Source organism: Pseudomonas sp. OST1909 (assembly GCF_015277575.1).
Taxonomy (GTDB): Bacteria; Pseudomonadota; Gammaproteobacteria; order Pseudomonadales; family Pseudomonadaceae; genus Aquipseudomonas; species Aquipseudomonas synxantha_A.
Map to the genome: position 1 here is coordinate 5,754,417 of NZ_CP063780.1, position 57,671 is coordinate 5,812,087.

51 protein-coding genes and 2 pseudogenes (2 of these 53 cut by a window edge) are annotated in these 57,671 nt (G+C 60.7%); 32 read left to right on the forward strand and 21 right to left on the reverse strand.

Translation table 11 applies throughout. From position 1 onward, the window contains the following. The 6 genes and pseudogenes from IH404_RS25080 to IH404_RS28040 form a co-directional block, all read left to right on the forward strand. On the forward strand, positions 1-315 hold the 3' portion of the coding sequence (locus IH404_RS25080; RefSeq protein ID WP_005791806.1) for a GNAT family N-acetyltransferase. The gene continues 144 nt to the left of window position 1, outside the view; 315 of the gene's 459 nt are visible here — the last part of the coding sequence; its start codon lies beyond the left edge, outside the window; its stop codon occupies positions 313-315. A gap of 307 nt (positions 316-622) precedes the next feature. Beyond that, positions 623-1,279, forward strand: coding sequence for a DedA family protein (locus tag IH404_RS25085; protein WP_003194521.1), 657 nt, complete (start codon positions 623-625; stop codon positions 1,277-1,279). 6 nt (positions 1,280-1,285) lie between these two features. Further along, positions 1,286-2,101, forward strand: coding sequence for a M90 family metallopeptidase (locus tag IH404_RS25090; RefSeq protein WP_005791808.1), 816 nt, complete (start codon positions 1,286-1,288; stop codon positions 2,099-2,101). Positions 2,102-2,210: 109 nt separating this feature from the next. Beyond that, a complete protein-coding gene (gene ppa / locus IH404_RS25095; RefSeq protein WP_005791810.1) occupies positions 2,211-2,738 on the forward strand; it encodes an inorganic diphosphatase in 528 nt (175 codons plus the stop codon). Positions 2,739-2,953: 215 nt separating this feature from the next. Further along, positions 2,954-3,727 carry a helix-turn-helix transcriptional regulator gene (locus tag IH404_RS25100; protein ID WP_005791812.1) on the forward strand — a complete coding sequence of 258 codons (774 nt, stop codon included), beginning with the start codon at positions 2,954-2,956 and terminating at the stop codon, positions 3,725-3,727. Positions 3,728-4,287: 560 nt separating this feature from the next. Further along, positions 4,288-5,408: pseudogene (locus IH404_RS28040) on the forward strand (Fic family protein). Between the two features lie 63 nt (positions 5,409-5,471). Here IH404_RS28040 and IH404_RS25110 read toward each other — a convergent pair. After that, positions 5,472-5,708: a hypothetical protein gene (locus tag IH404_RS25110; RefSeq protein WP_005791816.1), complete on the reverse strand. Its 237-nt coding sequence runs from the start codon at positions 5,706-5,708 to the stop codon at positions 5,472-5,474. A 500-nt stretch (positions 5,709-6,208) separates the two neighbouring features. Between IH404_RS25110 and ycaC the strand changes: the two genes are divergently transcribed. Then, positions 6,209-6,841: an isochorismate family cysteine hydrolase YcaC gene (gene ycaC / locus IH404_RS25115; RefSeq protein WP_003194533.1), complete on the forward strand. Its 633-nt coding sequence runs from the start codon at positions 6,209-6,211 to the stop codon at positions 6,839-6,841. 56 nt (positions 6,842-6,897) lie between these two features. Here ycaC and IH404_RS25120 read toward each other — a convergent pair. Further along, positions 6,898-7,814, reverse strand: a pseudogene (locus IH404_RS25120) (PDDEXK nuclease domain-containing protein); the annotation flags it as partial. Between the two features lie 97 nt (positions 7,815-7,911). Between IH404_RS25120 and IH404_RS25125 the strand changes: the two are divergent. The 8 genes from IH404_RS25125 (at position 7,912) to IH404_RS25160 (ending at position 19,828) form a co-directional block, all read left to right on the forward strand. Further along, positions 7,912-8,556 carry an NAD(P)H-dependent oxidoreductase gene (locus IH404_RS25125; RefSeq protein ID WP_194439334.1) on the forward strand — a complete coding sequence of 215 codons (645 nt, stop codon included), beginning with the start codon at positions 7,912-7,914 and terminating at the stop codon, positions 8,554-8,556. After that, entirely contained in the window at positions 8,495-8,875 is a 381-nt protein-coding gene (locus tag IH404_RS25130; RefSeq protein ID WP_087945265.1) for a MerR family transcriptional regulator, read from the forward strand. Before IH404_RS25125 ends, IH404_RS25130 begins: the two co-directional genes overlap by 62 nt. A 135-nt stretch (positions 8,876-9,010) precedes the next feature. Continuing rightward, entirely contained in the window at positions 9,011-13,642 is a 4,632-nt protein-coding gene (locus IH404_RS25135; protein ID WP_194439336.1) for an RHS repeat-associated core domain-containing protein, read from the forward strand. Continuing rightward, positions 13,639-13,971 (forward strand): hypothetical protein, encoded by a 333-nt coding sequence (locus tag IH404_RS25140; RefSeq protein WP_194439338.1) that lies wholly within the window; start codon positions 13,639-13,641, stop codon positions 13,969-13,971. The genes IH404_RS25135 and IH404_RS25140 overlap by 4 nt, the downstream gene beginning before the upstream one ends. Before the next feature lie 705 nt (positions 13,972-14,676). Beyond that, the gene (locus IH404_RS25145) at positions 14,677-14,919 is read left to right on the forward strand and encodes an exodeoxyribonuclease VII small subunit (protein ID WP_005791829.1); all 243 of its coding nucleotides are present in this window, start codon (positions 14,677-14,679) and stop codon (positions 14,917-14,919) included. Continuing rightward, positions 14,916-15,803, forward strand: coding sequence for a (2E,6E)-farnesyl diphosphate synthase (gene ispA, locus IH404_RS25150; protein WP_194439339.1), 888 nt, complete (start codon positions 14,916-14,918; stop codon positions 15,801-15,803). The genes IH404_RS25145 and ispA overlap by 4 nt, the downstream gene beginning before the upstream one ends. Before the next feature lie 110 nt (positions 15,804-15,913). Next, a complete protein-coding gene (gene dxs / locus IH404_RS25155; protein WP_194439341.1) occupies positions 15,914-17,812 on the forward strand; it encodes a 1-deoxy-D-xylulose-5-phosphate synthase in 1,899 nt (632 codons plus the stop codon). Between the two features lie 141 nt (positions 17,813-17,953). Further along, positions 17,954-19,828 carry a TonB-dependent receptor gene (locus IH404_RS25160; protein ID WP_194439343.1) on the forward strand — a complete coding sequence of 625 codons (1,875 nt, stop codon included), beginning with the start codon at positions 17,954-17,956 and terminating at the stop codon, positions 19,826-19,828. A 90-nt stretch (positions 19,829-19,918) separates the two neighbouring features. Here IH404_RS25160 and IH404_RS25165 read toward each other — a convergent pair whose 3' ends face one another. The 11 genes from IH404_RS25165 to nrdR form a co-directional block, all read right to left on the reverse strand. Next, the gene (locus IH404_RS25165) at positions 19,919-20,704 is read right to left on the reverse strand and encodes a cobalamin-binding protein (RefSeq protein WP_005791837.1); all 786 of its coding nucleotides are present in this window, start codon (positions 20,702-20,704) and stop codon (positions 19,919-19,921) included. Further along, positions 20,701-21,120: a nuclear FMR1 interacting 1 family protein gene (locus tag IH404_RS25170; protein WP_032803731.1), complete on the reverse strand. Its 420-nt coding sequence runs from the start codon at positions 21,118-21,120 to the stop codon at positions 20,701-20,703. The genes IH404_RS25165 and IH404_RS25170 overlap by 4 nt, the downstream gene beginning before the upstream one ends. Beyond that, a complete protein-coding gene (gene ribA / locus IH404_RS25175; RefSeq protein ID WP_005791841.1) occupies positions 21,117-21,734 on the reverse strand; it encodes a GTP cyclohydrolase II in 618 nt (205 codons plus the stop codon). The genes IH404_RS25170 and ribA overlap by 4 nt, the downstream gene beginning before the upstream one ends. 120 nt (positions 21,735-21,854) lie before the next feature. Then, entirely contained in the window at positions 21,855-22,589 is a 735-nt protein-coding gene (locus IH404_RS25180; RefSeq protein WP_005791842.1) for a transporter substrate-binding domain-containing protein, read from the reverse strand. 54 nt (positions 22,590-22,643) lie between these two features. Continuing rightward, positions 22,644-23,609 (reverse strand): thiamine-phosphate kinase, encoded by a 966-nt coding sequence (thiL, locus tag IH404_RS25185; RefSeq protein ID WP_194439345.1) that lies wholly within the window; start codon positions 23,607-23,609, stop codon positions 22,644-22,646. 18 nt (positions 23,610-23,627) lie between these two features. Further along, entirely contained in the window at positions 23,628-24,128 is a 501-nt protein-coding gene (gene nusB / locus IH404_RS25190) for a transcription antitermination factor NusB (protein ID WP_005791846.1), read from the reverse strand. Further along, a complete protein-coding gene (gene ribE, locus IH404_RS25195) occupies positions 24,125-24,601 on the reverse strand; it encodes a 6,7-dimethyl-8-ribityllumazine synthase (protein ID WP_003194576.1) in 477 nt (158 codons plus the stop codon). Before ribE ends, nusB begins: the two co-directional genes overlap by 4 nt. Before the next feature lie 88 nt (positions 24,602-24,689). After that, entirely contained in the window at positions 24,690-25,781 is a 1,092-nt protein-coding gene (gene ribBA, locus IH404_RS25200; RefSeq protein ID WP_003194579.1) for a bifunctional 3,4-dihydroxy-2-butanone-4-phosphate synthase/GTP cyclohydrolase II, read from the reverse strand. Between the two features lie 15 nt (positions 25,782-25,796). Then, a complete protein-coding gene (locus IH404_RS25205) occupies positions 25,797-26,459 on the reverse strand; it encodes a riboflavin synthase (RefSeq protein ID WP_005791849.1) in 663 nt (220 codons plus the stop codon). Positions 26,460-26,507: 48 nt separating this feature from the next. Continuing rightward, the gene (gene ribD / locus IH404_RS25210) at positions 26,508-27,635 is read right to left on the reverse strand and encodes a bifunctional diaminohydroxyphosphoribosylaminopyrimidine deaminase/5-amino-6-(5-phosphoribosylamino)uracil reductase RibD (RefSeq protein WP_005791852.1); all 1,128 of its coding nucleotides are present in this window, start codon (positions 27,633-27,635) and stop codon (positions 26,508-26,510) included. Continuing rightward, positions 27,632-28,096 (reverse strand): transcriptional regulator NrdR, encoded by a 465-nt coding sequence (gene nrdR / locus IH404_RS25215; RefSeq protein WP_019818855.1) that lies wholly within the window; start codon positions 28,094-28,096, stop codon positions 27,632-27,634. The genes ribD and nrdR overlap by 4 nt, the downstream gene beginning before the upstream one ends. A gap of 140 nt (positions 28,097-28,236) precedes the next feature. On the opposite strand from nrdR, the gene IH404_RS25220 reads away from it, so the two are divergent. From IH404_RS25220 to trxA, 3 genes are read left to right on the forward strand one after another with little or no spacing between them, the layout of a single operon-like run. Further along, positions 28,237-28,692 carry a YbaY family lipoprotein gene (locus IH404_RS25220; protein WP_005791855.1) on the forward strand — a complete coding sequence of 152 codons (456 nt, stop codon included), beginning with the start codon at positions 28,237-28,239 and terminating at the stop codon, positions 28,690-28,692. Further along, entirely contained in the window at positions 28,689-29,351 is a 663-nt protein-coding gene (locus tag IH404_RS25225) for a 50S ribosomal protein L11 methyltransferase (RefSeq protein WP_194439347.1), read from the forward strand. The genes IH404_RS25220 and IH404_RS25225 overlap by 4 nt, the downstream gene beginning before the upstream one ends. Before the next feature lie 33 nt (positions 29,352-29,384). Further along, positions 29,385-30,257: a thioredoxin gene (trxA, locus tag IH404_RS25230; RefSeq protein WP_194439349.1), complete on the forward strand. Its 873-nt coding sequence runs from the start codon at positions 29,385-29,387 to the stop codon at positions 30,255-30,257. Here trxA and IH404_RS25235 read toward each other — a convergent pair. Further along, positions 30,254-30,595: a hypothetical protein gene (locus tag IH404_RS25235; RefSeq protein WP_005791860.1), complete on the reverse strand. Its 342-nt coding sequence runs from the start codon at positions 30,593-30,595 to the stop codon at positions 30,254-30,256. The two genes, trxA and IH404_RS25235, sit on opposite strands and share 4 nt — an antisense overlap. Before the next feature lie 128 nt (positions 30,596-30,723). On the opposite strand from IH404_RS25235, the gene IH404_RS25240 reads away from it, so the two are divergent. From IH404_RS25240 to IH404_RS25260, 5 genes are all read left to right on the forward strand, one after another. Further along, a complete protein-coding gene (locus IH404_RS25240) occupies positions 30,724-31,323 on the forward strand; it encodes a DUF2796 domain-containing protein (RefSeq protein WP_005791862.1) in 600 nt (199 codons plus the stop codon). Positions 31,324-31,471: 148 nt separating this feature from the next. Next, the gene (locus IH404_RS25245; protein ID WP_194439352.1) at positions 31,472-32,182 is read left to right on the forward strand and encodes an ABC transporter ATP-binding protein; all 711 of its coding nucleotides are present in this window, start codon (positions 31,472-31,474) and stop codon (positions 32,180-32,182) included. Position 32,183: 1 nt separating this feature from the next. Then, entirely contained in the window at positions 32,184-33,449 is a 1,266-nt protein-coding gene (locus IH404_RS25250; protein ID WP_194439354.1) for an ABC transporter permease, read from the forward strand. 11 nt (positions 33,450-33,460) lie between these two features. Further along, positions 33,461-33,982, forward strand: coding sequence for a DUF3299 domain-containing protein (locus tag IH404_RS25255; RefSeq protein WP_122733053.1), 522 nt, complete (start codon positions 33,461-33,463; stop codon positions 33,980-33,982). 94 nt (positions 33,983-34,076) lie between these two features. Continuing rightward, entirely contained in the window at positions 34,077-34,775 is a 699-nt protein-coding gene (locus IH404_RS25260) for an OmpW family outer membrane protein (RefSeq protein WP_005791869.1), read from the forward strand. 125 nt (positions 34,776-34,900) lie between these two features. Here the strand turns inward: IH404_RS25260 and IH404_RS25265 are convergent, their stop codons facing one another. After that, the gene (locus IH404_RS25265) at positions 34,901-35,785 is read right to left on the reverse strand and encodes a sugar nucleotide-binding protein (RefSeq protein ID WP_005791871.1); all 885 of its coding nucleotides are present in this window, start codon (positions 35,783-35,785) and stop codon (positions 34,901-34,903) included. 167 nt (positions 35,786-35,952) lie between these two features. On the opposite strand from IH404_RS25265, the gene IH404_RS25270 reads away from it, so the two are divergent. Next, on the forward strand, positions 35,953-40,200 hold the full coding sequence (locus IH404_RS25270; protein WP_194439356.1) for a DEAD/DEAH box helicase: 4,248 nt from the start codon (positions 35,953-35,955) through the stop codon (positions 40,198-40,200). Between the two features lie 31 nt (positions 40,201-40,231). Here the strand turns inward: IH404_RS25270 and IH404_RS25275 are convergent, their stop codons facing one another. After that, complete coding sequence (locus IH404_RS25275; RefSeq protein WP_194439358.1) at positions 40,232-42,310, reverse strand: mechanosensitive ion channel family protein; 2,079 nt, start codon at positions 42,308-42,310, stop codon at positions 40,232-40,234. Between the two features lie 804 nt (positions 42,311-43,114). Between IH404_RS25275 and IH404_RS25280 the strand changes: the two genes are divergently transcribed. Genes IH404_RS25280 through IH404_RS25295 form a run of 4 tightly spaced genes read left to right on the forward strand, consistent with a single transcriptional unit; the run spans position 43,115 to position 47,019 of the window. Then, positions 43,115-44,041, forward strand: a complete 927-nt coding sequence (locus tag IH404_RS25280) for a DUF72 domain-containing protein (protein WP_194439360.1) — start codon at positions 43,115-43,117, stop codon at positions 44,039-44,041. Then, on the forward strand, positions 44,038-44,814 hold the full coding sequence (locus IH404_RS25285; protein ID WP_194439362.1) for an endonuclease/exonuclease/phosphatase family protein: 777 nt from the start codon (positions 44,038-44,040) through the stop codon (positions 44,812-44,814). The genes IH404_RS25280 and IH404_RS25285 overlap by 4 nt, the downstream gene beginning before the upstream one ends. Further along, positions 44,811-46,073 carry a cardiolipin synthase ClsB gene (gene clsB, locus IH404_RS25290; RefSeq protein ID WP_194439364.1) on the forward strand — a complete coding sequence of 421 codons (1,263 nt, stop codon included), beginning with the start codon at positions 44,811-44,813 and terminating at the stop codon, positions 46,071-46,073. The genes IH404_RS25285 and clsB overlap by 4 nt, the downstream gene beginning before the upstream one ends. After that, on the forward strand, positions 46,063-47,019 hold the full coding sequence (locus IH404_RS25295; RefSeq protein WP_005791882.1) for a lysylphosphatidylglycerol synthase domain-containing protein: 957 nt from the start codon (positions 46,063-46,065) through the stop codon (positions 47,017-47,019). The genes clsB and IH404_RS25295 overlap by 11 nt, the downstream gene beginning before the upstream one ends. A gap of 3 nt (positions 47,020-47,022) precedes the next feature. Here IH404_RS25295 and IH404_RS25300 read toward each other — a convergent pair whose 3' ends face one another. The 3 genes from IH404_RS25300 to IH404_RS25310 form a co-directional block, all read right to left on the reverse strand. Continuing rightward, the gene (locus IH404_RS25300; RefSeq protein WP_005791883.1) at positions 47,023-47,778 is read right to left on the reverse strand and encodes an alpha/beta fold hydrolase; all 756 of its coding nucleotides are present in this window, start codon (positions 47,776-47,778) and stop codon (positions 47,023-47,025) included. Beyond that, on the reverse strand, positions 47,768-48,877 hold the full coding sequence (locus tag IH404_RS25305; RefSeq protein WP_194439366.1) for a DUF3182 family protein: 1,110 nt from the start codon (positions 48,875-48,877) through the stop codon (positions 47,768-47,770). The genes IH404_RS25300 and IH404_RS25305 overlap by 11 nt, the downstream gene beginning before the upstream one ends. Before the next feature lie 171 nt (positions 48,878-49,048). After that, positions 49,049-50,020: a GlxA family transcriptional regulator gene (locus IH404_RS25310; RefSeq protein ID WP_005791885.1), complete on the reverse strand. Its 972-nt coding sequence runs from the start codon at positions 50,018-50,020 to the stop codon at positions 49,049-49,051. A gap of 96 nt (positions 50,021-50,116) precedes the next feature. On the opposite strand from IH404_RS25310, the gene IH404_RS25315 reads away from it, so the two are divergent. Continuing rightward, positions 50,117-50,680, forward strand: coding sequence for a cysteine hydrolase family protein (locus tag IH404_RS25315; RefSeq protein ID WP_194439368.1), 564 nt, complete (start codon positions 50,117-50,119; stop codon positions 50,678-50,680). 21 nt (positions 50,681-50,701) lie between these two features. Here IH404_RS25315 and tam read toward each other — a convergent pair whose 3' ends face one another. Together tam and IH404_RS25325 are read right to left on the reverse strand one after the other, a co-directional pair. Then, positions 50,702-51,463, reverse strand: a complete 762-nt coding sequence (tam, locus tag IH404_RS25320) for a trans-aconitate 2-methyltransferase (protein ID WP_005791887.1) — start codon at positions 51,461-51,463, stop codon at positions 50,702-50,704. Positions 51,464-51,605: 142 nt separating this feature from the next. Beyond that, positions 51,606-53,075: a PLP-dependent aminotransferase family protein gene (locus IH404_RS25325; protein ID WP_005791888.1), complete on the reverse strand. Its 1,470-nt coding sequence runs from the start codon at positions 53,073-53,075 to the stop codon at positions 51,606-51,608. A gap of 316 nt (positions 53,076-53,391) precedes the next feature. Here IH404_RS25325 and IH404_RS25330 point away from each other — a divergent pair, with 316 nt between their 5' ends. The 3 genes from IH404_RS25330 to IH404_RS25340 form a co-directional block, all read left to right on the forward strand. After that, the gene (locus IH404_RS25330) at positions 53,392-54,399 is read left to right on the forward strand and encodes an SGNH/GDSL hydrolase family protein (protein WP_005791889.1); all 1,008 of its coding nucleotides are present in this window, start codon (positions 53,392-53,394) and stop codon (positions 54,397-54,399) included. Between the two features lie 119 nt (positions 54,400-54,518). Beyond that, entirely contained in the window at positions 54,519-56,723 is a 2,205-nt protein-coding gene (locus IH404_RS25335; protein WP_005791890.1) for an iron-containing redox enzyme family protein, read from the forward strand. A gap of 17 nt (positions 56,724-56,740) precedes the next feature. Next, positions 56,741-57,671, forward strand: partial view of a hypothetical protein gene (locus IH404_RS25340; RefSeq protein ID WP_005791891.1) — the 5' portion only. Its footprint extends 113 nt past the window's final position; 931 of the gene's 1,044 nt are visible here — the first part of the coding sequence; it begins with the start codon at positions 56,741-56,743; the stop codon falls past the right edge of the window.

A 57,671-nucleotide genomic window follows, 5' to 3' on the forward strand; every position in this document is an offset into this window, starting at 1 on the left:
ATCTACCTGGCCCTGGCCGATGATGATGACAAGCGACTGCTGGGCTTTTGCCAGCTGTATCCGAGCTTTTCCTCGTTGTCGCTGAAACGGGTGTGGATCCTCAATGACATCTATGTAGCCGAGGATGCCCGCCGGCAACTGGTGGCCGACAACCTGATGCGCACGGCCAAGAAGATGGCCAAGGAAACCCAGGCCGTACGATTGCGGGTATCCACCAGCAGCGACAATGAAGTGGCGCAGAAGACCTATGAGTCCATAGGCTTTCGTGAAGACACCGAGTTCAAGAACTACGTGCTACCGATCAACGAAGACTGACCCCCAATCCCCCAAACACTGTAGATCTCTTGTGGGAGGGGGCTTGCTCCCGATGGCGGGGTGTCAGTTAACGAATTTGTCCCTGACCCACCGCAATCGGGAGCAAGCCCCCTCCCACAAAAAACCAAGCCAACCGCTTCACACTTTCACGACACTCCCCGCTACAAAAGCCACACGCTTTTCACCATTCAATCCGTATAATGCGGACCTCTCAAGGTTGTAAGAACCACGACATACACTTGTAGCCTTATTACCCGTCGTCCCCGCACTGGCCCGCTGAGCCGGGCCATTCACACAGGTGCCATCCATGGATTTCAACCCGCTTGACCTTATCCTGCATCTCGACGTTTACCTCGACATGCTGGTAACCAACTACGGTCCGTGGATCTACGCCATTCTGTTCCTGGTGATTTTTTGCGAGACCGGCCTGGTGGTCATGCCATTCCTGCCGGGTGATTCGTTGCTGTTTATCGCTGGCGCCGTAGCGGCTGGCGGCGGTATGGACCCAGTGCTGCTGGCCGGCCTGCTGATGCTGGCGGCGATCCTCGGCGACAGCACCAACTACGTCATAGGACGAACCGCTGGCGAACGCTTGTTCAGCAACCCCAACTCGAAGATCTTCCGCCGCGACTACCTGCAAAAGACCCACGACTTCTACGACAAGCACGGTGGCAAGACCGTGACCCTGGCGCGCTTTCTGCCGATCCTGCGTACTTTCGCGCCGTTCGTCGCCGGCGTGGCCAAAATGCCCTACCCGCGCTTCTTCGGGTTCAGCGTACTCGGCACCATCCTCTGGGTCGGTGGCCTGGTGACCCTGGGCTACTTCTTCGGCAACGTGCCCTTCATCAAGAAAAACCTGTCGCTGCTGGTGGTGTTCATCATCCTGCTGTCCCTGGTGCCGATGATCATTGGCGTGGTGCGCAGCCGCTTTGGCCGCACGTCCTCCGAAGCCAACCCACACTGATTGCCCATGTGGTCCCTAAGCGCCTGGCGTCGCCGGCGCCTGCTGGCCAAGCACCCGATTGCCGATGACACCTGGCAACGGGTGCGCCACCACCTGACCTTCCTCGACGGCATCAGCGCCGAGCAAGACCAGTGGCTGCGCGAAGCCTGCGTGATCTTCCTCGCCGAAAAACACCTCACCGCCCTGCCCGGCGTCGACCTGCACCAGGAACAACGCCTGCTGCTCGCCGCCCAGGCGCAATTGCCGCTGATGAACCTGGGCGACCTCGACTGGTATCAGGGCTTTCATGAAATCGTGCTGTACCCCGACGACTTCCTCAGCCCGCAGCGCCATCGCGATGCCAGCGGCGTGGAGCACGAGTGGGACGGCGAACACAGCGGCGAAGCCTGGCAACAAGGCCCGGTGATCCTCGCCTGGCCTGGGGTGCTCGCCAGTGGCCAATGGGAAGGCTACAACCTGGTCATCCATGAATTGGCGCACAAGCTCGACATGCTCAACGGCGACGCCAACGGCCTGCCACCGCTGCACCACGACATGCGCGTGCAGGAATGGGCCAGCGTGATGCAAAGCGCCTTCGACGACCTCAATCGCCAACTGGACGCCAACCCGGAGGCCGACACCGAGATCGACCCTTACGCGGCGGAAAACCCAGCTGAATTCTTTGCCGTCACCAGCGAGTACTTTTTCAGCGCACCGGATTTACTGGTCAACCGTTATCCACAGGTGTACGCCCAACTCAGCCGCTTCTACCGCCAGGACCCACTGGCGCGCCTGACCCAACTGCAAGCCGGCGACCCACGTTATCAGCCGCAAGGCGAATGACCGTACGACGCTTGGCGCATGGCATCGGCGTCAGAATATGCCTATAATCGCCGCCACTTTTAGGCCAATCCGGCCATGTCATATGGCCAACTAACGGGGGCAACGCCCAATGAGCTACAGCAAGATTCCGGCTGGCAAAGACCTGCCGAACGACATCTACGTCGCCATCGAAATTCCGGCCAACCACGCGCCGATCAAATACGAAATCGACAAAGACAGCGACTGCCTGTTCGTTGACCGTTTCATGGCCACCCCGATGTTCTACCCGGCCAACTACGGTTTCATCCCCAACACCCTGGCTGACGACGGCGACCCCCTCGACGTGCTGGTCGTGACCCCTTACCCGGTTACCCCAGGCTCGGTTATCCGCGCACGTCCAGTCGGCATCCTGAACATGACCGACGACGGCGGCGGCGATGCCAAAGTCATCGCAGTGCCACACGACAAGCTGTCCCAGCTGTACGTGGACGTGAAGGAATACACCGACCTGCCGCCACTGCTGCTGGAACAGATCAAGCACTTCTTCGAGAACTACAAAGACCTCGAAAAAGGCAAATGGGTGAAGATCGACGGTTGGGGCAACGCAGAAGCCGCCCGCGCCGAGATCATGAAGTCGGTTGCCGCCTACAAAGGCTGATACCCGCGCCTGATTTTGCTTCGGCAAATAAAAAAGCCCCGTTAGTTCGGGGCTTTTTTATGGGCAAAATTAAACATCAAGTTCAATGTTTATTTTGCGCTGTTTATCTAAGTTGCACACCTGAAAGATCGAGCCACAACTAAGCCAAATCCTACATATGCAATTCAACGCATGGTTTATTTGATTAGTTTTTCCCGCCAGTAAACTCTGCGTTTATGAATACATCAGGTGATCGTTTAAAAGCGCTACTCCGGGAAGTTAATCTTTCCGCCTCCGACTTCGCCAAAAACCGCGGCGTCACGCCTCAACACGTGAACAACTGGTTCAAACGCGGCGTTCCCATGGGCCGACTCAACGAGATAGCAGAACTGCTGTGCGTCTCAAGTCGCTGGTTAAGCGACGGCCGAGGCCCCAAACACCCGCCCGCCAACTACCTGCTGGAAGGCCCCGACACAAGGAAACTACTGCCCACCCGCGAAGACACCGGCAAATACCTCACAGGCCCCGCCTGCCGTCCGGAAACAACCGACGTGGAGATCCCCCTCCACCCCACATTCACCTCAAGCGAACGCATCCGCGTCTCCCGGCACAGCCTGCAAACCCTCAACGTCCATCCCGACCGCGCGGTAGGCGCTTACATGGTCGACAACAGCATGACCGACATCATCCAACAAGGCGCCACCCTTGCCATCGACCGAGGCCGCACCCAAATCATCGACGGCGAAATTTATGCGGTAGAGCACGACGGGATGCTGCGCATCAAATACCTCTACAACCGACCTGGCGGTGGTTTGCGCCTGCGCAGCCACAACGCCGCCGAACACCCGGACGAATACCTCAACCACGAAGAACGCTTCGAACAAAGCTTCAAGGTTGTCGGCTGGGTATTCTGGTGGTCCACCCTTAACAACCGCCGCCCGCCCGTGCCGCTGGATGAGCACCTGCTGGGCTGGGAAGGCTCTAAATCGGAACCGGAGGTGGGCAACTGAGGGGAATGTGGGTAGAATGCGCCGCACATTTGGCAGGGGGATGGCTTAGCTATCTGCCCTGTCAGGCGATGCGGAGGAGTTCCCGCGGATGCCCCTACTATTCAGCCCGACGCCATGTGGGCTGAGCGATTTGAAGGCTGGTGAGGTTTGTCAAAAACAAGCTGAGGCAGTCCCCGAGAAGCCGGCCACAAGCCGGCTTTTTAATGCCTGTAAGAATGCCCCTCCTTAAACATCAATCACGTAGCCTTAAAGATCCACTCTGCGCTCCCTGAACATGTCTCTGGTGCAATAGGCAGCCATTCAAAGGCCAGTGGGCTCCAGCAATATCAAAATGACTCGACGCAATTTAGGTGTATTACCCCTTCTTCATTGCTTCACCCAAATAATCAGCAACCTGATCGATATCCAACATGTCGCCAACAGCGACACGAGGATGAAACATGTCGCAAAAATACAAAAATAACGACACGTTATGCACGCGGGCTTACACTAGCGACATGACAAGGGCGCTTATAAAAGCGGCCTCACCTTTAATTGGACGTCCTAGTGAGCGTGCGCCCATGACTAACCCCCAGCGGCCTTGGCAGGCGGATAGACCCTATAACCAGCTTCCACCCTTGCCGCCAAAGGCAGAACTGGAAACCCGAGCAGTCCTCAAACGCTGCATCGAAGCTCGAGCAGCCTTGGCCGAATTGAAACAAGCAGCCGAGCTGATTCCTAACCAAACGATGCTGATCAATACGATCCCGCTGCTGGAAGCCAAGGACAGCTCCGAGATCGAAAGTATTGTCACTACTACAGATTTACTCTTTCAGCATGCCCAGGATGGCGCCAATCATGCAGATCACGCGACCAAAGAAGCCCTCCGGTACCGCAAGGCTCTACATAACGGTTTCCAGTCGCTGGCTGAACGTCCACCTCTACCGGCACAGCAGTAGAGATCTGTCGAACGCTCAAGGGTGTAGACATGGACATCCGTCGAGTACCAGGCGTCCAGCTAGCCAATGATCGGACCGGAGAAATCATCTATACCCCACCAGAGGGCGAAGATCGCTTACGCGACTTGCTCGCCAACTGGGAACGTTTTCTACACAACGAGACAGACCTCGACCCGCTGGTTCGCATGGCTGTCGGGCACTATCAGTTCGAGGCTATTCATCCATTCACAGACGGCAATGGTCGTACCGGGCGCGTGCTAAACACCCTGTATCTGATCCAGGAAGGTCTGTTGAATCTACCGATTCTCTACCTTAGCCATTTCATCATTGCGCATAGAGCCGATTACTATCGACTACTGCTTGATGTCACACGCGAACAGGCCTGGGAGCCCTGGCTGCTGTACATGCTTACTGCCGTGGAAGAAACCGCTCGCTGGACCAGTGCCAAAATTGCCGCCATTCGCAGCCTGTCCGAACACACCAGCCAATTTGTTCGCGAGCGTCTGCCGAAAACCTACTCACGCGAATTGGTGGACGTGATTTTTGAGCAGCCCTATTGCCGTATTAGCAACGTCGTCGACAAGCAGATCGCCCAGCGCCAGGCTGCTTCTCGCTACCTCAAAGAGCTGGTCTCCATTGATGTTCTGCAAGAGGTTCAGGTCGGAAAGGAAAAACTGTTCATTCATCCAAAGCTGATGCAGTTGCTGATTCGCGACGGCAACGAATTCAAGCCGTATTTCTGAGCCGAGATTAAGGAAATCGTGAATAAGTCGCCTGGACGATAAAAACGAACAGGCGACGTCATATCACCTAGGCTGCAAACACTCCACAGCCCGATCCGCCACCATCTTCGCCATCTCCACCAAATGCATCACCGCTCTCTGCGGCGCAGCCACTGACTCACCGATCACCTGCGACGTAGCCAGCGCACAATGCAGCAACTCAGCCACCTGCACCCAGGCATCCTCGAAGCTCAGTTCTTCATTGACCGTGAATGGGTTGGTCGCGCCTGACGACGGCAAATCCGAAACAACGTTATCCATAGCAAGACTCCAATCGATAATTTGAAGCTGCCATTTACGCGACTAAACGAAAGGTGGCAGCTGTACGCAGGTTAGTCGACCGGTCGATTGGAACCCGGCGCACCCGAAGGTGCCCTGCGCACAGCCACCATAAGATGCAGGCGAAAGAGTGCCTGACTCATGAGTTGCTTATGCGCCAATCGAATCCGGGCGACTAAACCCGATCACTGAATTAGCAGTGACGGTCAGCAGCCTAGTCACCCAATTCCACTGGCGCAAGCGGTTGGGATTCTCTCGGAAACGTCCTGCAAATGAAAGGGATCGTACCTGCTGGCTACTCAAAATCAGGCAATTCATTCGCGTTATGCGCATTAGTACGGCGCCCCCAATCGTTCGCTCGCTGTCTCCTTTAAGTTGACAGTAAGACTCGTCCCACCCGATTTATCCCCCGCCACCCACCCATTAATCTGTGCCCATGTTGAACGCAACGCCCAACCAACCTAAACAAAAAGGATTCAACCATGAGCGCTCCCACCTACAACCGCTTGAACAAAGACGACGCCATTGTTCTGCTGGTAGACCACCAGACCGGCCTGATCTCCCTGGTGCAGGACTTCTCCCCCAACGAGTTCAAGAACAACGTGCTCGCCCTGGCTGACCTGGCCAAGTTCTTCAACCTGCCGACCATCCTCACCACCAGCTTCGAGCAAGGCCCCAATGGCCCGCTGGTGCCAGAGTTGAAGGAAATGTTCCCGGATGCGCCGTACATCGCCCGCCCAGGCCAGATCAACGCCTGGGACAACGAAGACTTCGTCAAGGCGATCAAGGCCACCGGGCGCAAGCAGATCATCATTGCCGGCGTGGTGACGGATGTGTGCGTGGCGTTCCCGACCTTGTCGGCGCTGGCGGAAGGCTTTGAGGTGTTTGTGGTGACGGATGCATCTGGCACGTTCAATACCACGGTGCAGCAGGCGGCGTGGAGCCGGATGACGCAGGCCGGTGCGCAGTTGATGAACTGGTTCTCGGTGGCGTGTGAGCTGCACCGCGACTGGCGCAACGATATCGAAGGCCTGGGTAACCTGTTGTCCCAGCGGATTCCCAACTATCGCAACTTGATGAACGGTTACGCGGCGCTGACAGCTCATCAGAAATAAGCAAACCCAGCGTGATAAGCCTGCCCTGAAAAGCAGGCTTTTTCCGTTGCTTGCCCCTAGCCCGCCAACTCCCGTTCGATCTGCTCAATACTCGGCAAACTGGTTTGCAATTCTGCGGGCAAAGATTCCACCAATTGATATTCCGCCACGCCGATAGGTCGGTTGTTATCGCGCAGTGCATATTCAGCCACCACCTCATTTTACCTTTGCACAACAACAGACCAATCGTCGGGCCATCCTGTGGGTGCTTTATCTCGGCATCCACAGCTGCGAGGTAGAAGCTCAGTTTGCCCAAGTGTTCGGGCTTGAACTTGCCAGCCTTGAGTTCGATCACCACGTAGCAACGCAGCTTCAAGTGATAGAACAGCAGGTCGACGAAGAATTCGTCACCGCCCACATTCAACAGCACTTGCCGGCCTACGAAGGCAAAGCCTGCGCCCAATTCCAATAAGAAGTCGGTGACATGCTTGATCAGGGCGTTTTCAATATCACGCTCTTGCGCGTTCAGGCCCAGGCTGAGGAAGTCAAAGCGGTAAGGGTCCTTGAGGGTTTCACGCGCCAGATCGGATTGGGCTTTGGGCAGATGGCTTTCAAAGTTGCTGACGGCCTTGCCACTGCGTTCCAGCAGGCGGTTTTCAATGTGCATCATCAGCGTGTTGCGCGACCAGCTGTGTTTAACGGCCTGGAGAATGTACCAACGACGTGTTTCGGGACCCGGAAGCTTATCGAGCAACACTAGGTTGTGACCCCAGGGCAATTGTGCAGCAGCTTGTTGCACAAATTCCGCTTCTGGCCCCGCCTCGGCAAAAGCACGCATGTACTTCAGATTGCGCGGCGAAAAACCCTCGATGTCTGGAAAGGCCGCCCGCAGATCCTGCGCAAGGCGATCGATCACTTTGCTACCCCAGCCTTGATCGTTCTGACGGGTCAAAATATCGCGACCGATCTGCCAGTAGAGCAGCACCAGTTCGCGTACCTTGCAGAAAGGTCCTGCTGGCACTGGCTGTGGCCCTTGACTCTCCCCTATACGGCACCCCCTACCCTGAACGCCCATTTCAGGAGCCTTCAGCATGAGTCAGCGCATCCTGGTCATTCTCGGCCATCCGTCCACCGATAGTTTTTGTTCAGCCATGGCGCAGACCTATATCCACGCTGCAAAAACGGCAGGTCACGAAGTACGCATCCTGCACCTGGGTAACCTCACATTCGACCCGATTCTTCACCACGGTTATACCCAGGCTCAAACACTGGAACCCGACTTGCTCAGCGCCCAAGCCGACATCCTTTGGGCCGGGCACCTCACATGGGTTTTCCCTGTTTGGTGGGGTGGTATCCCGGCACTGATGAAAGGCTTTATCGACCGAGTTTTCCTACCCGGCTTCGCCTTCAAATACCGCGCAGGCAAGGCATTCCCTGACAAGCTACTCAAGGGCCGAAGCGCGCACTTGTTAGTGACCCTGGACACGCCGGCGTGGTATTACCGCTGGGTCTACCGCATGCCGGCCATCCACCAGATGCGTCGCACCACGCTGGCGCTGTGCGGCATCACGCCGAGCAAGACGCTGCTGTTTGGCCCCGTGTTGGGCTCTACGTTGACGCAGCGGTCCCGGTGGCTGAAACAGGCCGGCGCATTATTTGAGAAAGGGAATTTTCATGTACATAGGCAAAGCCGCGCAGTTGTCCGGCACGACCATCAAGGCGATTCGTCACTATGAGGCGATTGGATTGATGCCCGAGCCGCAACGCCTTGGCGGCTACCGCGTTTATACGGCGCAGAGCGTAGAGCGACTGACCTTTATCAAATGCGCCCAGCAGCTCGGGTTCAAACTCAAGGAGTTGCAGGAGATTTTGCTGGGGTACGACGGTGACGCCTTTCCCTGGGACAGGGCGGACCAAGCCATCACCAACAAGAAGCACGCGCTGGCCGCGCAAATCGCCGTGTTGCAACGGATGCAGGCGGGCTTGATTGAGTTTGAAACCCAACTGAAAGACGCCCAAGGGCACTGCTCGTCAATCAGTAGTGTCGCCATTTGAAGTAGCCCTTACGCATGAGTTGCCGCTGACTTTTGCGAGCCCCGTGTAAGGGCAATCTGATTTTCCAAACCGTTCATCCAGCCGCTTTTCGCTGCGGCAGACTCCGACGCCTTGCCTTCTGTCGAGACGTCATGGATGACCCACGCTGCCCACATTGCCGCTATCGAACATGAGCTGGATGGCTTCCATCAGAGCCTGGTGGAGTACCGCCAGCAAATGGACGCCTGGTATTCGCGCGCGCTGGATTCGGTCAGCCATGCAGCGGATATGCCGTCGTTGCTGGGCATGGACCGAGTGTTGCGGGTTGGGGATTCGCAGCGTTCGGTGAGCATTACCGATGCAGATTTCTCCACCGTGGCCCGTTGCCCGGTGGGTGGCGTGCTGGAGATCGAGAGCAAATTCGAATCAGCGTATGACGTGCCGATTGGCGACATCCCGGTTGAGGTGATCGGCCTGGATGACGGCAGCTACACGCGGGTGATGCTCGATGAGCACGGCAAGGGCTCGCACTACTGCGCCGCTGGCGGGCGCTATCAGGTACGGGTTCAGGGCGGTGTTTCAGCGCAGCAAGTGGAGGCCTTGTTTGCCTCCTATGCAGGGCTGACGGCGGACTTGGAACAGTGGCTTCGGTCACAGTGGAAAGACTTCAAACCCCACTGGGAACGCTCTACTGCCAGCGCGATTGGCAGCGGCGTGCTGGCGGGCAGTTGGGCGGCGATCACGGATGTGTGGGACAGCATCAAGCTGGTGCAGGCGATTCTCGAAGATCCGCTGAAGTACGTCGAGCAACTGGGTAGCGAGGCGGCCAAGTTGGCGCAGATCGCCACCGATGCGCCCAAGGTCATGGAACAGGCGATGTTGCTCGCCAGTGACGAGGCGGCGCTGTACCTGTTACTGCGCACCGCCATGATCTGGCTGGACGCGTTACCGCCCCGTGAAGTCGCGCAAGCGGCCGCAGGTTTTATGGTGTCGTTGCTGATTGACCTGGTGATTGGCGCGGTGTTGACCATAGCGTTGCCGGCAGCGGGCGTGGCGTATTTGAGCGTTCGCCTGGTGAAGCATGGCGCACAAATCCTTAAGGCTGCCGTGGGCTTCGTGAAGGGGGTTCTGGCAATTCTCACCAAGTTCATGCAAGCGGTCGACCGTTATAAAGCGGTGGCGGTTCGCGGTGTGGTCGGCTGGGTGAAACAAGGCACGATGCAGATGCGCTGGCGGGCGCGGCAGAACGCGGTGCTGACGCAGAAAGAGCGTGTGGATGATGTGCCGGTCATGGCGTCGAATCCGAAGGGAGATGCGGCGGCGCCAGCGGACAAGACGGTCACCAACGGCTGCCCGGTGTCGATGGTCACCGGGGAAGAATTACTCACCCTCACCGACGGCGCGCTGGACGGGGTTTTGCCGTTTGAGTGGACCCGGCTGTATCGCACCAGTGCGGTGGATGTGGATTGCGGGTTGGGGTTTGGCTGGAGTCATGCACTGGCGCACAGGCTTTGTGTGTCGGGCGATTCGGTGGTGTGGACCGACCATGAGAACCGCTCGACCACCCTGCCCTTGCCGACTTCTGCTCGACCCGCGATTACCAACAGCCTGGCGGAAGCGGCGATCTACTTGGGCTCGACGCCTGATGAGCTGGTACTGGCCCAGGCGTCGCGGTTCTATCACTTTCGCGACGGTGCACTGGTTTCGATCAGCGATGCGTATGACAACCGTCTACGCATTTGCCGTGATCGTTCCGGGCGGATTGAGCGGCTGGATAACGGTGCTGGCCGCTCGCTGCTGCTGCGTTATGAGCTGGATCACATCGTGGCGGTGGACTACCAGGTTCATCGCGCCACAGGGCGTGCACCTTACGTCTGGGAAACCGAGCAGAACGTTGTTTCCTACGCCTATGACGAAGCGGGACGACTGGTTTGCGCGACCAATGCCGTCGGTGAAAGCGAGCGTTATCGGTACGACGATCAGCACGTCATTCTTGAGCGGCAGCTGGCCGGTGGGGCGAGTTTCTTTTGGGAGTGGGAAGGCTCCGGCAAGGCGGCGCGTTGCGTCCGGCACTGGGCGAGCTTTTCGCAGATGGACACGCGCTATGCCTGGGGGGATGACGGCCGTGTCACCGTGCATAACGCCGATGGCAGCCAGGAAGTCTATGTCCACGACGACCGGGCGCGGTTGGTGCAGCGGATCGATCCGGACGGCGCCGAGCATTTCAAATCCTATGACGACAAAGGCCGGCTGACCGTCGAGCAGGACCCGCTGGGCGCGGTGACGGCTTATCAGTACGACGAAGCTGGGCGCTTGGTGGCGTTGTTTCCGGGGGATGATGAGCCGACGTCTTACGAGCATGACAACGGCTTCTTAAGGGTTGTAAGGCGCGGTGAGGCGGTTTGGAAATATGAGCGCAATGACCAGGGTGACGTCATCCGCAAGATTGATCCGGATGGCAGCGCGACTGACTACAGCTATAACAAACACGGGCAACTGACTGGGGTTTGGTACCCGGATCACAGTTGCCATCGGCTGGTGTGGAATGAGCGTGGGCAGTTGCTGGAAGAGCAATTGCCCAATGGCGGGATCAAGCGTTATCGCTATGACGATTTAGGGCGCCAGATTGCCCGTGAGGATGAACACGGCGCCCAGACCGTTTATGAATGGGACAGCGTCGGTAGGTTGATTCGCCTCGTCTTGCCAGGCGGCGCCACACGAGAGTTCAGCTACAACCCCTACGGGAAAATCATCGCCGAGCGCGATGAGCTCGGCCACGTCACCCGCTACGAATATGCCAATGGCCTGCACCTGATCAGCCGCCGCATCAACGCCGACGGCACCCAGGTCAAGTACCGCTACGACAACGCCAGGCTACTGCTGACCGAAATCGAAAACGAAGTCGGCGAAACCTACCAACTCGACTACCACCCCAACGGCCTGATCCAGCGGGAAATCGGCTTCGACGGCCAACGCACCGCCTACGTCTACGACCTCAACGGCAACCTGCAGGAAAAGACCGAATACGGCGACGATGGCAGTCAGCTAGTGACCCGCTACGAGCGCGACCACGCCGGTCGCCTCGTCCGAAAAACCCTGCCCGATGCCAGCGTTGTCGACTATGCCTACGACCGCCAGGGCAACCTCCTCAGCGTCGAAGACGGTCACTGGGCGTTGGCCTACGAGTACGACAAACAAAACCGCCTGACCGCCGAACACCAAGGCTGGGGCACGCTGCGCTACGGCTACGACGCCTGCGGCCAGTTGAAAAACCTGCGCCTACCCGACAACAACCGCCTCACCTTCAACCACGACAAAGGCGGCCACCTCGCCACCATCGAGCTCAATGGTGAGGTGCTCACCTCGCACTTATTCAAGAGCGGCCGCGAACACCAACGCCAACAAGGTCAACTGCTCAGCCATTACCACTACGACGACCAAAACCGCCTGCACGCCCACGCCGTTACGCAGCAGCAAAACTACCTCTACCAACGCCAATACGACTACGACAAAAGCGGCACCCTCACCCGCCTGCTCGACACCCGCAAAGGCGAACACCTTTACCGCTACGACCCACTGAATCGTCTGACCCGCGCCGATCATTCCCAAGACGTCCAGGAGCGCTTTGCCCACGACCCAGCGGGCAACCTGCTGATGCAAGACCGCCCCGGCCCGGACATCGTTGCCGGCAACCGCCTGGTGATCCAGGGCGACCGCCACTATGACTACGACGCCTTCGGCAACCTGATCCGCGAACGGCGCGGCAAGGGTCATCAACTCGTCACCGAATACCGCTACGACTGCCTGCATCGACTGATCGGCGTCACAAAACCGAACGGCGAAACCGCCAGTTATCGCTATGACCCGTTTGGGCGGCGCATCAGCAAAACCGTAGATGACAAAACCACGGAGTTTTTCTGGCAAGGCGACAAGCTGATTGCCGAACACCATGAGGACTGTCATCGCAGCTACATCTACGAACCGGACAGCTTCCGCCCATTGGCGCTGCTGGAAGGCTATGGTCCAAAGGACACCAAGCCCTACCACTACCAACTCGACCACCTCGGCACACCGCAGGAACTGACCAGCCCCGAGGGCGAAATCGTCTGGTCCGCCCATTACCGCGCCTACGGCCAGATCGCCCGCCTCGACGTGGGCAAAATCGACAATCCGCTGCGTTTCCAAGGACAGTATTTCGACCAAGAAAGCGGGCTGCACTACAACCGCCATCGCTACTACAATCCGGACATTGGTCGTTACCTCACGCCGGATCCGGTGAAGTTGGCGGGTGGGATCAATGGGTACCGGTATGTACCCAATCCGACGGGATGGGTGGATCCACTAGGTCTAAATGCATGCCCCGGTGAAGATGGCTGTAAGCCCGAGATTGAAGCGCGTGAATCAGCCCAGGCAGTTCGAGTTAATGAGGGTCAACCAGAGCTACCAAAAGCAGGAGGAGCACAGCCAGCAGCCCGGTACTCGGCCAATTGGCAGACCGCTGACCTGAACGAAAATATCGTTAAATTTGCTGGGCCTGACCCGATAGTAATAACTACAGATAAAGGAAAGAAAATATACAAAAACCCTCAGAGCGGGATTGAAATAGTGGAGGACCTTAATGGTAATTACTTTAGAATTCACGACCCGTCCTTGCCGGGATCCAGGCGTTATCTTAGTTTAGCCGGAGCAATCCCCAACAACAAAACCTCCTCTTCTGGCAAACAGATGGGAAGAACACAAAGCGAATACAATGAAGTCACACATTTTAAAAAAGGAAATTCTCGATGAAATTGATTTGCACGCCATTGACTGGCGAAGCCATGTTTTTGCTAGACCTAAATGCGTGCCCAAACGACCAGATGGAGCGTGTGCTCCTCACAAGCATAGAGCACCAACAACTCTTGAAATCGGGAATATACGAGGAGATCAATGATTCTTTAAAAAAGATCATCGATGACTATGAGGACGAACACATTAACACTTCCGAAGAGCTCACCGAAATGCTAAGAATTTTAAAAAAAAATTCCTTGCCTGAAAACCCCGAACTATTAGAAAAAATAATCCATTTAACCCAGTTAGCTATCGATAGAAAAACCGGTGTTTTTTTCTACTTCTAGGCACTAGACGTGAAATTAAAGAAAGCACGAGTTATAGAAACCAGCATCCATATAGAAGAGGACGTAATACTGCTCATCGAGGGAGTCATCATTAATTGCTTCGTCAGCTATTCCCCACATGAGATAGAAGTCGGAAAGACGTATGACGTCGAGCTGACAATGAATCTATCTGACGATTACGAGATTGAAAGGGTTGAACCGAGAACACCACTGATTGAAAAGACAAATTCCGGATACGCTTACCTACTTTATGGAAACCTACGCAACACACAATTTCACAGCTTCGTCTCATTAAACGATGAGGACATTCACTACGACCATCCTGAATGTAACGAGCGCTTCATAAAACTAAAAGTCGACAGAATCGACGTCAGCTTCCGTTGAATATCAAACGCGCCCCTGAGAACGCACTCTGTGGCCCAGTAGCGCCTCGACGATGAGCCGAATACAAAGCACAATCAGCTCACAAAATGAGCCGAATACTCTCTCTATTCGGCTCACACGCCCCCAGGCTTCTCCTTATGAATCAACAACACGCCACCTGGCCGACTACTGGAAAAAAACTGCCTGACACGCCTCCCCGGAGGCGGCCGCAGCACGCGTTATCAGATCAATCCCGCCCGGCAGTAACAGCCCCACTCATTTGCCCCAATCCCCCATGTCTGCTAGTGTCGCGCCGGTTTACCGTCTACCGGAATTGCCGCCATGGCCCGCAAAAAAGTTGCACTCGATTTCGAACAATCCCTCGCCGACCTGCAAACCCTGGTCGAGCGTCTGGAGAACGGCGAGTTGTCGCTGGAAGACTCGTTGACGGCATTTGAGCAAGGCATTGGCCTGACCCGCGACTGTCAGAGCGCGTTGGCGCAGGCGGAGCAGAAGGTCCAGGTGCTGCTGGAGCGCGACGGGGAGTTGGCGCAAGAGCCTTTCGATGCGGAACAGCCGGAATGATCAGCGCGTATCAGGCCAGTAGCCAAGCCCGGGTGAATGCGGCGCTGGAGCCCTTGTTTGTTGCACCAAGCCCGGAATTGACGCGCCTCTATGAAGCCATGAGCTATAGCGTGATGAATGGCGGCAAGCGGGTGCGCCCGTTGCTGGCCTATGCGGCCTGCGAAGCCCTGGGCGCGCCGGCGGCCGAGGCCAATGGCGCAGCGTGTGCGGTGGAGTTGATCCACGCTTACTCCCTGGTACACGACGACCTGCCGGCGATGGATGACGACGATCTGCGTCGCGGCCAGCCCACGACCCACAAAGCCTTCGATGAGGCTTACGCGATCCTGGCCGGGGATGGCTTGCAGAGCCTGGCGTTCAGCGCGTTGCTGGACCCGGCACTAAGCAGCGTCAACGCCGAGATCCGCCTGCGCATGGTTACTGCCCTGGCCCACGCTGCTGGCCCGGCCGGAATGGTCGGCGGCCAAGCCATCGACATGGGTTCGGTCAGCCTCAAGCTGGATCAAGAAGCCCTTGAATACATGCATCGCCACAAGACCGGCGCGTTGATCGAAGCCGCCGTGCACCTGGGCGCCCTGGCCAGCGGCCGCGCCGACGCCGAGCAACTGGCGGCCCTGCAGACTTATTCCCGCGCGATCGGCCTGGCCTTCCAGGTGCAGGACGATATTCTCGACGTGGAAAGCGATACCGCCACCCTCGGCAAACGCCAAGGCGCCGATATTGCACGGGACAAGCCGACGTATCCGGCTCTGCTGGGGCTGGAAGCCGCCAAGGCATACGCCATCGAGCTGCGTGACCAGGCCCTGGATGCCCTGCGACCTTTCGACGCGGCAGCCGAGCCATTGCGTGACCTGGCGCGGTATATCGTCGAGCGCCGCCACTGACAACCCCGGCCATTTGCGCCGCATATCGGCCAAGTTCGGCGCCCTGCGTGGGCAGTTTGCACGGCTTGAGGTAAACTGCCGCCTCTTCTATACCTATAACGATTCGCCTGATGCCCACGACGTTTCAAGAGATTCCCCGCAAACGCCCGTCCACGCCCCTGCTCGACCGCGCTGCCACGCCGGACGGCCTGCGTCGACTGGGTGAAGCCGAGCTGGAAACCCTGGCCGATGAATTGCGCCTGGAATTGCTCTATACGGTCGGCCAGACCGGTGGGCATTTCGGCGCCGGGCTGGGCGTGATCGAGCTGACCATCGCCCTGCATTACGTGTTCGACACCCCGGACGACCGGCTGGTGTGGGACGTGGGCCATCAGGCATATCCGCATAAAATCCTCACCGGCCGTCGCGAGCGCATGGGCAGCCTGCGCCAGAAGGACGGCCTGGCCGCCTTCCCGCGCCGTTCCGAGAGCGAGTACGACACCTTTGGCGTCGGCCACTCCAGCACGTCCATCAGTGCAGCGTTGGGCATGGCGATTGCCGCCCGTCTGCAAAACAGCGATCGCAAGGCGATTGCCGTGATCGGGGATGGCGCGCTGACTGCCGGCATGGCCTTCGAAGCGCTCAACCATGCGCCGGAAGTGGATGCCAACATGTTGGTGATCCTCAACGACAACGACATGTCGATCTCGCGCAATGTCGGTGGCCTGTCCAATTACCTGGCGAAAATCCTCTCCAGCCGCACCTACGCCAGCATGCGCGAAGGCAGCAAGAAAGTGCTGTCGCGTCTGCCTGGAGCGTGGGAAATCGCCCGTCGCACCGAAGAATACGCCAAGGGCATGCTGGTGCCCGGCACCCTGTTCGAAGAGCTGGGCTGGAACTACATCGGCCCTATCGATGGCCACGACCTGCCGACCCTGATCGCCACCTTGCGCAACATGCGCGACCTCAAGGGCCCGCAGTTCCTGCATATCGTCACCAAAAAGGGCAAAGGCTTTGCCCCGGCTGAAGTCGACCCGATTGGTTACCACGCGATCACCAAGCTCGAACCCCTGGACGCGCCCGCAGCCGCGCCGAAAAAGGCTAGCGGGCCGAAGTATTCCGGTGTGTTTGGCGAATGGCTGTGCGACATGGCGGCTGCCGACCCACGCTTGGTAGGCATCACCCCGGCGATGAAGGAAGGCTCCGACCTGGTGGCGTTCAGCGAGCGTTTCCCGTTGCGTTACTTCGACGTGGCGATTGCCGAGCAGCACGCTGTCACCTTCGCCGCCGGCATGGCCTGCGAAGGCGCCAAGCCGGTGGTGGCGATCTACTCCACCTTCCTGCAACGCGGTTATGACCAGTTGGTTCACGATGTGGCGGTGCAGAACCTCGACGTGCTGTTCGCCATCGACCGCGCCGGCCTGGTGGGCGAAGACGGCCCGACCCATGCTGGCAGCTTCGACCTGTCCTACCTGCGCTGCATCCCCGGCATACTGGTGATGACGCCCAGCGACGAAAACGAACTGCGCAAGATGCTCAGCACCGGCCACCTGTACAACGGCCCGGCCGCTGTGCGGTATCCCCGGGGCAATGGCCCGAATGCCGTGATCGAGAAAGACCTGGAGCCGATTGAGATCGGCAAAGGCGTCGTGCGTCGCCAAGGCAGCAAAACTGCATTCCTGGTGTTTGGCGTACAACTGGCCGAAGCGCTGAAAGTGGCTGAAAAGCTTGATGCCACAGTGGTGGACATGCGTTTCGTCAAACCGTTGGATGAAGCGCTGGTACGCGAAATCGCCGCCAGCCATGAGTTGTTGGTGACCGTCGAAGAGAACGCCATCATGGGCGGCGCCGGTGCGGCAGTCAGCGAGTTCCTGGCGCGGGAGAACATCCTCAAATCGGTGCTGCACCTGGGCTTGCCGGATGTGTACGTCGAGCACGCCAAGCCGGCGCAGATGCTGGCTGAGTGTGGCTTGGACGAGGCCGGCATCGAAGCCTCGGTCCGCGAGCGCATGACGCTTCTGGCCCTGTAGAAACCGGGACTAAATGTGGGAGGGGGCTTGCCCCCGATAGCGGTGTTTCAGTTGTAACTATTGTGACTGAACCACTGCAATCGGGGGCAAGCCCCCTCCCACATTTGATTTTGTGTCACCTTCAAACGCTATGGACAGCCCATGAACCGCCTGTGCCTTGCCCTACTGCTTCTACCTTGCACCGACCTGCTCGCCGACACCCGAGAACAGGCGCTTAAGCTCTCCAACGTGGTTATCAGCGCCAACCGCCAAGTGCAGGCGCGTAACGACAGCAGCGCTGCCAACACCGTCTTCACCCGCGCCGACATCGACCGCCTGCAACCCACCAGCGTCACCGACCTGCTCAGCCGCGTGCCCGGTGTGCAGGTTGCGCCGACCGGTGGGCGTGGCAGTTTGCCGGGGATCTTCATTCGAGGCACAAAGTCTGCCCAGAGCCTGGTGCTGGTTGACGGTCAGCGCATCGCCAATACCACCTCAGGCGACAGCGGCTTGCAATACCTCAACGTCGACCAAATTGAACGGGTGGAAGTGCTGCGCGGCTCCCGTTCGGTGATCTACGGCAGCGATGCCATTGGCGGCGTGATCCAGGTATTTACCCGGCGCAATGCCGAGCAAGGCTTGCAGCCGCGCTTGAAGCTCGGGTTTGGCAGTAACCAGACTTGGGAACGTAGCCTGGGCTTGTCGGGCGGCGATGAACATACGCGCTTCAACCTGGGCGCAAGCCTGGATGAAACCGCAGGTATCAACGCGAGCCACGCATCGTTCCCCAGTGACGGCGACCATGACGCCTACCGCAACCAGTCCATCAGCCTGAACCTCCGCCATTCGTTCAGCGATGAGCTGGAGGTAGGTTTCAATCTGCTGGATAACCGGGGCAAGTCGGAATATGACAATAGCTTTGGCCGCTACGACAGCGTCACCGAGCAAAGCGTTGGTCAGAAACCTTACACCGACTACACCGTCAGCAGCGCCAGCGGTTATGTCGATGCCAAGCTCAATGAGACCTGGCAGTCGCGCCTGGAGTTGGGCCACAGCGAAAACCGTGACACCAAGCGCGATACGCTCAGTGATGATTTCAGCGCGTTCAATACCTACCGCGACTCGGTCAACTGGCAGAACGACCTGACCCTGAATGAGCAGAACAACCTGATCATCGGTGGCGACTGGTATGAAGACCGCTTCCACGGCTCCACCACCTTTACCGAAAACAGCCGCTGGAACCGCGCCGCTTTTGTGCAGCACCGCTTCCACAGCGAGTGGTTTTCTACCGAGCTTGGGCTGCGTCGCGACCAGAACCAGCAGTTCGGCGGCCAGAATAGCTGGAGCGGCACCCTGACCGTACCGGTCAACCCTGACAACGACCTACTCTTGAGCTACAGCGAAGGCTTCCGCGCGCCGACCTTCAACGACCTCTATTACCCCGACACGCAGTACAGCAACCCCAATCTGCAGCCCGAAACATCAAAGAGCTACGAGCTGCAATGGCGCAGCCAACTGACCGACAGCACACGCCTGGAAGCCTCGCTGTATCGTACCGACCTGAGCGACGCGATCATCCTTGACGCCGGCAAGCCGCAAAACGTGGCATCGGCGCGGATCAACGGCTTTGAAGCGGCGCTCAAGCAGGAAGTGTTTGGCTGGCAGGGCAACCTTGGCCTGTCGCTTATCGACCCGCGTGACCGTGACAGCGGCCACACCCTGGCACGTCGCGCTCGGCGTACATTGAACCTGGATCTGGATCGGCAGTTCGACAAGCTGGGCGTTGGCGCGAGCTGGCAGGCGATCAGCAGCAGCTACGACGATGAAGCCAATCGCAACCGTTTGGGCGGGTATGCCTTGTTGGGGCTACGCAGCAGTTGGGCGCTGAACCGGGAGGTATCGTTGTCGCTGAAGGTGGATAACGTGCTGGACAAGTCTTATGCACGGGCGAAGTACAGCTACCTCGGCGAGGCTCAGAATTATCGTGAAGAAGGTCGGGTGTGGATGGTTGGGCTGACATGGACGCCTGAGTTCTGAGGGGCCTGCACCGACGTCATCGCAGGCAAGCCAGCTCCCACAATTGAAATGCATTCCCCTGTGGGAGCTGGCTTGCCTGCGATAGCGGTTTCACAGGTTAGGTGATAAAACCTGACACAACCGCCCCACCGCCTCCAACATCTGCCCACTGGGCCGCTCCAGGCCCTTGTCCGGCACTAATCGCACCCGCGAAGACATCATCGGCCATGCCTTCCACGCATCTCTCTGAGCTTGATCACCCACCAGGATCACCTCGGGATCACGCGCCAGCACCGACTCGATATTGACCTGCGGCGCCGGCAACTTCAGATCATCAAACACATTGCGCGCGCCACACACACTGAGCGCATCGCTGATGATCTGCCCACCACCCACGGTGTACAGCGGTTGGTTCCACACTTGGTAAAACACCCGCAACGGCTCGGTTCGCTGGTAGCGCTGGCGCAACTCGGCCAAGCGCTGGCGTAGTTGTGCAGCGAGCTGGCGCCCTGCCTCAGCTCGGCCCAATTGCTCGGCAATGGCCTGGACCTGAGTAGTCAGTTGCTCAAGGCTATGGGGCTCGGCGACATACACCGGGATATTCAACCGCTGAAGCTGCTCACGCTGGGCCGGGCCGACGCTGCCGGGCCACAGCAGGATCAGGTCGGGCTTCAGGCTGAGCAGACGCTCCATATCCAGTTGGCCGTAATGCCCGACCGACGCAACCGTTGCCAGTGCCGTTGGCCGCTCACCACCATCAAGCACGCCTGCCAATAGGTCAGCAGCACCCAGTTCAACGACGATTTCAGACAGCGACGGCGCCAGGCTGACGACACGTTCGACCGACCACACCGGCGTACTGACCACCAGCAGCAGCGCCAGCCAGTAGCGCTTCATCCCAACTGACGCGGGATGCGATAGAGGTAAAACAGCACCAGCGTCGACAGGGCCAAGAGAAACAGGGGCACCGCTTCCAGGCCGACGAACACCGCGAGCGCACCGATCCAGGCCGGTAACGCAGCCACCAGCAAGGCCGTGCGGCGACGAGCCGCGAGGGTGATCCAGGCAGCGGGTTCTTCAGGGGTATCGAGGGCTTTGGAAGTGGCGATCAGCGCATGTTTATAGCCGTGAAAATAACGCAGGCTGAGAAACATCGAGGCCACCCCGGCAATAAAGAACGGCATGGCCAGCACGGGCAGCAGGGGTTCAGCCCGGCCAAACAGCAGATTGATCACGAACAGGGGCAGCAATGCCAACGCCAGGTACTGCCACCAGTTGAAGGACAACCGCCGTTTCACCTGGCCGCGAGTCACGCGCGGTCGACCTCGCCCTGGTGCTCGTTGCCCATCATATGGTCGAGCTTGCTGGCTTTGGTCGCCAGGTAGAGCTTGTTGTGCGGATTGTGCCCGGTGTGCAGCGGCACGCGCTCGGCCACGGTGATGCCCATCTCGGTCAAGGCTTTGACCTTGCGCGGGTTGTTGGTCATCAGGCGCAGGGATTTGACCCCCAGGTGCTCAAGCATCGGCAGACAGATGGCGTAGTCGCGCTGGTCGGCGGCAAAGCCCAGGCGCTCGTTGGCTTCCACGGTGTCGGCGCCGCCATCTTGCAGTTCGTAGGCGCGGATCTTGTTCAACAAACCAATGCCACGGCCTTCCTGACGCAAGTACAGCAGCACGCCACGGCCTTCACGGGCGATGGCTTGCAAAGCGGCTTCCAGTTGCGAGCCGCAGTCACAGCGCTGGCTGAACAGCGCATCGCCGGTCAGGCACTCGGAATGCACGCGCCCCAGCACCGGCGCGCCATCCGTGATGTCGCCGAGGCTGAGCACAACGTGTTCGCGCCCGGTGGCTTCTTCAAGAAAGCCGTTCATGGTGAACGTGGCAAAAGGGGTAGGCAGCTTGGAAGCGGCGACGAAAACGACGGGCACCGTGTGCTCCTGATTTCAGATTTCACAGAGGCGGCCATTGTAACAGCAGGTTCCTACAGACGCTTAAGCTGAATTATCGCTGATAAAGATCAATAGGTTCGATTGGCCTTCGCGTCAGTTCTATGGGCCCGGAAACGGATACGGCTGTTTCCAGCGCGCAAAAGTCGCTTTGAGCTCGCCGGTCTTGACCAGGGCGGCCAAACGCTGGTCATACACCGCCATCAACGCCCTGCCGCGCTCGGTATCGGCAAAGGCTATGTAGAGCGGCAACTCGGCGATATGCGTAAGTTTGAACAGCGCCGGGTCTTGCGCCTGGCTGAGTACATACTTGGCTTCAGTGAGGGCATCGATATAGAAATCGGCGCGACCGTATTGCAGCATCGGCAGGATACCGTCGCGCCGTTCGATCTGGTTGAAGCGGCGCACATTGGGCAGGTATTGCTCGTACTTGTAGCCACGCACCCAGGCCAGGCGGTAGTCGCCCAGCGTCGCCTGTGTCGGCGTAGGCGCAGTGGCGAGCCCAAGGGCATAAACGTGGTCGGCGTCGAAGTTCCAGCGGGGGTACAACACTCCGCTGACTTCATTGCGATAGGTGCCGACGCATCCATCCACCTCGCCACGCTGGGCCAGGCCGACCGAGCGGGTGTAGGGCTCGCTGCGGGTCTGCAGGGTGATGCCTACCGGCTCGAAGATCTGGCGCACCACGTCCCAGGCCAGGCCGCTGCCATCTTTATTGGTGTAGTCGTTCCACTCTTCGCTGGCCAGCATGACCTTGCCGGGCACCGACGCCTCATCCGCCTGAAGTACAGAGGTAAAGGCACACAGAGCGATCAGCAGCCAGCAGCGCACGACCATAGTGACGGCTTCCTACATGGTAATCATCAGATAAAGGGTAGCGCAGGACGCTGGCTACGGGGTCTCGCGAAAATGCTGATAGCCGCGCACGGCTGGCGTGATGTCCTGACCATGGGCATCGAGCAGGGTCACGCCCAGCCCCGCTTCGACCCGACCGATCACGTGAATCGGCCAGCCGCCCGCTCGCAAAGGCGCCAAGGCGGATATCGGCAAGGTAAATGCCAGCACGTAGTCATCGCCCCCGCTCACCGCCGCGACGCGGGCCTGATCCTCGCCGACGAATGTCAGCAAGGCTGTGGATAAAGGCAACCTGTGACGTTCGATCACCAGGCTGACCGCCGAAGCCTTGGCGATATGCCCACAATCGGCCAGCAGCCCGTCGGAGATATCCATGGCCGCGCTCGCCTTGCCCCGCAACGCCAGCCCCAGGGCCAACTGCGGTTGCGGCGACCAGTAATGTGCCAGCAGCGGCTCGGCGACTGCCGCATCCGCCGTGCGTTGGCCCAGGACCAATGGCAAAGCGCCAGCGGCATTGCCCAGTTCGCCGCCCACACACAGCAGGTCACCCGGCTGCGCACCACTGCGCGTCAACGCCTGCCCGGCCGGTACGCGGCCAAATACGGTCAGGGTCAGGCTCAGTGGCCCTCGGGTGGTATCGCCGCCCACCAAGCCCACGCCGCAACGTTGCGCCATGGCGTTCAGGCCTTGGGCATAGCATTGCAGCCAATCGGCATCAACGGTCGGCGTGGTCAGGGCAAGGGTAAACGCGAGGGGGTTGGCGCCCATGGCGGCCAGGTCGCTCACCGCCACGGCCAGCGAGCGCTGGCCGAGCAGGTACGGGTCACAGGGGTCGGCAAAATGCACGCCGGCCACCAGCGTATCGGTAGAGACCGCCAGTTGCTCTCCGGCGGGCAGCGCCAGCAAGGCACAGTCGTCGCCGATCCCCAGGGCAATGCCATCGCCGCCTTGCGCACAGGGCGCGGCGGCGAAGTACTTGCGGATCAGCTCGAACTCGCCCATGCGGGACTCAAGCGCAGATTAGCGCTTGTGTTCCTTCACTTCGGCTTCACGCAGGCGCGGGGCCAGCTTGTCGAGCACGCCGTTGACGAACTTGTGACCGTCGGTCGAACCGTAGACTTTCGCCAGTTCGATGCCTTCGTTGATCACCACGCGGTACGGTACGTCAACGCGCTTGAGCAGCTCCCAGGTGGACAGGCGCAGTACCGCCAGCTCAACCGGGTCCAGCTCTTCGAGGGTCAGGTCCAGGCATGGCGACAGCGCAGCATCGATCTCGGTCATGTTGGCCGGAACACCGTGCAGGATGTCGTGGAAGTAGCTCTGGTCAGCAAAGGTGAAGTCGTTATCGACGCGAAATTGCGCTTCGATCTCGTTCAGCGAAGTGCCAGCCATATGACGCTGATACAGCGCCTGGGTGGCGAGCTGACGGGCCGCACGGCGCTTTTCGCTTTTCGAAGGCTTGCCGGCATCGGCTGGACGCTCGTCACGCGGGTTGAAACGATCGCTTTCGTCGGAAATCACTTGGCCTCCAACTGCGACAGCAGGCTGACCATTTCCAGCGCGGACAAGGCAGCTTCAGCGCCCTTGTTACCGGCTTTGGTGCCGGAACGCTCGATGGCTTGCTCGATGGAATCAACGGTCAGTACGCCGAAAGCGACTGGCACGCCGAACTCCATGGACACCTGGGCCAGGCCCTTGGTGCATTCGCCGGCTACGTATTCGAAGTGCGGGGTGCCGCCACGAATGACCGCGCCCAGGGCGATGATCGCCGCGTATTCACCCTGCTGAGCAACTTTTTGCGCAACCAGTGGAATTTCGAAGGCGCCAGGGGCGCGGATAAGGGTGATATCGCTCTCGCTCACACCGTGGCGAACCAGGGCGTCAACTGCACCGCTTACCAGGCTTTCAACCACGAAGCTGTTGAAGCGGCCAACCACCAGGGCATAGCGGCCTTTGGGGGCGATGAAGGTACCTTCGATGGTCTTCAGGGTCATTCGACAAATCTCTTAAAGAGCCGGGACGCGAAAAGTGCGTCCCTCAGTGATGATTTAACCGCGAACAAGGGGCAAAAATCGCCGGCCTTTATTCGGAGGGCACGTATTCTACAACTTCCAGGTCGAATCCGGATATCGCATTAAATTTCATCGGTGCGCTCATCAGGCGCATTTTGCGAACGCCCAGGTCGCGCAGGATCTGCGAACCGGCACCGACGATGCTGTAGGTGGTCGGTTTTTTCACCGGCACGGCGTCGGCGGTTTCGCGGATGTGCGCCAGCAATACGTCACCGTCCAGCGGGTGACCGAGCAACAGCACCACACCGCTGCCAGCCTCGGAAACCGCGGCCATGGCGGCGCGCAGGCTCCAGCGGCCGGGTTGCTTGACCATCAACAGGTCGCGCAGAGGGTCCATGTTGTGCACCCGCACCAGGGTCGGCTCTTCGGCGCAAATGTTGCCCAGGGTCAGGGCCATATGCACGTCGCCTTCCACCGAATCACGGTAGGTCACCAAATTGAATTGGCCCAGTTCGCTGTCCAGCGGCTGCTCGGCAATCCGCTGAACGGTACGTTCGTGGATCATGCGGTAGTGGATCAGGTCGGCAATGGTGCCGATCTTGAGGTTGTGTTCGGCGGCAAAGGCTTCCAGTTCAGTGCGACGGGCCATGGTGCCGTCATCGTTCATCACTTCGCAGATCACCCCACTCGGCTCGAAACCGGCCATGCGCGCCAGGTCGCAGGCGGCTTCGGTGTGACCGGCGCGAGCCAGGGTGCCACCCGGTTGAGCCATCAGCGGGAAGATGTGACCGGGGCTGACGATGTCTTCGGCCTTGGCATCTTTGGCGGCGGCGGCTTGCACGGTACGGGCGCGGTCAGCGGCGGAGATACCGGTGGTGACGCCAGTGGTGGCTTCAATCGATACCGTGAACTTGGTGCCGAAACCCGACCCATTGCGCGGCGCCATCAACGGCAGCTTGAGCAACTCGCAGCGTTCGCGGCTCATGGGCATGCAGATCAAACCACGGGCGTGCTTGGCCATGAAGTTGATGTGCTCAGGCTTGCACGCCTCGGCGGCCATGATGATGTCGCCTTCGTTCTCGCGATCTTCGTCATCCATAAGGATGACCATCTTGCCTTGGCGGATGTCTTCAACCAGTTCTTCGATGCTATTGAGCGCCACGCGGCACCCCCTTGGTCAGGATTTCAGGTAGCCGTTAGCGGCCAGAAAACTTTCGGTGATATTGCCTGATGCAGGCTCTGCGGCCTTTTCGCCCAGCAACAGGCGCTCCAGGTAACGGGCAAGCAAGTCCACTTCCAGGTTCACCCGGCGCCCCGGCTGGTAGGAGGCCATGATGGTTTCGCTGAGGGTGTGGGGAATGATGGTCAGTTCAAATTCGGCGCCATTGACGGCGTTCACGGTCAGGCTGGTGCCATCAACGGTAATCGAACCCTTGTGGGCAATGTACTTGGCCAGCTCTTTGGGCGCACGAATGCGAAATTCCACGGCGCGTGCGTTTTCACTGCGGGCCACCACTTCGCCGACACCGTCGACATGGCCGCTGACCAGATGACCGCCCAGGCGCGTGGTCGGCGTCAGGGCTTTTTCCAAGTTGACCGGGCTGCCAGCCTTGAGGTCGTTCATCGCGGTGCAGTCCAGGGTTTCCCGGCTGACGTCGGCGGCAAAGCCGTTGCCCGGCAGCTCAATAACGGTCAGGCACACGCCGCTGACGGCGATACTGTCACCCAGCTTGACGTCGCCGAGGTCCAGCTTGCCGGTTTCAACCAGCAGGCGCACGTCGCCGCCTTTGGGGGTCATTGCACGGATGCTGCCGATGGATTCGATAATGCCGGTGAACATTTCGCTCTCCTGAAAACGAGGGGCTGACGCTTAAGCGCAGGCCGGGAATTATACGCTCGCTGTCGGGACGGGAATGGCAGTGACTCGCCAGTCGTCGCCTACAGCGCGCATGTCAGTGATCTTGAGTTGGGGCGCGTCGACCAGCTTCTCAAGCGGCCAGTCCAGTAACGGCCGGGCAGCGGAGCCGAGGAACTTGCCGGCGATGAATATGACGTACTCATCCACCAGACCCTGCTGGGCAAACGCGCCCGCCAGGCTCGGGCCCGCTTCCACCAGCACATCGTTGACGCCACGGGCGGCCAATGCCACCAGCGCCGAGCGCAGGTCGACCTGGCCCTCCACGCCTGGTACCACCAGGCACTCTGGGCCACGGGGGAACTGGTTCTCCGGGGTTACGCAGGTGATGACCAGTGCCGGGCCTGCCTTGAAGAAGGGTGCATTGAGCGGCACGCGCAAGCGGCCGTCGATCAACACGCGCAGCGGCGGGCGCGACATGGCCAGGGCGGTGGTTTGTTCATCCAGGCCCAACTCAGCGGCGCGCACAGTCAAGCGGGCGCCGTCGGCCAGCACCGTATCGGCACCGGTCAACACCACACTCGCCTCGGCACGCAGACGTTGGACGGCGGCGCGGGCAGCGGGGCCGGTGATCCATTGGCTTTCGCCGCTGGCCATCGCCGTGCGGCCGTCCAGGCTCATGGCCAGCTTGACCCGCACGAACGGCAAACCGTGCTCCATGCGCTTGAGGAACCCCGGGTTAAGCGCCCGCGCCTCAGCTTCCAGCACGCCGCTGCGCACCTCGATACCCGCCTGGGCCAGGCGCTGCATGCCCCGCCCGGCCACTTCCGGGTTCGGGTCCTGCATACCTGCCACCACCCGCACCACACCGGCGCTCACCAGTGCATCGGCGCACGGCGGCGTACGGCCATGGTGGCTGCACGGCTCCAGCGTCACGTACACCGTCGCGCCGCGGGCCTTTTCACCGGCGGCGCGCAGGGCATTCGGCTCGGCATGGGGCTCGCCGGTGCGCTCATGCCAGCCTTCGCCGACAATCTGCCCGTCACGCACTATCACGCAGCCCACCCGTGGATTGGGGTGGGTGGTGTACAGGCCCTTGCGCGCCAATTCGAGGGCACGCGCCATGTAATGGGCGTCGAGGACTGCCTGTTCAGACGTCATTGTTTGGAGGGCTCACGGGCCAGGCGGTCGATTTCTTCGCGGAACTCATTGAGGTCCTGGAAGCGTCGATACACCGAGGCAAAACGGATATAGGCGACTTCGTCGAGCTTTTGCAGTTCGCCCATCACCAACTCGCCGACCACCAGGCTCTTGACCTCGCGCTCGCCGGTCGCCCGCAACTTGTGCTTGATATGCACCAGCGCCGCTTCCAGGCGCTCGACACTCACCGGGCGTTTTTCCAGGGCGCGCTGCATACCGGCGCGCAGTTTTTCTTCGTCGAAAGGCTGGCGGCTGCCGTCGGACTTGATCAGACGGGGCAATACCAGTTCGGCGGTTTCGAAGGTGGTGAAACGTTCACCACAGGCCAGGCATTCGCGCCGGCGACGCACTTGATCGCCCTCGGCGACCAGACGCGAGTCAATGACCTTGGTGTCGTTGGCACCGCAGAAGGGACAGTGCATGGTTGGCAGGCAACAAAAAATGGGAGGGCCATGGTAGCGCATCCCCGTCGCAAGACAAGCCATAGCCTTTACGGTATATAGGCAGGCTTATATGTTTGATATTTTTTAAGCCACGGATTTTGTCCTTTCTGGAGCCGTACATGCAGTTACGACCACTCGTTCTACTCACGCTGTTCAGTTTTCTGGTCGCCTGCAGCAGCGAAGCCCCCAAACCGGCCGCGCCTCAACCGACACCGGCACAAGAGAAAAAAGTCCCGGGTATTGAAGACCTCGGCCCCCTGCCCGCCTATCAACGGGAAATCAGCGGCAGCCTGACCAACGTGCCCGCCGGCGCCGAAGTCGAGATGGCGCTGCTGGTGATCGACGACCGTTCGCGCCCGCAGCAACTGCTCGCCAGCAGCGTGCTGAGCGGCAATGGCAAGCCTCTGGCCTTCCGCCTGCGCTTCAACCCTGAAGCCTTCCCGGCCGGTGCACGCGTTGAATTGCGTGGCCGCGCCAGCCAGTCCGGCCAGTTGATCCTGCACCTGCCCGCCGTGCGCGTCACCCAGGCGATCACCCAGAGCACCGGCCCCCTGCAACTCGTCAAGGCGCCATGACGCCACCGCTGCACCTGCAGCGCGCCTTGAGCGAGTTGATCGGCGACGCGCAATTGGTGCCCTGCCCGCTGCCGGGCACCGACTTGTCGCTGTGGCTGCTCGATGCCGACAATATGGACCGCGCCTTCAGCCAGGAAGAAACCCGGCGCATCCTGCATGAGCCGCCCTACTGGAGCTTTTGCTGGGCCAGCGGCCTGGCGTTGGCGCGCTACCTGGCGGCGCATCCCGAGTGGGTCGCCGGCAAACGCGTGCTGGATTTCGGTGCCGGCTCCGGCGTGGCCGGGATTGCCGCCGTAAAGGCGGGGGCCCTGGAAGTAGTGGCTTGTGACCTGGACCCGCTGGCCCTGGCGTCTTGCCGCGCCAACGCCGAACTCAATGCGGTGGAGCTGGGCTATTGCGCCGACTTCTTCGCCGAAGCCGACCGTTTTGACTTGATCCTGGTGGCCGACGTGCTTTACGACCGCGCCAACCTTCCGTTGCTCGATCAATTCCTCAGCCGTGGCCGCGAAGCGCTGGTGGCGGATTCGCGGGTGCGGGACTTCCAACACCCGCGTTATCAACGGCTGGAGGTTCTGGACGCGTTGACCCTGCCAGACCTGGCCGAGCCTTGGGAGTTTCGCAAGGTGAGTCTGTACCATTCGCGGCGCCAGCCCTTATAGTTGCCCCCATTCCCGCTTTATTCGAGACGCCCCATGAGTGAGCCCACGCCGTACATCTTCGACGTCACCACCGCCAACTTCGACCAGGCGGTGATTCAGAATTCTTTTGAAAAACCTGTGCTGGTGGACTTCTGGGCCGAATGGTGTGCGCCATGCAAGGCGCTGATGCCGATGCTGGCGCAGATTGCCGAGAGCTATCGCGGCGAGTTGCTGTTGGCCAAGGTCGATTGCGAGGCCGAACAGGACATCGTCGCGCGTTTCGGCATTCAAAGCCTGCCGACGGTGGTGCTGTTCAAGGATGGCCAGCCGGTGGACGGGTTTGCCGGTGCGCAGCCGGAGTCGGCAGTGCGGGCGATGCTGGAACCCCATGTGCAGATGCCACCACCGGCTGCGGCGGATCCGCGGGAACAGGCCCAGGCGTTGTTCAGCGAAGGGCGCATCAGTGAAGCTGAAGGGCTGCTGGTGGCGCTGTTGGGCGAAGACAACACTAACGCCCCCGCGTTGATCCTGTACGCACGCTGCTTGGCCGAACGCGGCGAATTGGGCGAAGCCCAGGCCGTGCTTGACGCTGTCAAAAGCGACGACCACAAGGCCGCCCTGGCCGGGGCCAAGGCGCAGATCACCTTCCTGCGCCAGGCCGCAGACTTGCCGGACACCGCCGATCTGAAGAGCCGCCTGGCACAGAACCCGCAGGACGACGAAGCGGCCTATCAGTTGGCGATCCAGCAACTGGCGCGCCAGCAGTACGATGCTGCACTGGAAGGTTTGCTCAAGTTGTTTACCCGCAACCGCAGCTACAGCGAAGGCTTGCCGCACAAGACATTGCTGCAGGTGTTCGAATTACTGGGCAATGAGCACCCGCTGGTCACGGTGTACCGCCGCAAATTGTTTGCCGCGTTGTACTAATCACCGATCCAACGGTACAGCGGCGTATCCCCGCCGCTGCTCACCTTGACCTTGGCGCTATGACGCAGGCGTACCAACAGGCGCTTGCCCGCGCCCGCATCGCCTGCCAACCCTTCCAGTTGATCGAGTAATTCCAGACCGTTGAGCTGCCCTGCCTTGCGCAGCACCTCCTGGGCGCTCTGCCATAGGTCGTCGTTCTGTTTGACCGGCGCCGCGGTTGGCGCACTGGGCGTTGGGGTGGCCTGAAGCTGTGCGCCCAAGCGCGCCCAATCGCCGTCGTCCAGTTCCAGGGTCAAGTCCACCGGCAGGTCGCCGATGGTTCCACGAATTCGCAACATCGCTGTACTCCTGCATTTTTCTGACCGTCATGCTCCCATGCAGCTTGCGCAACACCAAGCAGGCGGTCAAACTCTCGGCTCTATTGTTATAAGATCACATAACAAAACTTTCATTCTGGAGCCCTCCCATGCGCCGTTTGCTGCTTGCTTTGCCGTTCGCCCTGCTGCCACTGGCTGTTGCCCACGCTCATGAAGAGCATGACCACGAGCACGGCAGCCTCGGCGTCCATGAACACGGGGTCGGCCGTCTCAATGCCGTGCTGGATGGCAAGGCCCTTGAGCTTGAACTGGACAGCCCGGCCATGAACCTGGTGGGTTTCGAGCATGTAGCGACCAGCGCCGCCGATAAAGCCAAGGTCGCCGGTGTACGCAAACAACTGGAGAACCCGTTGGCCCTGTTCAACCTGCCCAAGGCCGCAGGGTGTGTGGTCAGCAGCCAGGAACTCAATAGCCCGCTGTTCGGTGACAAACCAGAAGCCGACCATGACGACGATGACCACGCCACCGACGGCAAAGGCGCCGCCGCCCACGAGCACCATCACGACCACAGCGAAATCCACGCCCATTACCAATTCACCTGTGCTACGCCGACGGCGCTGAGCAACCTCGATCTGAGCCAAGTGTTCAAGACCTTCCCTGCGACGCAGAAAATTCAGGTACAACTGATCGGCCCAAGCGGTCAGCAAGGTGTTGACGCGACGGCCACCGCCGCCACCCTGAAGTTCTGACTTGAAAGCACAGTCCATGTGGGAGCTGGCTTGCCTGCGATACTGGCAACGCGGTGCAGCAGGCACACCGTAGCGATGCCATCGCAGGCAAGCCAGCTCCCACAGTGGATCGGCGCCATTTTCGACTACCAGGCGACACTGACTTCCCATGACTCAAGCGTTAATCGAACTGTCCGACCTGGGCTTCAACTGGCCCGGTCACCCGCAGTTGCTGGACATCCCCGCGTTCCGCCTGGAACCCGGGGAAACCCTGTTCCTCAAGGGCCCGAGCGGCAGTGGCAAGACCACACTGCTGGGGCTGCTGGGGGGCGTGCAGAAACCCAGCCAGGGCAGCATCCGCCTGCTGGGGCAGGAGCTGACCGAACTCTCGGCCGGCGCCCGTGATCGTTTCCGTGTGGACCACACCGGCTACATCTTCCAGCAGTTCAACCTGCTGCCGTTTCTATCGGTGCGCGAAAACGTCGAGTTGCCTTGCCACTTTTCCAGGCTGCGCGCGCAGCGGGCCAAGCAGCGCCATGGCAGTGTCGACCAGGCAGCCGCGACCCTGCTCGCGCACCTGGGCTTAAAGGATAAGGACTTGCTGGAGCGCCGCGCCGACTCGCTGTCTATCGGCCAGCAACAACGGGTGGCCGCTGCCCGTGCATTGATTGGCCAACCGGAACTGGTAATCGCCGACGAGCCCACCTCGGCCCTGGACTATGACGCCCGCGAAGCGTTCATCCAGTTGCTGTTCGCTGAATGCCGTGAAGCTGGCGCCAGCCTGTTGTTTGTCAGCCATGACCAGAGCCTGGCGTCACTGTTCGACCGCAACCTGTCACTGGCCGAACTCAATCGCGCCGCCACGCCCGCAGAGGTTTGAGATGTATCTGTTTCGTCTAGCTATGGCCAGCCTCGCTAACCGCCGCTTTACTGCGATCCTCACTGCCTTCGCCATCGCGCTTTCCGTGTGCTTGTTGCTGGCGGTGGAGCGCGTGCGTGTCGAGGCGCGCAACAGTTTTGCCAGCACCATCAGCGGTACCGACCTGATCGTCGGGGCACGTTCGGGCTCGGTCAACCTGCTGCTGTATTCGGTGTTTCGCATCGGCAACGCCACCAACAACATCCGCTGGGACAGCTTTGAGCATTTCGCCGCCAGCCCCCAGGTGAAATGGGCCATTCCGATTTCCCTCGGCGACTCCCATCGCGGTTACCGCGTGATGGGCACCAACGAATCCTACTTCGAGCATTACCAGTACGGGCGCAAGCAAAACCTCGAACTGGCCAGCGGCCGCGCCTTTGCCACCGACCCGTTTGAAGTGGTGCTCGGCGCCGAAGTCGCCGACGCCCTGCATTACAAGCTCGGCGACAAGTTGGTACTCGCCCACGGCGTGGCGGTAGTCAGCCTGGTCAAGCACGACGACAAACCCTTCACCGTGGTCGGCATCCTCAAGCGTACCGGTACGCCGGTAGATCGCACGTTGCACATCAGCCTGGGTGGCATGGAGGCGATCCATGTCGACTGGCACAACGGTGTGCCGGCCCAGGGCAAAGGCCGCATCAGCGCCGACCAGGCGCGCAATATGGACCTGACGCCGCAAGCCATCACCGCGTTCATGCTCGGCCTGAACAACAAGATTTCCACCTTCGCCCTGCAACGAGATATCAATGAATTCCGTGGCGAGCCGATGCTGGCGATCCTGCCGGGCGTGGCGCTGCAAGAACTGTGGAGCATGATGGGCACCGCCGAGAAAGCCTTGTTCGTGATCTCGCTGTTCGTGGTGCTGACCGGCTTGATCGGCATGCTCGCGGCGATCCTCACCAGCCTCAACGAGCGCCGCCGCGAGATGGCGATTCTGCGTTCGGTGGGTGCACGCCCCTGGCATATCGCGAGCCTGCTGATCTTCGAAGCCTTCGCCCTGGCCTTGTCCGGTGTGGTAGCAGGCGTGGGCCTGCTGTATGTCTGCATCGCCGCCTCCCGTGGTTACTTGCAGGCCAACTACGGGCTGGACCTGCCGATGTCCTGGCCGAGCGAATATGAATGGACCCTGCTGGCGGGTATCCTCGCTGCAGCGCTGTTGATGGGCAGCGTGCCCGCGTGGCGCGCCTATCGACAATCTTTGGCCGATGGCCTGTCCATCCGTTTATGAGGAAGGCTTCGATGCGTCGTGCCCTGTTTGCCCTGTTGCTGTTGACGGCCGTACCCGTGTGGGCGGATGAACAGCCCAAGGACCTGTCCTGGCAGGAAATGATCCCGCCGGATGCGCCACCGGAAGTGCCTAATATGAAGCCGCTGCACGACCTGTCAAACATGGCCGATGCCTTGTCCGTCGAGGCGGCGCCGGCGGCCAAGCAGGATCTGCCCAACGCGCCGGTGGTGCAGAGCCTCGACGGCCAGCACATCCGCCTGCCGGGGTATATCGTGCCACTGGAAGTCAGCGAAGAAGGCCGCACCACCGAGTTTCTGCTGGTGCCGTATTTCGGCGCGTGCATCCATGTGCCGCCACCGCCGTCGAACCAGATCGTGCATGTGAAAAGTGAAGTCGGGGTGAAACTCGATGAGCTGTACCAGCCGTACTGGATCGAAGGCGCGATGCAGGTCAAGCCGTCGTCGAGTGAACTGGCCGACGCCGGTTACCAGATGGAGGCCGAGAAGATTTACATGTACGAGCTGCAGGAGTAGCGCTGATCACCCTTTCATTGAGCTGAGTCAAAAGACCGAACGGAACGATCTTTACCATTGGACGTACAACTTTTAAACGTCCTTTGGAGCTCCCATGAACAAGTCTCTGCTCGGCGCGTCCCTCTTCGCGCTCGCCCTCGTCGCCCCGGTCGCACACGCTCACCAGGCGGGCGATATTCTGGTGCGTGCCGGTGCAATCACCGTCAACCCGGAGGCCGACAGCGGCAAGGTCAAGGTTGACCAGGGCCCGCTGGCCGGCACCAACCTGGGCGGCAAGGCGACCATGAGCAGCGACACCCAACTGGGCTTGAACTTCGCCTACATGATCACCGACCACGTCGGTATCGAATTGCTGGCCGCTACACCGTTCGAGCATGACGTGAAACTCAAGAACACCGCACTGGGCGCCGCCAACGGCAAGCTCGGCTCGCTCAAGCACCTGCCGCCGACCCTGAGCGTCGTGTACTACCCGCTGGACAACAAGTCGGCATTCCAGCCGTACGTGGGCGCCGGTATCAACTACACCTGGATCTACGACGAACACGTCGGCGGTCGCGCTCAACAAGCCGGCTTCAGCAACTTCAAGGCCGAAAACTCCTGGGGCTGGGCCGCACAGATCGGCGCCGACTACATGATCAACGACAACTGGATGATCAACGCCCAGGCGCGCTACATCGACATCAGCACCAAGGCGACTGTGGATAACAATGCGCTGGGCCAGGGCACTCGGGCCAAGGTCAATGTGGACGTGGATCCGATGGTTTACATGGTGGGTATTGGCTACAAGTTCTAAGCAACACTGCATAACCCATGTGGGAGGGGACTTGCTCCCGATAGCAGAGTGTCAGTCAACAGATTCATGGACTGACCCATCGCTATCGGGAGCAAGCCCCCTCCCACATTTGGTTTTGTAGCGTGTCAGCTGTGGCGGTAGAACCGGTCCAGCAACGCCGGAAGCCCCGCCCGCCATGCCCTGGGCTTGATGCCGAAGGTATGCAGGATTTTCTTGCAGGCCAGCACCGCGTGCTGCGGTTCCTCTGCCGCATCCGGCCGGGCCGCATGGGCCTGGGCAGTCGGCGACTCGATCGCCAGCGGGTGGAAGTTGCGCGCTTCGGTCAGAATCGCCTGGCCCAGCGCCAACGGCGTAGTCGCCTCATGCCCGGCGTAATGATAGGTGCCCCAGAGCGGCGCCGCGCAATCAAGCTGCTTGAGCACCGAGATAATCACCCGTGCGGCATCGTCTACCGGCGTCGGGTTGCCACGACGGTCGTCGGCCATCAGTAGTTCATCGGGCTTTTCGGCCCGGGCCAGGAACCGCCCGAGCGTGCCGTCGACACTGTCATCGAGCAACCAGCCAAATCGCAGCAGCACATGTTGCGGGCAAGTGGCGCGCACGCTCTGCTCGATACGCCACAACGCCTGGCCGCGCAGGCCCAGGGGCACCGGCTCGTCTTTTTCGCTGTAGGCGGTGGCGCGGGAACCATCGAACACCCGGTAGCTGGACGGTTGCAGCAGCGTGATGCTGTGGTGCTGGCACAATTCAGCCAGGCGTTCGATGGCGAACTCCTGGGCGGCCAAGCGGGTTTCGCTCACGGTTTCGGCCTGGAACCAGTCGAAATAGTAGGCGAGGTTGATCAATGCATCGGGACGGGTGTCGTCGAGCAATTGGGTAAGGCTCGCGGCATCCCAGCCGTCTTGGGGCGGTTTGGGGGCGAGGAAACCGATGTCTTCCTCTGCACCGAGGCGAATCAGCGCCTGCCCGAGGGCATTCCCGCCGCCCAGTAACATAAGGCGCATTCGCATAGATTGAGCAGGCCCGGTCTGTTTGGAACGATGGTTATTATCGACAGGCGTGTGCGCCTTGCCGTAGGTAGTTGCCAGAATCGTTGCATTTTGCGGGTTTGTAGCGCAACCGTCACGGATAAAGTACGTGTTTGCAACTTGTTGGAGCAGGTGGCATCAATCACTTCATGAACCTTCCCGAATCAACGGCCAGCGCACTGGACGGTTTTCACCCCGCCGTCAGTGCCTGGTTTTGCAGCACCTTCCCCTCGGTGACCGGCGCCCAGGCCCAGGCGTGGCCGCTGATCCGCCAGCGGCGGTCAACGCTGATCGCCGCGCCCACCGGCTCGGGCAAGACCTTGACGGCCTTTTTGGCGGTACTCGACGATTTGGTCCACCAAGGCCTGGCCAACGGCGGGCAACTGCCGGACGAGACCCTGGTGGTGTATGTGTCACCGCTCAAGGCGCTGTCCAACGACATCCAGATCAACCTGCAGAACCCGCTGGCCGGCATTACCGAGCAACTTGAAAAGCTCGGCCTGCCGCCGCTGGTGATCCGCACCGCCGTACGCACCGGCGACACCCCGCAAAAAGACCGCGCACAGATGCGCAAGCGCGCGCCGCATATCCTGGTGACCACGCCCGAATCTCTGTATGTGCTGCTGGGTTCGGATTCCGGCAGACACATGCTCGCCAGCACGCGCACGGTGATCGTCGATGAGATCCATGCCATCGCCGCCGGCAAGCGCGGCAGCCACCTGGCCTTGAGCCTGGAGCGCCTGCAAGCGCTGTGCGCCGAGCCATTGACCCGTATCGGCCTGTCAGCCACGCAAAAACCCATCGAAGCGGTCTCGCGGTTTTTAGTCGGCACCGACCGTAAGTGTGCCATCGTCGACATCGGCCATGCGCGCCCACGGGACCTGGATATCGAAGTGCCGCCAGTGCCGCTCTCGGCGGTGATGGCCAACGATGTGTGGGCCCTGGTCTATGACCGCCTCGCGCAATTGGCCCGCGAACACCGCACCACGCTGATTTTCGTCAACACCCGGCGCCTGGCCGAACGCCTGGCCCGGCATCTGAGCGAGCGGCTGGGCAAGACCGCCGTGGCCGCCCACCATGGCAGCCTGGCCAAGGAACTGCGCCTGGACGCCGAGCAACGGCTCAAGGCCGGCGAACTGCAAGTGCTGATCGCCACCGCGTCCCTGGAGCTGGGCATCGATATTGGCGAGGTGGATCTGGTCTGCCAGATCGGCTCACCCGGCTCGATCAATGGCTTTTTGCAACGCGTCGGCCGCTCCGGGCACCAGGTCGGCGGTACGCCCAAAGGGCGCCTGTTTGCCACCACCCGTGACGACTTGATCGAATGCGCCGCGTTGCTCGACTGCGTACGCCGTGGCGAGCTGGATACCTTGCATATTCCAGTGGCGCCGCTGGACGTGCTGGCCCAGCAGATCATTGCCGAAGTCAGCGCCCGTGAATGGCCGGAACAGGCGCTGCTGGCGCTTGTCCGCCGCGCTGCGCCCTACGCCGAGCTGGATGAGCGCCACTACCAGGCCCTGTTGCAGATGCTCAGCGAGGGCTACAACGGCCGCCAGGGTATCCGCAGCGCCTACCTGCACCGTGACGCCGTGACCCACACCCTGCGCGGCCGCCGCGGTGCCAGGCTCACCGCCGTCACCAGCGGTGGCACCATCCCGGACAACGCCGACTACAGCGTGTTGCTGGAGCCCCAGAGCCTGAACATCGGCAGCGTCAACGAAGACTTCGCGGTGGAAAGCATCGCCGGCGACATCTTCCAACTCGGCAATACCTCTTACCGCATCCTGCGGGTCGAAGCGGGCAAGGTGCGCGTCGAGGATGCCCATGGCCAACCGCCGACCATCCCGTTCTGGCTGGGCGAAGCGCCCGGGCGCAGCAACGAGTTGTCGGTGGCCGTGGCGCGCTTGCAAGGGCAGATCGACAGCTTGCTGGGTGCCACGCCCGGCGACCTGCAACCGGCCCTCGACTGGCTCACCGGCACCCTGGGCCTGCATCGTGCCAGCGCCGAACAACTGCTGGATTACCTGGCCCGGTCGCGCCAGGCCTTGAGCGCCCTGCCCTCCCGGGACACGTTGATCATGGAGCGGTTTTTCGACGCATCCGGCGGCACCCAGTTGATCATCCACACGCCGTTTGGCAGCCGCATCAACCGCGCCTGGGGCCTGGCGTTGCGCAAACGTTTTTGCCGCACCTTCAACTTCGAGCTGCAAGCGGCGGCCAGCGAAAACGCCATCGTGCTGTCGCTGTCCACCAGCCACAGTTTTGCCTTGGATGAGGTGTGGCGTTACCTCAACAGCAACAGTGCTGAACACCTCCTGATCCAGGCCGTGCTGGATGCGCCGCTGTTCGGCGTGCGCTGGCGCTGGAATGCCGGCGTGGCCCTGGCGTTGCCGCGTTACACCGGCGGGCGCAAGGTGGCGCCGCAGATCCAGCGCATGAAGAGCGAAGACCTGATCGCCAGCGTCTTTCCGGACCAGATCGCCTGCCTGGAAAACCTCGCCGGCGAGCGCGAAATCCCCCATCACCCACTGGTGGAACAAACCCTCGACGATTGCTTGCATGAAGCCATGGACAGTGAAGCCTGGCTGGCACTGCTGCGGCGCATGGAACGCGGTGAAGTCCGATTGATCAGCCGCGACCTGCCAGCCCCTTCGCCCATGGCCGCGGAAATTCTCAGCGCCAAGCCCTACACCTTTCTCGACGACGCCCCGCTGGAAGAGCGCCGCACCCAGGCCGTACTCAACCGACGCTGGAGCGACCCGCAGAGCACCGACGACCTGGGCGCACTGGATGCCGAGGCCATCGCCGGCGTTCGCGAAGAAGCCTGGCCCGCGCCCAATGGCGTGGATGAAATGCATGAAGCGCTGATGAGCCTGGCGTGCATCGCAGCCCCTGAAGTTGCGCCGCAATGGGCCGCATGGCTGCACGCCTTGGCCAAGGCCGGGCGAGCCTGTCAGTTGCACAACGGCATGTGGGTCGCCGTTGAGCGCTTGAGTTGCTTGCAGGCGCTCTACCCTAACGATTTGCCACTGCTGCCCGGGTTCGACGAGCCCTGGGAGTTTGACGAAGCACTGTTAGAAGTACTGCGTGCGCGCCTCAGTGGTTTTGGCCCGTTGAACCTGGTCGAAATCGCTGCCCCCCTGGCGCTGCCCGTGGCGGCAATCACTCAGGCCCTGGCGCGCCTGGAGCAGGAGGGCTACGTACTGCGCGGGCACTTCAGCCCCGGGGCCACGCAGGAACAATGGTGCGAACGTCACTTGCTGGCGCGCATTCATCGCTACACGGTCAAGCGCCTGCGCCGGGAGATCGAGCCGGTGGCATTGCAGGATTTCATGCGCTTTCTGTTCGATTGGCAGCACCTGTCCGACAGCACCCGCGGCCAGGGCAGCGCCGTATTGCCGCAGATAGTCAGCCAACTCGAAGGCTATGCCGCCGCCACGTCGGCCTGGGACACTGACCTGCTCAGCGCGCGCATCAAGGATTATTCATCGACCTGGCTCGATGACCTGTGCCGCAGCGGCAAGCTGGTATGGACGCGCTTAAGCAACAAGGCCGGCGCCATGGCGTTGCGCAGCACCCCGGTGGTTTTGCTCCCCCGTAGCCAGGTAGCGTTGTGGAGCGGGCTGACCGAGCCCACCGACAGCACCACGCTGTCGCCCAAGGCGCAGAAAGTCCACTCGTCCCTGCGCGAACACGGCGCCTTGTTTTTTGATGAACTGGTGCACGAGGCCCACCTGCTGCGCAGCGAGCTGGAGACAGCCTTGCAGGAACTGGTAGGCGCCGGCCTGGTGAATGCCGACAGCTTCGCCGGGCTGCGCGCCCTGACCACGCCCGCCAGCAAACGCCAGGCCCGCAGCAGTCGACGTGGGCGCGGGGCGTTTGTCGGCGGCATGGATGATGCCGGTCGCTGGGCCTTGGTCCGCCGTTCCGCCAGCGCCGCCGGCCCACATTCGGCCGAGACCCTGGAGCATGTGGCGATGACCCTGCTGCGCCGTTACGGCGTGGTGTTCTGGCGCTTGCTGGAGCGCGAGGCGGATTGGTTGCCGAGCTGGCGTGAATTGCTGCGCACCTTCCATCGGCTGGAGGCACGCGGGGAGATTCGTGGCGGGCGGTTTGTCAGTGGGTTGGCGGGCGAACAGTTTGCGTTGCCGGAGGCGATACCCTTGCTGCGCGAGGTGCGGCGGCGGGCACATGACGGGAGCTTGATCGCGGTGTGCGGGGCGGATCCATTGAACCTTGTGGGCACGCTGCTACCGGGGGCCAAAGTGCCGGCGGTGAGCGGTAATCGGATTGTATATCGCGACGGGCTGCCGGCGGCGGTGATGGTCGCCGGCAAGCAGCAGGTGTTGCTGGAGATGGATCAGCAGGCAGTGCAGGAGAAGTTGATCAGGCGCTGACCTCCCGATGGGGCCGGAACAGCCACTCTCATCATTGCGGCCTGGTTTGCTCGGCCTCCGGCTCATCCTCCTGCGCCACACGCTTGGGCAACAACACCTGCTGTGGATAAGTCTGCGCGAAGTGCACCTCATCACAGTTATCCACAAGCTTCTTCAAGCGCTGATTGAACGCCCGGCTCACCGCATATTGCCCACCCGATACCGTGCGGAATTGCGCCGTGAGCACCACGCCATTGAGGTCCATCTTGTCCACGCCGAACACTTCCAGTGGCCCTTGCAGGTTGTACTTGAGGAACACGTCGTCACGAATCGACTGGCCTGCTTCACGGATCAGCTCCACGGCCTTGTCCACGTCGGTGTCGTAGGTGAACTGCACCGAGAAGAACGCATAGGCGAATTGGCGCGACTGGTTGGTGACCGCCTTGATCTGCCCGAACGGTACCGAATGCACAAAGCCCTTGCCGTCGCGCAGGCGCAGGGTGCGGATGGTCAGGCCCTCGACGGTACCGGCGTGGCCGGAATCGAGCACCACCCAGTCGCCGATCGAGAGCGTGTCTTCGATGATGATAAACAGGCCGGTGATCACGTCCTGCACCAGCTGCTGGGAGCCAAAACCAATCGCCAGGCCGACCACCCCCGCACCCGCGAGTAACGGCGCGACGTTGATGCCCAGATTGGCCATGGTGGTGATCGCACAGATAACCACCAGAATGATTTTCACCGCATTACGCAGCAGCGGCAGGATGGTTTTGACCCGCGTACTGGGCTGGCGGCTGGAGCGTTTGATCACCGGGGGCTTGAGCGCTTCCTGAATCGCCGTATCGAGCACCACCCAGAACAGCCACGTCATCAGCAGGATCAGGCCGATACTGCTGAGGGAATCGCTGATCGCCCGGCCCACTGAGTTGCGCTGGGCAAACTCGAACAGCGACACGCCCCAGATACGCCCCAGTATCTCGATAAAAGCGATGGCCATCACAATGCGCAATATCGCGTGCAACAGGCTGAGAAAGCGCTCCTTGTAGGCACTGCTGCGCTGTATCGCCACTTGGCTGCGCGACTTGAACAAGTGTTGCAGCACCGTGCTGAGAAACACCGTGCCGATCAGCAGGATGGTGGTCAACAAGGCACAGCGCAGGGCCTTTTGATTATCGTCGCCGGCACCGATCAAGTTGATCGCCGAGACCAGTACCATCAACAGGATCGGCCAGTACCACAGCCCGGAAAATACCCGCAGCGATTGCTGCAACGCCGGATGCTTAAGGCGCTGCGCCAACGGCCGGTTACGAATCAAATGCGCCACCGGGCGACGCAGGCGAACCACCAGCACACCGAAGATCACCGTCGCAAACAGCCCGGTAAACACCGCAACACTGCTGGTGATGTTGCCGCCCAGCTGCCGGGCGATCTGCGGGCTGGTGAGCGCGTCGCTGAGGGCGGCAAGGAAGCCGATCAGGAACAGCGGTTTGGGGCAATAGTCGCGAATGATCTGCACCGCCGGGCGCTTGTGGCCGACATTGAACATGACGATCACGCACAGCAGCATGGAGGTGGAAAAAATGCCGCTACTGGTGGCGTAGGCAAAACACAGCGCCAGTGCCCGTCCTACGGAAGAGGCGAGAAAATGGCTGACATACAGCGTCAATGGCAGGCAGATAACCGCAGGGATGGTGTAAGGCACTACATACCCCAGCACGCCCAGCAAGCGGGCCCGACGGCGGAAAAAGGCGCGCAGGCTCAAGCGCCGCACGATAAAGCGCCCCAGTAACGTCAGCAGCGCAAAAGCACCCACCCAAACGGCGGATAACAGCAGGAAATCCCCGGCCACACTCCATGGCGAGCGTGCGGCGGTCTGGTCGACCAGCCGCCCGACTTCATTCGCGGCCCGGTCGGCCCGCAGGCGCCACTCGTCGATAAAGTTCTGGTTCAGATCGAGCTTCTGCTGCACATCATCAATGCTGGAACTGATGGCCCCGAGCAGGCCGCCCTCCACCAGCAACTCGGGCTTGGCCGCCGCGTCGGGCTCAGGCGCGGTGGCCGCGGCTTGCAATGCGCCGCTGCCGCAGAACAGCAGCGCCCCTAGCAGTAATGCAGTCTTTAAATTCAGCAAAACAGCGGGCTCCTTCAGAAGGGTCTGTAAGGAACTGACGGGTTTGAGCCTTGATCGTTCCCTGCGTTTACGGGCATGTGATTCAAATTGTGGGAGGGGGCTTGCCCCCGATAGCAGGCTGTCAGTCAACAACTTCATGACTGATGCACCGCTATCGGGGCATGGGTATCTACACAACTTTGGCATGGCCCTGAACCTGTGGCGAGGGAGCTTGCTCCCGTGGCGGCCTGACAGCCACCGACTATCTAAATGATGCGACGCGATCCAAATGTGGGAGCTGGCTTGCCTGCGAAGGCGGCCTGACAGCCGACCAGGATGTTGGATCAGACCGAGTACATATCCGTTGCTGCGGTAACGGCCGCTTATGGTTTCGCTCTTACAGCGACTCACTTTTGGAGAGGCCCAAAAGTAAGCAAAAGGCCTTCGCCCCACCACTCGGCACCTCGCTCAGGCTCGGTGTGCCCGTAATCCGCCATGGATTTGGGGGGCCGCCGCCACGCGCCATCCATGGCGCGGGGCGGCTAAACCGGCATCCCTGCCGGTTTACCCCCCAAATCCCTGTCGAATTCCGGCCAGCGTGGTTTAACGGGGCGCCTAAGATCAAGATCAAAAGCAGATCAAGAGCGGCTCGCTTCGCATCGTGATTACTGATGGTTGCTACGTCAGAGTTGTGTAGATACCCATGGCTATCGGGGGCAAGCCCCCTCCCACATTTCGCACCCCGTACCGTCTGTAGGAACGTGGAAACTTTCAGCCAAATATCGCAGTCATCCCATAACGCACCCCACCTCCACAGGAGCAACCATGGCGGCGATTCATATCGGCATTTCCGGCTGGCGCTACACGCCCTGGCGCGGGGACTTCTACCCCGACGGGCTGACCCAGAAACGCGAGTTGCAGTTTGCGTCACGCGCCGTGAGCAGCATTGAAATCAACGGTTCTTTCTATGCGCTGCAAACCCCCAAGCGCTATGCGCAGTGGTACGCCGATACGCCTGAGGGGTTCATGTTCAGCGTCAAGGCGCCACGCTATGTCACGCATATCCTGCGCTTGCGCGAGGTGCACAAGCCCATGGCCAATTTCTTCGCCTCCGGGGTGCTGGAGCTCAAAGAAAAACTCGGTCCCATCCTTTGGCAGTTCCCGCCCAGCTTCAAATTCGACGCCGCGCTGTTCGAAGCCTTCCTGGCCGATTTACCCACCAACACCCAACAGGCCGCCGCCCTCGCCCGCCAGCACGAGCCGCGTCTGAACGGCAAGGCAAGCATGAAAGCCTATGGCAAAAAACCCTTGCGCCATGCCGTGGAAATTCGCCACATGAGCTTTGCGGTACCGGAGTTTGTGCAGCTGCTGGACAAGTACGGTGTTGCCCTCGTAGTGGCTGACACCGCCGGCAAGTGGCCCTATATCGAAGACGTCACCGCCAACTTCATGTACCTGCGGTTACACGGCGACAAACAGCTTTACGCCAGTGGCTATACCAGTGAGGCGCTCAAACGCTGGGGTGACCGTATCGAGCGCTGGGCCCACGGCAAACAACCGGCGGATGCGCACCTTGTCGCCCCGCAACGCAAACCCCGCGTGCGCAAACAGCGTGACGTGTTCTGTTTTTTCGACAATGACATCAAGGTGCGCGCGCCTTTCGATGCGCGCCAGTTGTTGCAGCGCTTCGGGCTGGACAAGCACCTGCTCACAGCACCCGGGCAGTTGCCGGAACCGGGAGTGCTGCCATGACTCACCCCGAGCTGATCCCCGTGCCCCCCACCGCCGCCATCACGCGTTTTACCGTGCTGACGGTGAATATCCATAAAGGCTTCACTGCCCTGAATCGACGCTTCATCCTGCCCGAACTGCGCGAAGCGGTGCGCAGCGTCGGTGCCGATATGGTGTTCCTGCAAGAGATCCACGGCACCCACGAGCGCCATCCCCAGCGTTATAGCGACTGGCCGAAGATGCCGCAGTACGAATTTCTCGCCGACAGCATCTGGCCGCAGTTTGCCTATGGTCGCAATGCGGTCTACCCCCATGGCGACCATGGCAACGCGCTGCTGTCAAAATTCCAGATAATCCGTTACGACAACCTCGACATCTCCCAAAGCGGCCATGAGAACCGCGGCCTGCTGCATTGTGTGCTGCGCCTGCCGGACGGCGAACGCGAGGTGCATGCCATCTGCATCCACCTGGGCTTGCGCGAGGTACATCGCCAACAGCAACTGCGCTTGCTTGAGCAGCGTATTGGCCAGATCCCGGCGGATGCGCCCCTGGTGGTCGCCGGCGATTTCAATGACTGGCGGCAAAAGGCCGACCTGAGTCAAAGCGGCCTGCAGGAGGTGTTCATCCACGCCCACGGCAAGCCTGCGCGTACGTTCCCGGCGCGCCTGCCGTTACTGCCGCTGGATCGCATCTATGTGCGCAACCTGACCATCCACAACCCGCGCGTGCTCACCACGCGGCCGTGGTCGCACCTGTCAGACCATGTGCCCCTGTCGGTGGAGATTGAGTTATGAACATTGCGGTAGAACATATCGCCACCGACCAGCCGCCGGATGACAGCAAGGCCCGCGACCTAGACTACGGCTGGCAGAGCGGCAATCGCGTGCAATTGCTGGAAAATGGCGAGGCCTATTTTCCCGCGGTGTTCGAGGCCATGCGCGACGCCCAGCGGGAAATCCTGCTGGAGACCTTCATCCTCTTTGAAGACAAGGTCGGTCATGAGCTGCAAGGCATTCTCATCGAAGCGGCGCAACGCGGGGTCAAGGTGGTGGTCAGCCTTGACGGTTTCGGCTGCGGCGAACTGAGCCCGGCCTTTCTGCGCGAACTGGCTGAAGCCGGCGTGATCGTGCAGATGTTTGACCCGGCATCCAAAACCCTCGGCATTCGCACCAACTGGTTTCGTCGCCTGCACCGCAAGATCGTGGTGGTGGACGCCAGCGTGGCGTTTATCGGCGGGATCAATTTTTCCGCTGATCACCTGGGGGACTTCGGCCCCGAAGCCAAGCAGGATTACGCGGTACAGATCATCGGCCCGGCAGTGGCCGACTTGCACCACTTCGCCCTCGCCCAAAGTGGCCGTCAGGTGCGCACCCGTAGAGGTTGGCGCCGACGCCAGCAACGGCCTTCGCCATGGGCAGACGAGCACAGCGACGGGCGGGTGCGCCTGATTTATCGCGACAATATCCAGCATCGCGACGACATCGAAGAAGCCTATATCCACGCCTTGAGCCAGGCCCGGCAGCGGGTGGTAATTGCCAATGCCTATTTCTTCCCCGGCTATCGCTTGCTGCGCGAGATTCGTAACGCAGCGCGCCGTGGCGTGCAGGTGCAGTTGATCATGCAAGGCCAGCCCGACGTGCTGCTGGCCAAGCTGGCGGCGCGCATGCTCTACGACTATCTGCTCAAGGACGGCGTGGTGATTCACGAGTACTGCCAACGCCCGTTGCACGGCAAAGTGGCGCTGGTGGACGACCAATGGAGCACCGTGGGCTCAAGCAACCTCGACCCGCTGAGCCTGGCGCTGAACCTGGAAGCCAACGTGCTGATTCGTGACCGCGCCTTCAACCAGCAGCTGTACCAGAGCCTGGAAGCCCTGGCACGAGACCATTGCCAGACCATGCCGGCCAAGCGCAAGCCGCGTCTGTGGTTGTGGCGCCTGACCGTGGGGTTTCTGGTGTTCCATGTCATGCGCCACTTTCCCGCGCTGGCGAGTTGGTTGCCGGCACACAAGCCGCGTTTGAAACCCATTGAGAGTCCGGCCCATGACGTCTGAGAAAAACGGCTCACGGTTCCAGCGCTGGAAGAAGCCCCTGACCATTGCGTTCTTCCTGCTGCTGATCGTGCTCTTCACCCTGCTTGCCCGGCGCATCGACTGGAGCGAAGTGCTGCAGACGTTGAGCGACTTCAAAGTCAGCACATTGCTGATCGCCGGCGCGCTGACGCTGTGCAGTTTTATCGTGTACGCCTGCTTCGATCTGATCGGCCGGACCTACATTCGCCAGCCCCTGCGCTGGAAGCAGATCCTGCCGGTGGGCATTATCAGTTATGCGTTCAACCTCAATCTGAGCGCCTGGGTCGGCGGCATCGCCATGCGTTACCGGCTGTATTCGCGATTGGGGGTGAGCACCAGCAATATCGCCAAGATCCTCGGCCTGAGCCTGGCCACCAATTGGTTCGGCTATATGGCCTTGGCCGGGGTAGTGTTCAGCAGCGGGCTGGTCACCCTGCCACCAGGTTGGAAGCTCAGCACCGGCGCCCTGCAAGGTGTGGGCGTGTTGCTGGTGATCGCGAGCCTGGGTTACCTGGCGGCGTGCCGGTTTTCGAAAAAACGTGCGTGGTCGATCCGCGGCATCGAGATCAATTTGCCGTCGCTGCGCATGGCCTGCCTGCAACTGGCCCTGGGCGCCTTGAACTGGTCACTCATGGCAGCGGTTATTTTTACCTTGCTGCCCGCCAAACTCGATTACCCGCTGGTATTGGGCGTGTTGCTGATCAGCGCGATTGCCGGTGTGGTTACCCATATACCCGCCGGGCTTGGGGTGTTGGAGGCAGTGTTTATCGGGTTGTTGCAGCATGAGGCGTCGCGCGGGAGTCTGCTGGCCGGGTTGATCGCGTATCGGGCAATCTACTTTATTTGCCCATTGCTGATTGCGTTGGTGATGTACCTGGGGGTGGAGGCCAAGGCCAAGGCGTTGCGGGTGAAGAAGACACCCGCTTAACGTCTATCGGGATTGGATAATGCTCAACCGCTCACCCACTACCATTTCGGTAATCCAGTCCACCAGGATCGAGGTATAGGCCTGTTGCGACACCGGGTCGCTCAACGCATGATCCGCGCCGTCGATGATGCGGTGGGTCAGGGAATGAGTCTGCTGGCACGCCGCGCGATAACTCATGATGGTGGCATGGGGCACATGGTCGTCGGTTTCCGATTCCACAATCAGCACATCACCGGTAAATTGCGCGCAGGCGTGCAGGGCACGGTTGGTTTCGGCACGCACCAAGGTGCCGCGGTAATCCATCAGGTCGGCTTTATCCAGCTCGCGCTTGGGCTTGAGCCATTCCTGGTCGCGGTACAGCGCGGGCACCCGCAGCGCCAGCCAACGCACCGGGCGCAACGAAGTGAGAATCGCCGCCAGGTATCCGCCGTAGCTGGTGCCCACCACCGCCACTGCCGAGGTGTCGATGGCAGGGTGGGACAGCAGCCGGTCGTAGGCGGCCAGCAGGTCGCGCAGGTTGTCTTCGCGGGTGACGCGCGATAAGGGAATGCCGGTGCCGGCGTGCCCCCGCAGGTCGAAGGTCAGGCATACGCAACCCAGCCCCGCTATACCTTTGGCGCGGTCCAGGTCGCGCTCCTGGCTGCCGCCCCAACCGTGCACAAACAATACGCCGGGCACTTTGGACTTGGGGCTGAGGAATGTCCCACTCATCTGTTCGTCATCTACATCGATACTGATGCTCTCGCTTCTAGCCGTCATAAGATTGAACCGTCACGTACTTGAGAAGAAAGTCGCTGTTTTCGGCGGGGCCTCGGTACACCTCAATGGCATCCGCCGGCAGCGCTTGATCCACGTAGGTTTCCACCGAGGACACGCGGATGGCCTTGAGGCTCGGGTTGTTGATGAAACTCTGCAGCGCCGCGACTTCCGCGCTGCTGGCCCCGCCCATGCGCCAGGACTGTTCGAGCACGCCGCTACGGCGCTGGCCGTTACTGTCCAGGCCCTGGGCGATGTCGTAATTGCGCCGCGAGGCGTAGAACCCCGGGTAGGCTTCGTCGGCAGCATTATCGAAAACCCGGGCTTGCTCGATGGCTTGCCGCACATCGTCAGGCAGGGCCAATTGCAGCAAGTCTTCATAGTAGCCGGGCACGACCAGCAGGTTGGATCCGCCGTAGACCTCCTCGCCCTGCCCGTCCTGGGTCAGGTATTGCTCGCCGCAATAGCTGAATACGTGCTCACCGATAAAGCTCTGGCCCACGCTGTGGGTAACCACGTCGTGCAGGTCTTGTTCCAGCACCACGCCGGCGCTGAACAACTTTGCGGCGTCAGGACGCGCCACTATCGCGTCGAACTCATCGAGACTGTGGATAACTTCCTGGCCCCGTCCAGCACAGGCGTGCACCGGTTTCATACGGATCGGGCCACTATAGAGCAAGCGCGCGGCGGCGGGCTTGGCGTCTTCCAGGGCGAACACACTCAAGCCATCCAACACAACGTCGCGTACGCGCTCGCAGAAGATCGGCGACCAACCTTCAGGTGCCTTTGCTTCAGGGCTCAACAGGCCGTGGCTGATCGCTTTGGTACAAATGAAATCGTGATCGACATAGCCTCCCCACAAATCTCGCGGCCCTCTGACGTCAAGCGTCAACGCCAGGGCGGGACCGACCAGAGTTTGCGTGGGTAGCAGGTACAGCTCGCGACCGGCGTGCATCTGGGGGTCGTAACTGCCACCAAACTTGAGCCCCAATATCTGCGCCAGCCAGCGGGCCAATGCGCGGTTGGTTTCAACCTCATGCAATGGCGCACCTTCGCGCGTCGAGTGTGCGACCACCAATTTGTTGCGATTTGTCGGGGTCATGCGTCCCCCTTGGCTATCCCGCCATGTGTGTGGTGGGAAAGTTGCAGGGATCAGGCCAACGCCGCTTTGTGAGGGATGTTTCTTAAATCAATGAGTTGCACTAAAAGCGATGGCAGTTAGCCTGCTCTATTCTGCACGACGATGCCCCAAATCCCCTGCGTTCTGCACGATTCAAACACCAAACCGGGTGCGGTAGTCGCTGGGGGTCAAGCCAGTAATCTTCTTGAAAATTGCACGAAAAGCGCTGGGGTCCTGATAACCCACGGTCCAGGCGATGTGGTCGATCGTGCCGTTGGTGAACTCCAGCATCTGCCGCGCCTTGCCGACCCGCAGATGCTGGCAGTACTCGGTGGGTTTAAGCCCCGTCGCACTGCGAAAACGGCGCAAAAACGTGCGCTCTTCCAGGTTTGCCTCCTGCGCCATCGCCGCCACCGAAACATCCACTGCGCCACTGGCTTGCAGCCAATGTTGGACCTTCAGGATCGCACTGTCGCCATGCCTGAGGATCGGCGCAAAGTTGCTTGCGCACTGGCGGGCACTGTCGCTGTGTTCGATCACCAGAAAACGCGCAGTGTCGGCGGCGACACTGGGACCCATCAGCCGGTCGACCAGGCGCAGGCCCAGTTCGGACCAAGCCATCAGCCCGGCGGTGGTGATCAGGTCGCCGTCATCGACGATGGGTTTATCCGCTTCCAGGCGCACTGCCGGGTAACGGGCTGCGAAGGATTCCGAGGACGACCAGTGAGCGGTGGCGCTGCGCCCATCCAACAGACCGCTACGCGCCAACATGATCGAGCCAATGCACACACCACCAAGCACCGTGCCAGCGGCATGCTGCTGGCGGATCCACTCCAGCAGTGCCGGCGGCGCCTGGTCTTCGGTGAACTCGCCAATCGACGGCGGTACCAGCAGAGCCATCATCGGTTGGGCCGGCGCTGGGTCGCTGTCGAACACGCGCGCAGGCGTGCCGTGGGCGTCCACCTGCCAGTGGCTGACCCGCAGCAGCGGCAGTTGCGCAGATTGGTACTCGGCGGCGATGCGATTGGCGACCCCAAACAGGTCGGTCAGGCCATGCACGGCGGCCAGTTGCGCGCCCTGATAGATCAATACACCCAGTTCGAGCGTCGCGCGTTCCACGGCCATTGTCAGTTTTCCCCCTGTTATTGTCGGTGCGGCCAATTCTCAACCTCGGCGCCAGCTAAGATACTGGGCCCATCAACCCATCAGGAGGCAACATACATGGCCAAGCAAGCGCTCATCCTAATCGATATCCAGAACGACTACTTCCCTCAGGGCAAGTGGCCGCTTGACGGCGTAGAAGCCGCGGCGGACAAGGCGGCGCAGGTGCTACAGGCATTTCGACAGGCAGGCGATGCGGTGATTCATGTACGCCATGAGTTTGAAGGCGACGACGCGCCTTTCTTCACGCCCGGCTCCGACGGCGCCCGCTTGCACGACAAGGTGTTGAACGAGGGTGATGAACCGGTAGTGCTCAAGCATTTTGTGAATGCGTTTCGCCAAACCAACCTGCGCGAGTTGCTGGAGCAGCGCAGCATCACCGATCTGGTGGTGGTCGGCAGCATGAGTCATATGTGTGTGGACGCCGTGGTGCGGGCGGCGGCGGACCTGGGCTATAAGGTCACGGTGATCCATGACGCTTGTGCTACTCGCGATCAGGCATTCAACGGCCAGGTGATTCCAGCGCCGCAGGTGCATGGGGCGTTCATGGCATCCCTGGCATTTGGCTATGCGGGCATCATGTCGGCGCAGGAATACTTGCAGACGCAAACGGCGGCCGCGTGACCGCCACTTACGCCGATCACGTTAGCGTGTCGCGATGATGAACAGGCGCGGAAACGGCAGCAACACAGTGCCATCGGCCAAGGCTGGATAAGCCTGGGCAATTCGCGCCTGGTATTGCTGCAGGAAGGCGGCCTTTTCATCGTCGGTCAACGGCGCAAGAAAGGGCCGCAATGCCGACGCCTTGAACCACTCCACCACCGCCGCATGATCTGCCAACGGGTGCTGGTAGGTGGTGCGCCACACATCCACCGTACTGCAGTGCTTGCTCAGCAACTCGTAGTAGTAACTCGCGGTATGCCGCTCATTGTGTTTGACCGCGCCGATCTTCGCCGACCATGGGCCGTCGGCCGCAACGTCGCGGGCCAACCGGTGGGCGGGCTCGTCGAGATTGTCCGGGGTTTGCACCGCCAGCGTACCGCCGGGGTTCAGTTGATTGACCAAGTGCGGGTATAGCCCGGCGTGGTCGGGCAGCCATTGCAGTGAGGCATTGGCCAGGATCACATCGAATTTTTGTGCTGGACTCCAGGCGCCGATATCTGCCAACTCGAAGCTCAACGCCGGCAAGCGCTCGCGGGCGTCGGCCAGCATGTCGTCGGAGCTGTCCATGCCGGTGACTCGCGCTTGGGGAAAGCGCTCGGCCAGTACCGCTGTGGAGTTGCCCGGCCCGCAGCCCAAGTCGACGGCAGTGCGCACGTCGGTTTCGGGAATCGCCGCCACCAGGTCACGGACCGGGCGAGTGCGCTGTTGTTCGAACAGGGTGTACTGCTTGGCAGACCAGGTCATCGCTGCTGTCCTTCTTTTTAGAGAGGGCTACAGCCTAAATCTTATGACCCATGAGAACAAATACCGCCCTGTTACAACAAGCGTTCTATTGGCGTGATGGGTGGCCACCTGGACCGCACGGCTCAATCGTGGAGACAGCCGATCAAAACGCAGAGGGCTGAGGCTGCCATTGTTGCGCGGTGAGGGGGTTCTCCAACTCCATCTGTATCAACTGGCCAACGGTTTGCCCGACCTTTTGCACGGCCATCTCGACCTTGCGGGTGGGTGGGTTGGCGAAGTTCAGCCGGATGCAATTACGGTATTTTCCCGCTGCCGAGAAAATATTGCCGTTGGCCACCTGCACATCCTGCGCTTCCAACAGTCGGTTGAGGGCGTAGGTATCGAACTCCCCGGGCAATTCGACCCACAGCGTAAAGCCGCCCTGAGGCTGGCTGACGCGGGTCCCCGCCGGGAAATAGCGGTTGACCCATTCACTCATCAGATCGCCGTTGCGCTTGTATTGCTTGCGCATACGCCGCAGGTGCAACTGGTAATTACCCTTGGCGATAAATTCGGCCACGGCCAATTGCGGTTGGGTGACGGTGGCGCCAGAGCCGATGAACTTCATATGCAGCACCTGGGGCAGGTAACGCCCCGGGGCGATCCAGCCGACGCGCAGGCCAGGGGCCACGGTCTTGGAAAACGAACTGCACAACACCACGCGGTTGTCTTCATCGAAGGACTTGAGCGAGCGTGGCCGCGGATAGCGATGCGACAGATCACCGTAGATATCGTCTTCGATAATCGGCACGTCGAAGCGTTGGGCCATGCGGATCAGCTTGAGCTTGCGCTCGTCGGGCATGATGTAGCCCATGGGGTTGTTACAGTTGGCGGTCAATTGGATGACCTTGATCGGCCACTGCTCCAGGGCCATCTCAAGGGCTTCCAGGTTGATGCCGGTCACCGGGTCACTGGGGATCTCCAGCGCCTTGAGACCGGCCGCCTTGAGGATCTGCATCATCCCGTAATAGCTCGGCGAGGCGATCGCCACGATATCGCCGGGCGCGCAAATCGCGCGGATCGCGGTGGACAGGGCCTCCTGGCAGCCGCTGGTGACAATCAGGTCGGCCGGGGTCAGGCGAACACCCGCATCGATGGACAGCCGGGCGATCTGTTCACGCAAGGCCAATACACCCTGGATGTGGCTGTATTGCAGGCTGGTGTTGTCGCTGCGCCGGCTGATACGGGCCATGGCGGTCAGCAGCGGCTTGAGAGTCGGCACGCTGATGTCCGGCATACCGCACCCCAGTTGCACGATACCGGCGCCTTGATCGAGGCGTATCAGTTCCTGGACCATGTCCCACTGGGAAATGTCCACCGGCCGCAGGATGGGTCGGCCCATCTGCGGCAAAGGCGCCACGCGCCGGTCCGACGGCACGAAATAGCCCGACTTGGGACGCGATACCGCCAACCCCGAACATTCCAATACACGGTAGGCCTGTTGCACGGTCGTCAGGCTGACGCCGTGCTCATGGCTGAGGGTGCGTACAGATGGCAACCGCTCACCGGGCCCGTACAGGCCCTGCTCGATGCGGCTGCTGATGAATTCGGCGAGGTTCAGGTATAGAGTCATAGGCCCGACTGTAGCTTCTGATCTGTCGCTTAAGAAGTTACAGATTGGCCTTTTTTTGAAAAATTTTCAGCATAAAACCCCAATCTGTATTCAAAAGATTGAGTTCTGCTGTATCTGCAATACACGTCGTCGCCTTGGGATGATAGGTCCCATAACAGTGCACGAGACCTTGGACAAGGTGGGTACAAATGTAGTTACAAAATAGTAAAGCAGCACTGTACGCACCAAATTTTCAGAAATGCCCTACAAAGCAAGCACCTGACAAACCAACCAGGTGTTTGAATCTGCCCAGCGAATACCAAATGGATCAAGCGCTATGACGACAAGGACGACGCTCACACCGCAGATGGCCGAGTACGAACAGAAATTCACCGATGCCGGTGAAGTTCGATGGCTGCCCTATTTGATGTACTTCCACCCCACTGACCATGCTTCCCCCGTGGTCAATACCGATTCATCCGGCTTTCGCTACTCCGAGTCATTGGGCACCCGCTATTCGGTGGTCGATGGTATCAAGGGTAATGGCCCGGTACGCCTGTTGGCGGGCAGCTCCACCGTGTTCGGCATTGGCGCCAGCGCCGACAGCTGGACCCTAGCTTCGCGCCTCACGAAGAACGATCCCCGTGGCCAGCGCTGGGTCAACTTCGGCGGCCGCAGCTTCAACTCTACCCAAGAGCTGGTGCTGTTCACCCTCAACCGGCACCACCTGCCCAAGGTGGATGAAATCGTGCTGTTCTCCGGTTTCAACAACCTTGGCCTGGCACGTCAGCCTCACGCCTATCGGGGCGAGCACGGCGCGTTTTTCAACTGCCATCAGTTTTTCGATGCCTTGACGCCACAGCAGCCGACCGCCAGCAACTGGAGCCTGTCGAATCTGTTCGGCAAGCCTCAGGAGCCCGAGCAACCCACGCCGCCGTCGATGCAGGAACAGATCGACTACGCCGCCAACCTGACCTTGCAGCACCTGGATATCTGGCGCGCCCTGGCCACCGACATGGGTGCGAAGCTGACGTTCATCCTGCAACCGCTCGCCGGCTGGGTCCGCGAGACCGGCAGCCATGAGGAAGAGCAACTGTTTGCCGAACTCGACCAACTCGGCAATTTCACCGAGGTGTATGGCGACATCCTGCAAACCTCGGTGCGCGAAGCCTACGCCCAGCGCTTGCGCGACGGGGCGCGGGCCATGGGGGTGGAGTTTGTCGACATCACGCCATTGCTGGCCGAGGCACTGGGCCCGCAAGACTGGCAGTTCGTCGACCGCATCCATTTCACCGATGCCGGCAACGACCTGGTTTCAAAACTTATTCTCGATGTCACCCGCTAAAAGGACTTGCACATGAAATCCATCAAGAAGTTTTTCCAGCGCCTGTTTGGAAAAAAGAAGAAGAAACCTGACTCCTCCATTTATCCGATGTTCTGACGCGGCACTGGAAGGTAATGGCTATGGATGGCTCGATTCCAACACGCATCCCCGCAGACGACAGGTGGCGCGAACTCTATCGTTTGGCGCTGGAGCCTGAATGTTTCCTGGATACGGAGTACCTCGACACCCTGCTGGGCAAAGACGTCGAGCCGGTGCAGTTGCCGCTGCTGTCACAGCGGATCGATGCGTGGCAGTCGGAACAGGCGTCGGCGTATGCCGGCGCCGCCACCGCCGCCGTCGAACAGCACAACGCCCGCGCTTTTGCCCAGGCATTGGCGGTTTATTCGGCACCGATGGCCTCGGTGCTCGGCTGCTGGCTGCAGGGCCTGAGCGCACCCGGGGTATTTGAAGACCCCGCGCAGCTGCGCCTGATGCAACTGTTTGCCCATGACATCGGCGTCGGCTACCCGAACGCCTCCCGCGGCCATCACTTCAACGCGTTGTTGGGCCAGCTACAGCTGACCACCTACGCCTTGGCGCCGGCGCAATTGGCGACCCTGCCGGACCTGCATGACGACGCGTTCGAACTGCCCGCGCTGTTGCTTGCCCTCAGCCGGCGCAGCGACGCCTACGGTGATGAACTCTGCGGTGTCGATTGGGCCTTGCGCGCCGTCGGGCTTTGCCCGGGCTGGGCAGCCATGGGCCAGCTTGAAGGGCTGGCGCTGGAACTCGGCCGGCTGGATCTGAGCGCGTCATTCCCCGGCCTGGAGCCGGCTTCGTTGCGCCATATCAGCCAATGGGTCGCGCACCGCATCATCGAGCAGGGCGAAGAGCGCCAGGCCCGTCTGCTACGCGGCGCCAACTGGCTGTTCGGCGCGCTGCAACGCTGGAATGCGCGGCTGTATAACGCCTCGCTGACCGCCACTTCGCCCCAACAGGCCATGGCGCATTTGATGCAGCGTCTGGCGCGGGTGGGCGCGGTGTATCACCAGAATTACCTGATTGAAGGGCGCAGCCTGGCGCTGTGGATCGAAGAAGCGCAGCGCGACCCGTTGCCCCTGCTGGATGTGCTGTCGCGCAGCCGTTTGATCGTGCCGGGCAACTCGAAAAAAAGCCTGCTGGTCACCAGCCTGGTGGCGCCGACCGGGCGCATGTTCCGCATCTTCAGCGAGGCAGACTTGAGCGTGATTCGCCAGTGGATCGACTGGTTGCCCCAGGCTGGCGCCACGCCGCAGCTGCCACGCCAGCCAGTCGACAGCGCCGCCACGGTGCCCCGCCCTGACTCAGCCAGCCCCGACGACACCGGGCACTGGCCCAAGAGCCTGCGCGAAGCCTATTTTGTCTTGCAGGGGCGTGCGCTGCAGCCGGCCACCCGCCAGTTTGCCCATGCCTATGTGAGCCGTTGGCTTGAGCGTTCGCGCCAGTCGCTGAAGACGTCCGAGCGCCAATTGCCCGAGCAGTGGGGCCCCAATGTGCTGCGCGCCTGGTTGCTGGACAAGCATGACCAGAACGGCCAACAGTTCGATGACAGCGACCCGGCGCAAATGCCCAGCCGTGAAGAAATCATCGAGTCGACCCTGCAACTGGCGCCGCTGACGCTGATCGACGGTGCGTGGCTGCAAGGCTTTACCGACCTGGGGTTGGCGTCTTCCCACGTGGGCTACACCCTGTTCCAGACCTATTGGGATGAATTGGGCAACGGCATCGAGGCGCTCAATCATCCGAAAATTTATCGCGATGGCCTGCGTGACATGGATTTCGAACTGGCCCCCACCGGTAGCCGTGAATTCGCCCAAGACCCGCGCCTGGACGAAGACTCCTTCCGCCTGCCCGTGTATTGGCTGTGCCTGGGCAAACTGCCGGTGACGTTCATGCCCGAAGTGCTCGGCATGAACCTGGCCATGGAGCTGTCCGGCGTGGGCGGCAGCTATCGTTCGGCGCGGCGCTTTTTACGGCACTACGGGTTCAGCACGGCGTTCGTCGACCTGCACAACACCATTGATAACGTGTCCACCGGGCATTCGGCCTGGGCTGCCGATGCGATCGATGCGTACATGCGCGCGTTGACCAGTGCCGAGCAGGTCGCCGCGCAATGGCAGCGCGTGCGCGTGGGCTATGAGTCCCTGGCGCCGATGCCCGGCAAATGGACCTCGATGTTGCGTCGCTTGCGCCTCTCATCGGCCGACCATGTACTCCCGCGCCCGACCCGCACAGCGGCTTCAAAAGGCTATCTGCATCACCTGCCGATCACGCGGCAGGTATTGCTGCAAACCCACGAACAATAACGCCACGAGGAGCAATTATGTCTTTGGTAGAAGTGCATAACGAATGGGACCCCCTCGAGGAAATGATCGTGGGTATTGCCCATGGCGCGCGCGTGCCGCGGCCGGACAAGGGCCTGTTCGCCCTCGACTACAGCGAGCACCACGACTCGCCCAATGAGATTCCGTCAGGACCTTACCCCGAACAACTGGTTGAAGAAGCACAGGAAGACCTGGACGCCTTTGCCGCCTTCCTGGTCGGCCATGGGGTGACCGTGCGCCGGCCCAAAGAGACTTATCACGCGGCACTGTTCGGCACCGGCGACTGGAAGACCGACGGCGAATACAACTACTGCCCAAGGGACGTTCTGCTGCCGATCGGCAAAACCATCATTGAAGCGCCGATGGCCTTGCGCAGCCGTTACTTCGAACCTTTTGCCTACCGCGAACACCTGCAGGCGTACTTCGCCAGCGGTGCCAACTGGATTTCCGCGCCCAAGCCGGAACTGCCCGACAGTACCTACCGGGTCAACCCGCGCGAGGGCTCGATCATCGCCAACGATGAGCCGATTTTCGATGCCGCCAACGTGCTGCGCATGGGCCGCGACATTCTTTACCTGGTGTCGCGCAGCGGTAACCGCATGGGCTACGAGTGGCTCAAGCGCGTGCTCGGCGACCAATATCGCGTGCACGCCCTCAGCGGGTTCTACGACGGTACGCACCTGGACACCACCATCACCCTGGTGCGTCCAGGGCTGGTGGTGTTGAACCCCGAACGCATCGGCAAGGATCAGGTGCCCGAAGTGTTCAAGCACTGGGACATCATCTGGGCCCCCGACATGGTGGACACCGGTTACTGCTGGTCGTACCCGCGTGCCTCTATCTGGCAGGGCATGAACTTCATCATGGTCAACCCGTCGCTGGCGGTGATCAATGACCAGCAAGTGCCGCTGATTCGCGCACTGGAAAAAC

Coding starts and splice junctions, on each gene's coding strand:
- IH404_RS25250 (WP_194439354.1), top strand. CDS start 32,184: ATGTATCTGTTTCGTCTAGCTATGGCCAGCCTCGCTAACCGCCGCTTT.
- tam (WP_005791887.1), bottom strand. CDS start 51,463: ATGACCTGGTCTGCCAAGCAGTACACCCTGTTCGAACAACAGCGCACT.
- IH404_RS25130 (WP_087945265.1), top strand. CDS start 8,495: ATGTACATAGGCAAAGCCGCGCAGTTGTCCGGCACGACCATCAAGGCG.
- IH404_RS25310 (WP_005791885.1), bottom strand. CDS start 50,020: ATGGCCGTGGAACGCGCGACGCTCGAACTGGGTGTATTGATCTATCAG.
- IH404_RS25255 (WP_122733053.1), top strand. CDS start 33,461: ATGCGTCGTGCCCTGTTTGCCCTGTTGCTGTTGACGGCCGTACCCGTG.
- IH404_RS25100 (WP_005791812.1), top strand. CDS start 2,954: ATGAATACATCAGGTGATCGTTTAAAAGCGCTACTCCGGGAAGTTAAT.
- IH404_RS25140 (WP_194439338.1), top strand. CDS start 13,639: ATGAAATTGATTTGCACGCCATTGACTGGCGAAGCCATGTTTTTGCTA.
- IH404_RS25260 (WP_005791869.1), top strand. CDS start 34,077: ATGAACAAGTCTCTGCTCGGCGCGTCCCTCTTCGCGCTCGCCCTCGTC.
- IH404_RS25315 (WP_194439368.1), top strand. CDS start 50,117: ATGGCCAAGCAAGCGCTCATCCTAATCGATATCCAGAACGACTACTTC.
- ycaC (WP_003194533.1), top strand. CDS start 6,209: ATGAGCGCTCCCACCTACAACCGCTTGAACAAAGACGACGCCATTGTT.
- ribE (WP_003194576.1), bottom strand. CDS start 24,601: ATGACCCTGAAGACCATCGAAGGTACCTTCATCGCCCCCAAAGGCCGC.
- IH404_RS25335 (WP_005791890.1), top strand. CDS start 54,519: ATGGATGGCTCGATTCCAACACGCATCCCCGCAGACGACAGGTGGCGC.
- ppa (WP_005791810.1), top strand. CDS start 2,211: ATGAGCTACAGCAAGATTCCGGCTGGCAAAGACCTGCCGAACGACATC.
- clsB (WP_194439364.1), top strand. CDS start 44,811: ATGAACATTGCGGTAGAACATATCGCCACCGACCAGCCGCCGGATGAC.
- IH404_RS25145 (WP_005791829.1), top strand. CDS start 14,677: ATGGCCCGCAAAAAAGTTGCACTCGATTTCGAACAATCCCTCGCCGAC.
- IH404_RS25085 (WP_003194521.1), top strand. CDS start 623: ATGGATTTCAACCCGCTTGACCTTATCCTGCATCTCGACGTTTACCTC.
- dxs (WP_194439341.1), top strand. CDS start 15,914: ATGCCCACGACGTTTCAAGAGATTCCCCGCAAACGCCCGTCCACGCCC.
- IH404_RS25235 (WP_005791860.1), bottom strand. CDS start 30,595: ATGTTGCGAATTCGTGGAACCATCGGCGACCTGCCGGTGGACTTGACC.
- IH404_RS25135 (WP_194439336.1), top strand. CDS start 9,011: ATGACCCACGCTGCCCACATTGCCGCTATCGAACATGAGCTGGATGGC.
- IH404_RS25225 (WP_194439347.1), top strand. CDS start 28,689: ATGACGCCACCGCTGCACCTGCAGCGCGCCTTGAGCGAGTTGATCGGC.
- IH404_RS25330 (WP_005791889.1), top strand. CDS start 53,392: ATGACGACAAGGACGACGCTCACACCGCAGATGGCCGAGTACGAACAG.
- nrdR (WP_019818855.1), bottom strand. CDS start 28,096: ATGCACTGTCCCTTCTGCGGTGCCAACGACACCAAGGTCATTGACTCG.
- IH404_RS25125 (WP_194439334.1), top strand. CDS start 7,912: ATGAGTCAGCGCATCCTGGTCATTCTCGGCCATCCGTCCACCGATAGT.
- IH404_RS25240 (WP_005791862.1), top strand. CDS start 30,724: ATGCGCCGTTTGCTGCTTGCTTTGCCGTTCGCCCTGCTGCCACTGGCT.
- IH404_RS25270 (WP_194439356.1), top strand. CDS start 35,953: ATGAACCTTCCCGAATCAACGGCCAGCGCACTGGACGGTTTTCACCCC.
- IH404_RS25265 (WP_005791871.1), bottom strand. CDS start 35,785: ATGCGAATGCGCCTTATGTTACTGGGCGGCGGGAATGCCCTCGGGCAG.
- IH404_RS25300 (WP_005791883.1), bottom strand. CDS start 47,778: ATGACGGCTAGAAGCGAGAGCATCAGTATCGATGTAGATGACGAACAG.
- ispA (WP_194439339.1), top strand. CDS start 14,916: ATGATCAGCGCGTATCAGGCCAGTAGCCAAGCCCGGGTGAATGCGGCG.
- IH404_RS25220 (WP_005791855.1), top strand. CDS start 28,237: ATGCAGTTACGACCACTCGTTCTACTCACGCTGTTCAGTTTTCTGGTC.
- IH404_RS25280 (WP_194439360.1), top strand. CDS start 43,115: ATGGCGGCGATTCATATCGGCATTTCCGGCTGGCGCTACACGCCCTGG.
- IH404_RS25245 (WP_194439352.1), top strand. CDS start 31,472: ATGACTCAAGCGTTAATCGAACTGTCCGACCTGGGCTTCAACTGGCCC.
- IH404_RS25160 (WP_194439343.1), top strand. CDS start 17,954: ATGAACCGCCTGTGCCTTGCCCTACTGCTTCTACCTTGCACCGACCTG.
- IH404_RS25180 (WP_005791842.1), bottom strand. CDS start 22,589: ATGGTCGTGCGCTGCTGGCTGCTGATCGCTCTGTGTGCCTTTACCTCT.
- IH404_RS25285 (WP_194439362.1), top strand. CDS start 44,038: ATGACTCACCCCGAGCTGATCCCCGTGCCCCCCACCGCCGCCATCACG.
- IH404_RS25205 (WP_005791849.1), bottom strand. CDS start 26,459: ATGTTCACCGGCATTATCGAATCCATCGGCAGCATCCGTGCAATGACC.
- IH404_RS25090 (WP_005791808.1), top strand. CDS start 1,286: ATGTGGTCCCTAAGCGCCTGGCGTCGCCGGCGCCTGCTGGCCAAGCAC.
- IH404_RS25110 (WP_005791816.1), bottom strand. CDS start 5,708: ATGGATAACGTTGTTTCGGATTTGCCGTCGTCAGGCGCGACCAACCCA.
- trxA (WP_194439349.1), top strand. CDS start 29,385: ATGAGTGAGCCCACGCCGTACATCTTCGACGTCACCACCGCCAACTTC.
- IH404_RS25325 (WP_005791888.1), bottom strand. CDS start 53,075: ATGACTCTATACCTGAACCTCGCCGAATTCATCAGCAGCCGCATCGAG.
- ribD (WP_005791852.1), bottom strand. CDS start 27,635: ATGACGTCTGAACAGGCAGTCCTCGACGCCCATTACATGGCGCGTGCC.
- IH404_RS25305 (WP_194439366.1), bottom strand. CDS start 48,877: ATGACCCCGACAAATCGCAACAAATTGGTGGTCGCACACTCGACGCGC.
- IH404_RS25295 (WP_005791882.1), top strand. CDS start 46,063: ATGACGTCTGAGAAAAACGGCTCACGGTTCCAGCGCTGGAAGAAGCCC.
- IH404_RS25165 (WP_005791837.1), bottom strand. CDS start 20,704: ATGAAGCGCTACTGGCTGGCGCTGCTGCTGGTGGTCAGTACGCCGGTG.
- thiL (WP_194439345.1), bottom strand. CDS start 23,609: ATGGGCGAGTTCGAGCTGATCCGCAAGTACTTCGCCGCCGCGCCCTGT.